The sequence below is a fragment of the Streptomyces sp. NPDC048002 genome, assembly GCF_040653275.1.
Classification (GTDB): Bacteria; Actinomycetota; Actinomycetes; order Streptomycetales; family Streptomycetaceae; genus Streptomyces.
Genome location: NZ_JBEZNL010000048.1, coordinates 1 through 55,951, shown reverse-complemented (window position 1 = coordinate 55,951; position 55,951 = coordinate 1). Strand labels below are relative to the sequence as shown.

Genomic DNA, 55,951 nt, shown 5'->3' with positions numbered 1-55,951 from the left:
CGGCCGCCGCCGGCTTCGCCCCGCCGCCCCGGCGGCGACGCCCACCGCTCGGGCGGGTGCCGTCCTCCGCACCGGCCCTGCGGGCGCCGCGCGGCGCCGGCGGGGTGACGGGCTGGGGCACCTCGATGGTGACGGCCACACCGGAGGGCTCGCGGGCACCGGTGATGGTGCTGAGCTGCACGTCGCCCGACGTCAGACGCGCCGTACGGGGCCGGATGCCCGCGTCCGACATCAGCCGGGTGACCTCGCGCTTCTGCTCGGGCAGCACCAGCGTGACCACGCTGCCGGAACCGCCGGCCCGCGCGGTGCGGCCACCGCGGTGCAGGTAGTCCTTGTGGTCGGCCGGCGGGTCGACGTTCACGACCAGGTCGAGGTCGTCGATGTGTATGCCGCGGGCCGCGACGTTCGTCGCCACCAGCGCGGTGACCTGGCCGTTCTTGAACTGCTCCAGCGTGCGGTTGCGCTGCGGCTGGGAGCGGCCCCCGTGCAGGGCGGCGGCACGGACGCCGACGGCCAGCAGCCGCTTGGCGAGGCGGTCCGCCGACCGCTTGGTGTCGAGGAAGAGGATGACCCGCCCGTCACGCGCCGCGATGCGGGTGGTGACGGCCTTCTTGTCGGTCTCGTCCAGGACGTGGAAGACGTGGTGCTCCATGGTGGTCACCGCGCCGGCCGAGGGGTCCACGGAGTGGACCACGGGGTCGGTGAGGAACTGCTGCACCAGGCGGTCGATGTTCCGGTCCAGGGTGGCCGAGAAGAGCAGGCGCTGCCCGTCCGGCCGCACCTGCCGGATCAGCTTGGTGATCTGCGGCAGGAAGCCCATGTCGGTCATCTGGTCGGCTTCGTCCAGCACCGTGATGCGGACGTCGTCGAGGACGCAGTCGCCGCGTTCGACGAGGTCGTTGAGCCGGCCGGGGCTCGCCACGACCACCTCGGTGCCCCGCCGGAGCTGGGCCGCCTGCTTGGTGATGGACAGCCCGCCCACGACCGTGGCCATCCGCAGGTTCACCGCGGTGGCGTACGGGGTGAGGGAGTCCGTGACCTGCTGGGCCAGCTCCCGGGTGGGGACCAGGACCAGGGCGAGCGGCGCCTTCGGCTGGGCGCGCAGCCCGGCCGTACGGGCGAGCAGCGCGAGTCCGAACGCGAGGGTCTTGCCGGAACCGGTGCGGCCCCGTCCCAGCACGTCACGGCCGGCCAGCGAGTTCGGCAGGGTGGCGGCCTGGATGGGGAAGGGAGTCGTCACGCCCTCGGCGGTGAGCGTCTTCAGCAGCCCCGCCGGCATGTCCAGGCCGGCGAATTCCTCGACGGCGGGAAGTGCGGGTGTCGTGCTTTCCGGCAACCGGAATTCCCTCGGCGCCGACGCGGGCGGCGTGGCCGACGAGGCACGCCGGTTCGGCTTCTGGGGTCTGCGGGGCATGCGGTGTTCTGCCTTCCTCAAAAACAGCGCAAACCGGGGTCTGCGCCGTAGTGGCGCGGACCCCGGTGAGCGGAAATGCGTCCGGCGATCAGGCGGGGACGATGTTCTCCGCCTGCGGGCCCTTCTGGCCCTGCGTGACGTCGAAGGAGACCCGCTGGCCTTCCTGCAGCTCACGGAAGCCCTGGGTCGCGATGTTCGAGTAGTGGGCGAAGACGTCGGGGCCGCCGCCGTCCTGCTCGATGAAGCCGAAACCCTTTTCAGAGTTGAACCACTTGACGGTTCCCTGTGCCATGACTTTCTCCTTCTGTAGGCAATGGGCCCCATCCGGAGAAGCCGGAAAAAACTAATGCGCCCGAGGAAAAGCATTCCCGTCAGGCGCACATAGGTTCATGGGTACCACAACTGCAACTCTGAAACCGTAGCACAGTCCGGCCGTCGGGGCTCGTCGGGACGGTGCGGGCGGGTCCGTCGGTCCGGCGGCGCCCGGAGCGGGCGCCGCCGGGGTGGTCAGCACTGCGGACGGCGCCCGTGGTTCGCGGCGTGCTTGCGGCGGGACTTCTTCTTGCGGCGTCGCTTCGAGGACATGGGTACCTCCCGGGGGGATCCCTCGTGGGTCACGTGGCCGCGGTGATGCGGACCTTCACGTGCTTCATGATCGGCTGGTCGCTCTGGGTGCTGTAGTCACCCAGCGCGATCAGCACGTTCATCTCGGGCATGTAACCGGCGGCGCAGCCGCGGGGAACGGCGTACGGCACGGCGAGGAACCCGTGGAGGGAGCGGTGGGTGCCGTCCTTGGCCGTCGCGACGATGTCCACCGGGTCGAACTCGCCGAGTCCGCGTTCGCGCATGTCGTCCTGGTTCATGAAGACCAGTTCCCGCAGGTTCTTGATGCCGCGGTAGCGGTCGTTGTCCGAGTAGATCGTGGTGTTCCACTGGTCGTGGGAGCGCATGGTGCCGAGCGCCAGCGTGCCGGGTTCGGGCACGACGTCGGGCAGTGGGGCGGCGGAGAACTCGGCGCGGCCCGAGGGGGTGAGGAAGACGAGTTCGCGGGCGGGCTGCTTGATGCGGAAGCCCAGGGGCAGCCGGACGCGGCGGTTGAAGTCCTCGAACCCGTCGAGGGCCCGCGCCATCGTGTCGCGGATACGGTCGTAGTCCTCGATGTACCAGTCCCAGGGGGTGTCGCTGTCGGGCAGCGCGGCCCTGGCCATCCCGGCGATGATCGCCGGCTCCGACAGCAGGTGTTCGGAGGCGGGGCGCTTCATACCGGTCGACAGGTGGACCATGCTCATGGAGTCCTCGACGGAGGTGGCCTGGACGCCGCCCCGCTGATGGTCCTTCTCCGTACGGCCGAGGCAGGGCAGGATCAGGGCCCGGCGGCCGTGCACGAGGTGGCTGCGGTTGAGCTTCGTGCTCACCTGGACCGTCAACTCGCAGCGGCGCAGGGCCTCGTAGGTGAAGGGGGTGTCGGGGGCGGCGAGGGCGAAGTTGCCGCCCATGCCGATGAACACCTTGACCGCGCCCTCGTGCATCGCCTTGATGGTGCCGACCGTGTCCAGTCCGTGCTCGCGGGGCGGGTCGATCGCGCAGACCTCCGCCAGCCGCTCCAGGAACTCCGCGGTGGGGCGGTGGTCGATGCCGCAGGTGCGGTTGCCCTGGACGTTGCTGTGTCCGCGCACGGGGGACGGTCCGGCGCCCTCGCGGCCCAGATTGCCGCGCAGCAGCAGGAGGTTGACGATCTCCCGTACGGTGTCCACGCCGTGCTCGTGCTGGGTGACGCCGAGGCACCAGCTGATGATGCTGCGGTCGGCGTCGGTGTAGACGCGGGCCGCCTTGAGGATGTCGGCGCGGGAGAGGCCGGACTGCCGTTCCAGTTCCTCCCACGGCGTCGTCTCGCACACCTTGCGGTAGTCGTCGAAGCCGGTGGTGTGCCGTTCGACGAACTCGTGGTCGACGGCCCTGGGGTCGGTGTGCTCCTGTTCGAGGACGGCCTTGGCCATGCCGCGGAGCAGGGCCATGTCGCCGCCCACGCGCACCTGGAGGTTGAGCGTGCCGGTGCGGGTGGCGTGGAAGGTGGCCATGTCCTTGAAGTCGTGCGGGATGATCGCCTTGCGCGCGGCGGCCTCGACCAGCGGGTTGACGTGCACGATCTGGGCGCCGCGGTGGTTCGCCTCGACCAGCGAGGTCAGCATCCGGGGCGCGTTGGAGGCGACGTTGACGCCCAGGATGAACAGAGCGTCCGTGGCCTCCCAGTCCTTGAGGTCGACCGTGCCCTTGCCGGTGCCGAGGGAGGCCTGGAGCGCGCGTCCGCTCGCCTCGTGGCACATGTTGGAGCAGTCCGGCAGGTTGTTCGTGCCGAGTTCCCGGGCCATCAACTGGTACAGGAAGGTGGCCTCGTTGCCGAGCCGCCCGGAGGTGTAGTACGCCGCCTCGTTCGGGTCGTCGAGTTCGCGCAGGGTCCGTCCGACCAGTTCGAACGCGTCCTTCCAGGAGATCGGCCGGTAGTGGTCGGTGTCGGCGTCGTAGACCAGGGGCTCCGTCAGCCGGCCCTGGTTCTCCAGCTCGAAGTCGCTCCAGGTGGACATCTCGCTCACCGTGTGGCGGGCGAAGAGGTCACGGCCGGCGCGCTTGCGGGTCATCTCCCAGGTGACGTGCTTGATGCCGTTCTCGCAGATGTCGAGCTTGAGGCCCTTGGTGTCGTCGGGCCACGCGCATCCGGGGCAGTCGAAGCCGCCGTCCTCGTGGTTCATCTTCATGATGGCCCGCGGTCCGTCGACCAGCGTGCGCTCCCGGAGCAGGAACCGGGTGACGCTGTCGGCGGCGCCCCATCCCGCGGCGGGGTGGTGGTAGGGCTTGAACTGCGGCTCGCCCTCGGCTGCGGGACCCACAGCGGGTTCGGTCGGCTCCGTTCCCTGATCGTCGTGGGGAGCGTTCAAGGCACTCACCTTCCGGCAGCCGAACGGAGTGCCGCGCACGGTTCGCGGCACTTTGATCCAGGCTATTCCGGTCCCTCCACCCTCGCCACGCGACCCGTGCCGCAGACCGGTTGCTAACCTCAAAAGCGAAGGAAGCAGCACAAATTGGATCCGTGTCGGGAGAGAGGAGCGGCCATGACGAGTGGACCGGAACCGATCAGCGCCGAGGCCCGTCGCGCGCTGGAGGAGGAGCTCGCCGATGTGCGCGCCGAGCGGCAGACGGTCGCCGTGACGCTCCAGGGCTCCTCGGACTCGGTGGGCGACAGCGCGGACCAGGCGGACGAACTCCAGCGCGCCGACGAACTCCGGCGGCTGGACGTCCGGATCGAGGACATCACCCTGCGGCTGCGGCAGGCCGCCACGGCAGGGCCGCCGCCCACCGGTGCGGTCGGGGTCGGCAGTACGGTCACCGTGCGGTTCGAGGACGGCAGCGAGCAGGTGGTCTCCATCGGCGAGGTGGCTGAGTCCCTCGACCAGAACCTGGTGACGGCGGACAGCCCTCTGGGCGGCGCGCTGCTCGGACACCGGGTCGGGGACACCGTCGGCTACGACACCCCGGGCGGGCGCGAGAGCGCGACGGTCGTGTCCCTGGGGACCTGACCGTCCCCGAAGGGTCGAACCGACCGCCCCCCGAAAGGCCGAACCGACCGTCCCGGAAAGGTCGAGCGCCGGTCCGCCCGGCGCTCGACGGTTGTGCGGGTGGGAACGGGGGCCTAGTAGGGCCGGCCGTCCGCGGAGGCGCCGCTCTCCCTGGGGAGGCCGACGCTCTCGCGCTCCTGCGCGGTCATCTGCTCCAGCAGCTCGTCGTCCGGCCGACGGGGCAGTCCACGGCTGTGGCCGGTGTCCGGATCGCCCTCGACCTCTTTGTTGGCCTTGTGATGACGCACCATTGCTGCCTCCTCGAAGGGGTGCGGCGCGCGCGGCGCCGCCGGACGTCAGGGCTTGTCTGCGGCCGCCTCGGCCGGTGCCCCGTCCCGCGCTTCCGGCTGCGCTTCCGGCTGCGCTTCCGGCTTGCGGACGGTGCAGTGGAGGGAGTCGTCCTTGATGTGGGCGACGATGGTGTCGCCCGGGTCCGCCTCACCGGCGAGCAGCAACTCGGCGATACGGTTGTCCAGTTCGGTCTGGATGGTGCGGCGCAGCGGACGGGCGCCGAACTCCGGCTGGTGACCGTGCGCGATCAGCAGCTTCTTCGCGTCCTCGGTGACGTCGAGTTCGACGCCCTGGGCGCGCACCCGGTGCTTGCTGCGGTCCAGCAGGTGGTCGACGATCCGGGAGAGGTCGTCCTCGGTGAGGGCGTGGAAGACGATGATGTCGTCGATGCGGTTGAGGAACTCCGGCAGGAACCGAGCCTTCAGCTCGTCCATCAGCGCGTCCTTGATCTCGGACGTGTCGCCCTTGTGGTCGAGGATGCGGTGGGCGCCGATGTTGGACGTCATGATGACGACCGTGTGCCGGAAGTCCACGGTGCGGCCCTGGGCGTCCGTGAGCCGGCCGTCGTCGAGGATCTGGAGCAGGGTGTTGAAGACGTCCGGGTGCGCCTTCTCCACCTCGTCGAACAGCACCACGCTGTACGGCTGGCGCCGGACCTTCTCGGTGAGCTGGCCGGCCTCCTCGTAGCCCACGTATCCGGGCGGGGCGCCGACCAGGCGGGCCACGGTGTGCTTCTCCTGGAACTCGCTCATGTCGAACCGGACCATGCGGTCCTCGTCGCCGAAGAGCAGCTCCGCCAGCGTCTTGGCCAGCTCGGTCTTGCCGACGCCGGTCGGGCCGAGGAAGAGGAACGAGCCGACCGGGCGGTTCGGGTCGCCCATGCCCGCGCGGTTGCGGCGCACCGCCTGCGAGACCGCCACGACGGCCTCGTCCTGGCCGACGATCCGCGCGTGCATCTCCTCCTCCAGCTTCAGCAGGCGCTCCTTCTCGCTCTCCGTCAGCTGGGCCACGGGGATGCCGGTACGCCGGGAGACGACGTCGGCGATGTCCCGGGCGGTGACCGTGACCACGCCCTCGCGGCGCTCCTCGATGCCCGCGAGTTCTCCCTCCACCTCGGCGATGTCCCGCTTCAGCCCGGCCGCCCGCTCGAAGTCCTCGGCGGTGACGGCCTGTTCCTGCTCCCGGCGGAGTTTGGCGATCCGGTCCTCGCGGCTGACCACCTCGGTGGACCGTCCGGCGCTGCGCAGCCGCACCCGCGCGCCCGCCTGGTCCATCACGTCGATCGCCTTGTCCGGCAGGAAGCGGTCACTGACGTAGCGGTCGGACAGTTCGGCGGAGGCCGCGAGCGCCTCGTCGGTGAAGCGGACCTGGTGGTGGGCCTCGTAGGAGTCGCGCAGGCCCTCCAGGATCAGCACCGTCTCCTCGACGGTGGGCTCGGGCACCAACACGGGCTGGAACCGCCGCTCCAGCGCCGCGTCCTTCTCCACGTGCTTGCGGTACTCGTCGATCGTCGTCGCGCCCACGACGTGCAGTTCGCCGCGGGCCAGGGCGGGCTTGAGCATGTTGCCGGCGTCCATCGCACCCTCGCCGGTGGCGCCCGCGCCGACCACCGTGTGCAGCTCGTCGATGAACAGGATGATCTCGCCCTCGGCCTTCTGGACGTCCTCGATGACCTTCTTCAGCCGTTCCTCGAACTGGCCGCGGTACTGGGCGCCCGCGACCATGCCGGACAGGTCCAGGGAGATCACCCGCTTGTCCTTGAGCGTCCCGGGCACCTCCCCGGCGACGATGCGCTGGGCCAGGCCCTCCACGATCGCCGTCTTGCCGACGCCGGGCTCGCCGATGAGGACCGGGTTGTTCTTGGAGCGGCGCGAGAGGATCTCGACGGTCTGTTCGATCTGCTCGGCGCGGCCGACCACCGGGTCCAGCTTGCCCGCCTTCGCCTCCTCGGTGAGGTCCCGGCCGAACTCCTCCAGCGTGGTGGCCGGTTCACGGCGCGCGGCGGGCGTGCCCTCGCCGCGGGAGGCCGCCGCCTGGTCCGCGACCGAGGCCAGCTTCTTCATGTCCTGCCCCTCGGAGCGGAGCATCCGGGCCGCACCGGAGTTGTCGCCGTCCAGGAGCGCTCCGAGGATGTGCTCCGGGCCGATGTACGAGGCACCGGCCGCCTGGGAACGGGCGTAGGCCGCGCCCAGGGTCCGCTTGGCCGCCGGGGTCAGTCCCGGCTCCGCCGACGGGGTGGCGGACTCGCCGGGCAGCACCTTGGCGATCTGGTCCGCGAGGGCGTCGGGATTTACTCCGGCCTGTGCCAGCAGGGCCCGGGACGGGTCGACCTTGGCCGCCGCCCACAGCAGGTGTTCGGTGTCGAGATCGGACGCGCCGTCCTCGACCGCCTTGCGCGCGGCGAGGTTCAGCAGCTCCTGCGACGACTCGGTCAGCAGCCGGCCGATCGGCACGCGTTGCACCGCGGGTGGGGAGGAGGCGGGCGACATTCCGAAGAAACGATTCAGCATGTCGCTGAAGGGATCGGAGGAACTGAAACCGAAGGGCGTCATCGACATGGAGGGCTCCTGGTCGGCAACATTCGCTTCCACGAAATCGCGCCACCCGGGGTCTCGCAAGCGGAGCCGCTCGCCGCCGACGGCGAGCCCGGCCGAAGGCGAAGCCCAGGCCCTGCGGGGCGGGCGTCCCCCTCAGCCCTCACCCGCGCCCTCAGCCCTCACCCGCGTCCCTCAGATGACGCCGCACCGCGCGGTCCAGCTCGGCGCTCACGTCCACCGCGGCCGCCGTGTCCGCGAGGGCCCTGGCCAGCATCGACTCCGGGCCCCGCCCGGCCAGGACCAGGCCGACCCCGAAGGTCCGCCGGGGCGGGGACATCGGGACGAGGCGGGCCCCGCCCGGCGCCCCGAACCCGTGCAGCCAGGCATGCGGCACGACGCTGGACAGCCCCATGGCCACGACATGGTCGTACACCGCCGCGACGGTGTCGGTCTCGACCGCCGGAACGGCCGCCGCGCCGTGATCCGCGAAGTGCGCGTCGAGGATGCGGCGGTTCTGCATGGTGGGCGCCAGCAGGCACAGCGGCGTCGAGGCGGCCTCGGCCCAGCCGACGGAGTCCTGATCGGCGAAGGGGCCGTCGTGCGGGGTCAGGAACAGGTACCGCTCCCGGTAGAGGGGCAGCAGGCGGACCTTGCCCAGGGGCTCGCCGTCCACGTACGTCATGCCCACGTCGATGTCGAACTCGTCGAGCCGGTCGACGATCTCCCGGGAGGACAGCGACTCCAGTGAGAACCGCACCTTGGGGTGCTCGGCGCGCAGCGGGGCGGTGAGCAGCGGGACGACGGGAAGGGCGGTCGGCACGACACCGATCCGCATGACGCCGGAGAGGCCGCCGCGCATGCTGGCCAGATCGCTGCGCAGCGCGTCCTGCTCGGCCAGCGTGCGGTGGGCCCACCGCAGGACCCGCCGGCCCTCCGGGGTGAAGCCCTCGAACCGCCGGCCGCGCTGCACGATCTGGACACCGAGTTCGGCCTCCAGTTTGCGGATGCCCGCGGAGAGGGCGGGCTGGGAGACGTGGCAGGCCCGTGCCGCCCGGCCGAAGTGTCCCTCACGCGCCAGCGCGCTCAGGTACTCCAGTTGTCGCAGCAGCATCCGTCATGGATACCCCGCGGGAGGCGGCGCGTAAAGCTCATGACCTGCGCGGTCCGGCCGCGGCGGAGCCGGCGACGCGGACGGCCAGCCGCTCGTCGCCGCTGTACACGTTCATGGAGCTGCCCCGGAGGAAGCCGACGAGGGTCAGCCCGCTCTCGGCGGCCAGGTCCACGGCGAGCGACGACGGGGCGGAGACCGCCGCCAGCATCGGGATCCCGGCCATCACGGCCTTCTGCACGAGTTCGAAGGAGGCCCGTCCGCTCACCATCAGCACGGTGCCGCGCAGCGGGAGCAGCCCCTCGCGCAGGGCGTGGCCGACGACCTTGTCGACGGCGTTGTGCCGGCCGACGTCCTCCCGCAGGCACAGCAGCTCGCCCTCGGCCGAGAAGAGCCCGGCGGCGTGCAGTCCGCCGGTGCTGTCGAACACCTTCTGCGCGGCGCGCAGCCGCTCGGGCAGCCGCGCCAGCAGCTCGGGCGCGATCCGCAGCCCGTCCCCGGCGACCGACCAGGGCGCGACCGTGCGTACGGCGTCGAGGCTCGCCTTGCCGCACAGGCCGCAGGCGGACGTCGTGTAGAAGTTCCGTTCGAGGGAGCGGTCCGGCGGGGCGACTCCCGGCGCGAGGGCGACGTCGACCACGTTGTAGGTGTTGCCGCCGTCCGCCGTGGCGCCCGCGCAGTAGCGGATGCCCGCCACCTGCCGGGCGCGGTGCAGGACGCCCTCGCCGACCAGGAATCCGGCGGCGAGGTCGAAGTCGTCGCCCGGGGTGCGCATGGTCACCGTGAGCGGGCGTCCGCCGACCCGGATCTCCATCGGTTCCTCGGCCGCCAGGGTGTCCGGACGGTACGAGGACACGCCGTCCCTGATCCGCAGCACCCGTCGCCGCGCGGTCACCCTGCCCATGGTCCGTCTCCCTTCCGCCGGCGCCGGGTGGTGGTGCTCATCCGGCGGGTTCCAGCCGGACCACCACACCCTTGGAGGTGGGGCAGTTGCTGATGTCGGCGACGCTGTCCAGCGGGACCAGGACGTTGGTCTCCGGGTAGTAGGCCGCCGCCGAGCCGCGGCTGGCGGGGTAGGCGACGACCCGGAAGTCCTCCGCCCGCCGCTCCACGCCGTCGTGCCACACGCTCACCAGATCCACGGTCGCACCGTCCGCGAGGTCCAGCTCGTCGAGGTCGGCGGGGTTGACGAGGACCACGCGGCGCGCGTTGTGGATACCCCGGTAGCGGTCGTCGGGCGCGTACCAGACGGTGTTCCACTGGTCGTGGGAGCGCAGGGTCTGGAGCAGCAGGTGGCCCGGGGGGACCTCCGGCACGGTGAGGTCGTTGCGGGTGAAGACGGCCTTCCCGCTCGGGGTGGGGAAGACGTACGAGTTCACCGGGTTGGGCAGGGTGAAGCCGCCGGGCCGGGAGACGCGGGCCTCGAAGTCCTCGAAGCCCGGTACGACGCGGGAGATCCGGTCCCGTACGGTGCCGTAGTCCGCCTCGAACTCCTCCCAGGGGAGGTCGGGTGAGGTGCCGAGGGTCCGGCGGGCGGTCCGGCTGATGATCGCGACCTCGCTGAGCAGGTCCGGGGAGGCCGGGGGCAGCTTGCCGCGGGAGGCGTGGACCTGGCTCATCGAGTCCTCGACGGTGACGAACCGCTCGACGCCCTCGTGCACGTCCCGGTCGCTGCGCCCGAGGGTGGGCAGGATCAGCGCGGTGTCCCCGCACACGGTGTGGGAGCGGTTGAGCTTGGTCGATATGTGCGCCGTCAGGGCGCACCGGCGCATGGCCTCCTCGGTGACCGCGCTGTCGGGCGTGGCCCGTACGAAGTTGCCCGCGACGCCGAGGAAGATCCGGGCCCGGCCGTCCCGCATGGCCCGGATGGCGTTGACGACGTCGAGGCCGTGGCGGGTGGGCGGGGTGAAGCCGAACTCCTTCTCCAGGGCGTCGAGGAACCGCTGCGGCATCCGCTCCCACACGCCCATGGTGCGGTCGCCCTGGACGTTGCTGTGGCCGCGCACCGGGCACACGCCCGCGCCCGGCCGGCCGATACTGCCCCTGGCCAGCAGGAAGTTGACCATCTCGCGGATCGTGGGGACCCCGTGCTTGTGCTGGGTGACGCCCATCGCCCAGCACACGATGATCTTCCGGCTCTCCAGCACCCGGTCGAAGACCCGCTCGATCTCCTCCCGGCTCAGACCGGTGGCCGTGTCGATGTCCTCCCAGGACACCTTGCGGGCGTGCTCGGCGAACTCGGTGAAGCCGGTGGTGTGCGCGTTGATGAAGTCGTGGTCGAGGACCGCTCCGGGCGCCGCGTCCTCGGCCTCCAGCAGCAGCTTGTTGAGGGCCTGGAAGAGGGCGAGGTCGCCGCCCGCGCGGATGTGCAGGAAGTGGTCGGCGATCCGGGTGCCGCGGCCGACGACGCCGCGGGCCTTCTGCGGGTTCTTGAAGCGGATCAGGCCCGCCTCGGGGAGCGTGTTGACCGCGACGACGTGTCCGCCGTTGCGCTTGGTCTCCTCCAGCGCCGACAGCATCCGCGGGTGGTTCGTCCCCGGGTTCTGGCCCACCACGAAGACGAGGTCGGCCTGGTGGATGTCGTCCAGCTGGACGCTGCCCTTGCCGATGCCGAGGGTCTCGGAGAGCGCGGAACCGCTGGACTCGTGGCACATGTTGGAGCAGTCGGGCAGGTTGTTGGTGCCGAAGGCGCGGGCGAACAGCTGGAGCAGGAAGGCCGGTTCGTTGCCGAGCCGTCCGGAGACGTAGAAGAGGGCCTCGTCCGGGGAGTCGAGGGACTTCAGTCCGCCGGCCAGCAGGTCGAGGGCCTCGTCCCAGCCGAGGGGTTCGTAGTGGGTGGCGCCGGGGCGTTTGACCATCGGCTCGGTGAGGCGGCCCTGCTGGTTCAGCCAGCGGTCGGACCTGGCGCCGAGGTCCGCGATCGAGTGCTCGCGGAAGAACTCCCGGGTGACGCGGCGCGAGGTGGCCTCGTCGCTGATGTGCTTGGCGCCGTTCTCGCAGTACTCGTTGAGGTGGCGCTTGCCCGCGGGCGGCTCCGGCCAGGCGCAGCCCGGGCAGTCGATGCCCTTGGACTGGTTGAGGGTGAGCAGGGTCAGCGCGGTCCGCTGCACCGAGGTCTGCCCCAGGGCGTGGCGCAGCGCGTGCGTCACGGCGGGCAGACCGGCCGCCCATTCCTTGGGCGGGGTGACCGTCAGGTCGTCGTCGGGGTCCTCGGCACTGCTGCGCATGGCGTGGTGTTCCTCTTTCCGCGGTCCTGCGAATCCCACCGCCGCCCACCTTCGGTGATGCCGCGAAGGTGCGTCAAAGACATCTCTTCGATGACCCGATAACCCTCGTTTATCGAGCCGGTGGAGCTGGCCCGGCGTCGACGGAATCGCGCACCCGCATTGACATGAACGCATCCGCGCGCAACTCTGAGAGCGCTCTCAAGTGGTCCGGACCAACTCCCCCACCCGATCCCTCCGCACAGGGAGACCACGTATGCCCCCACGCCTCCGACGGCGCCTGTCGGCACTCGCCACGGCCGCCGTACTGCTCCTCCTGGGCACCCTGCTGTCCCTCACGGGACCCTCGACCGCCGCCGCGGCCGTGCCCGCGACCATCCCGCTCAAGATCACCAACAGCTCCGGCCGCGGCGACGCCGTGCACGTCTACGTCCTCGGCACCTCCCTGACCACCGGCCGGCTCGGCTGGGCCGACGCGGGCGGCACCTTCCACCCCTGGCCGGCCGGCGGCAACCCGCCCGTCCCGGCCCCCGACGCGTCCATAGCGGGCCCCGCGAACGGCCAGTCCAAGACGATCACGATCCCCCAACTCGGGGGCGGCCGGATCTACTTCTCCTACGGCCAGAAGCTCGTGTTCAAGCTGGCCGCCGGCGGACTGGTGCAACCCGCGGTGCAGAACCCGACCGACCCCAACCGCGACATCCTCTTCAACTGGTCCGAGTTCACGCTCAATGACAGCGGACTGTGGATCAACAGCACCCAGGTGGACATGTTCTCCGCGCCCTACTCCGTCGGCGTGCAGCGGGCCGACGGCAGCGTGGCCAGCACCGGGCGCCTCAAGTCCGGTGGCTACAACGGGGTGTTCGCCGCGCTGCGCGCCCAGTCCGGCGGTTGGGGCAACCTGATCCAGACCCGTTCCGACGGCACCGTGCTGCGGGCGCTGTCCCCCACCTACGGTCTGGAGACGGGGGCGCTCCCGGCGGGCGTCCTGGACGACTACATCAACCGCGTCTGGCAGAAGTACGCCACGACCACGCTCACGGTCACCCCGTTCGCCGACCAGCCGAACACCAGGTACTACGGCCGGGTCTCCGGCGGCGTCATGAACTTCACCAACTCCTCCGGAGCCGTCGTCACCAGCTTCCAGAAGCCCGACGCGCCGAGCGTCTTCGGCTGCCACCGGCTCCTGGACGCCCCCAACGACCTGGTCCGAGGCCCCATTTCACGCACCCTGTGCGCCGGCTTCAACCGCTCCACCCTGCTCACCAACCCCAACCAGCCCGACACGGGCGCCGCCAACCACTACAAGGACGGGGTGACGAACCACTACTCCCGGATCATCCATGAGCGCATGGCGGACGGTAAGGCGTACGGGTTCGCCTTCGACGACGTCGGCCACCACGAGTCACTGGTCCACGACGGCAGCCCGCGTCAGGCGTACGTGACGCTGGACCCGTTCTCCTGACTCCTCCGCGAGTCCCCGCTCCGGCCCGCGCACCGGGCGGGCCGGAGCGGGGACGGAGCCGGGATACTGGTGGGTGCCCTGTCCGAGCGTCCTCCCGGGAGTGCACGTGCCCACCGCCGATGAGCTGATCAGCGCCGACGAGATCCACCGCCTCGCCGGCCTCCTGCGGCGGCACGCGCCCGGGACCTCGTCCTGGGACGCCGTTGCCGAGAGTGCGACGGCGCTCGGGACGCTGAGCGTCAGCGAGCGGGCGCGCGCCGTGGGCGAGGCGCTGCTGTCCGACTGCGACCGGGACCACGCCCGGCTGGCGCAGGCGGTGCGGGCCGCCCTCACCGACCCGGGGCTGACGGGCTGGATGGTGTGGCCGCTGACCGAGGCCGTCGCCGTCGCGGCCACCGGGGACGGCGGTGACGAGCCGTTCGACGACGGGCTCGACCTGCTGGCCCGTCTCACCCCCCGCCTGACCGCCGAGTTCGCGCTGCGCACCTTCCTCAACGCCGACCTGGACCGCACCCTGGCCGCCGCGCACCGCTGGACCGCCTCCCCCGACCCCGCCGTACGGCGGCTGGCGAGCGAGGGCACCCGCCCCCGGCTCCCCTGGGCACGCCAGGTCCCCTCGATCAACCGCGACCCGAGCGTCACCGTCCCGCTGCTGGACGCGCTGCACACCGACGCCTCCGACGACGTCCGCCGCTCCGTGGCCAACCATCTCAACGACATCTCCCGCCTCGACGCCCCCCTCGCCACCTCCGCCGCGGCCCGCTGGCTGCGCGGCCCGGACCCGACCACGCCCGCCCTGGTGCGGCACGCCCTGCGCACCCTGGTCAAAGCGGGCGAACCGGTCGCCCTGGAGCTCGTCGGGTTCCACGGCGGCCGGGACGACGTGAAGGTGGTCGGACCGGTCCTCACGCAGACCCGGATCCCGATGGGCGGAACGCTGAGCTTCAGCGCGCACCTCACCAACGTCTCCGCCGCGCCGGTGTCCCTCGCCGTCGACTACGTGGTCCATCACATGAAGGCGAACGGCCGGACGGCCCCCAAGGTCTTCAAGCTCGCGCGGCGCGATCTGACGCCCGGTGAGTCGACGGAGGTGACCCGCACCCATTCGTTCCGCCCCCTCACCACGCGCGTGTACCACCCGGGCACGCACGCCGTGCAACTCCAGGTCAACGGCCACCGGTTCGACCTGGTGGAGTTCACCCTCGGACCGGCGTCGGAGGCCACCGGGAGCTGAGCGGCCCGTCCCGGACGGGATGCCTGTGTGACGCATCACGCCTTGACGCGCACCCCGGCGCATGCGCTTGTGTGCGCTGCCCATGCGCCCCTGAGGGGCGCTTGTCAGCCAACCTGAACAGGCACTATTGTCGCCACGCCTTGGTGACGGGAAATCCGGTGCGATACCGGTGCGGCCCTCGCCACTGTGATCGGGAAGTCCGGCTCCAGCCCTCACGGGCAGCCACTGGGTCCTTCGGGACCCGGGAAGGCGGAGACTCGGGCGGTGTCACCCGTCAGCCAGGAGACCGGCCAGGGCGCGTCAACCATCCACGAGGTGCTGGAGAGGGTCTGCTGAGCCATGCACATAGCCGAGGGATTTCTGCCTCCGGCGCACGCGGTCGCCTGGGGCGTCGCGTCCGCGCCCTTCGTCGTCCACGGAGTTCGGGCACTCACCCGTGAAGTCAGGGAACACCCCGAGAGCACGCTGCTCCTGGGCGCTTCCGGTGCCTTCACCTTTGTCCTTTCCGCCCTCAAACTGCCCTCGGTGACCGGGAGTTGCTCCCATCCCACCGGTACCGGGCTGGGCGCCATCCTGTTCCGGCCGCCCATCATGGCGGTGCTGGGCACCATCACCCTGCTCTTCCAGGCCCTGCTGCTCGCGCACGGCGGCCTGACCACGCTCGGCGCCAACGTCTTCTCGATGGCGATCGTCGGCCCCTGGGCCGGCTACGCGCTCTACACACTCCTGCGGCGCTACGACGTGCCCCTGATGGTCGCCGTCTTCTTCGGCGCCTTCGTGGCCGACCTGTCGACGTACTGCGTCACCAGCGTCCAGCTGGCGCTCGCCTTCCCCGACCCGAGCAGCGGATTCCTCGGCGCGCTCGGCAAGTTCGGCTCCATCTTCGCCGTCACCCAGATCCCGCTCGCCGTCAGCGAGGGCCTGCTCACCGTGCTCGTGATGCGGCTGCTGGTGCAGTCCAGCAAGGGCGAGCTGACCCGGCTGGGCGTGCTCCTGACCAAGGGCCGCAACCAGCAGCAGGACCAGACCGAGGCGGTGGCCCGATGAAGAAGAACACCAAGGTCAACCTGCTGCTCCTGCTGGTCGTGGCCGCGCTCGCGGTGCTCCCGCTCGCCCTGGGCCTGGGCGACCACAAGGAGGAGCCCTTCGCGGGCGCCGACGGCGAGGCGGAGACCGCGATCACCGAGATCGAACCGGACTACGAGCCCTGGTTCTCGCCGCTGTACGAACCTCCGTCCGGGGAGATCGAGTCGGCCCTGTTCGCCCTCCAGGCGGCGCTCGGTGCCGGTGTCCTCGCCTACTACTTCGGCGTGCGCCGCGGGCGCCGCGAGGGCGAGCAGCGGGCCCTGCGGAGCGTGCCGGACGCCGGGGGCGTGCCGGACGGCGTCACGGTGAAGTCCCCGGCCGACCAGGACTGACCCCGAGTGCTGCCCATCGACGCGGCGGCGCACAGCAGTCGCTGGCGCCGCCGTCATCCCGTCGACAAGGCCGTGCTCGGACTGGGCCTGACCGTGCTCGCCATCTCGCTGCCGCCCTGGCCCGGTGCCGCACTGGTCCTGCTCACCGCCCTGGCGGTGCTGCTGGGTCCGGCGGGAGTGCCCGCGCGGCGCCTGTGGCGCGCCTACCGGGTGCCGCTCGGCTTCTCCGTCACGGGCGCCGCCACCCTGCTCGTCCAGGTCGGCGGACCGGAGGGCTTCCTCTCCCTCGCCGACGACGGCGGGCTGCGCGCCGGGGAACTGCTGCTGCGGACCTCGGCCGCCTCCCTCGGTGTGCTGCTGTTCGCGTTCACCACGCCGATGTCGGACCTGCTGCCCCGCCTGGTGCGGGCGGGCGTGCCGGCCCCGGTCGTGGACGTCGCCCTGGTGACGTACCGGATGAGCTTCCTGCTGCTGGACTCCGTGCGGCGGATCCGGGAGGCGCAGGCCGCCCGGCTCGGGCACACCAGCAGGTCGGCGGAGTGGCGTTCGCTGGCCGGGCTCGGCGCGACCGCGTTCGTGCGCGCCTTCGACCGGGCGGCCCGGCTCCAGGCCGGGCTCGCCGGGCGCGGCTACGACGGCACCCTGCGCGTCCTGGTGCCCGAGGCGCGCGTCTCGGCCCGCTTCACCGCCGCGAGCTGCGCCCTTCTCGTGGCGCTGGCGGCCCTCACCCTCGTACTGGAGAAGTACCTGCCATGAGCGAGCCCACCTCCCTGGTCGCCCTGCGGGGTGCCGCCTACGCCTACGAGGACGGGCCCGACGTCCTCATCGGCCTCGACTTCGACGTGCGCGAGGGGCGCGCCCTGGCGCTGCTCGGCCGCAACGGCACCGGCAAGACCACGCTGATGCGGCTGCTCAGCGGCGGGCTCCGGCCGCGCGAGGGCCGGCTGACGGTGGAGGGCACCCCGGTCACGTACGACCGCAAGGGGCTGACCCGGCTGCGGACGACGGTGCAGTTGGTCGTGCAGGACCCCGACGACCAGCTCTTCGCCGCCTCCGTCGCCCAGGACGTCTCCTTCGGACCTCTCAACCTCGGGCTCACCGACACCGAGGTGCGGGCCCGGGTCGACGAGGCGCTCGCCGCGCTGGACATCGCACCGCTCGCCGACCGGCCGACGCATCTGCTCTCGTACGGGCAGCGCAAGCGCACCGCCATCGCGGGTGCCGTCGCGATGCGGCCCCGGGTCCTGATCCTGGACGAGCCGACCGCCGGGCTCGACCCCGACGGTCAGGAACGCCTGCTGGCCACGCTGGACGGGCTGCGCGCGTCGGGCACGACGGTCGTGATGGCCACCCACGATGTCGACCTGGCGCTGCGCTGGGCCGACGAGGCGGCGCTGCTGACCCCGTCCGGGGTGCACACCGGTCCCGCGGGGACCGCGCTGGCCCGCACGGACCTGCTGCACCAGGCGGGGCTGCGCCTGCCCTGGGGGGTCGCGGCGGCCCAACTGCTGCGCGCGCAGGGACTGTTGGGCGAGACGGAACCCGGTCCGCGTGATCCGGTGGAACTGGCCGCCTTCGCCGCGGCACGCACCGAGAGCTGACCGGAGGCCGCCCGGAAACAGCGAAGGCAAGGAGTCATCGGCTCCTTGCCACTCTCAACTTATAGCGCACGGGGGGCCTTGCGGCAAGGCCCCGGTCATCGCGCAGAATCTCCCGCCGAGACAGGGGGTTTGTGATGATCGACGTGATCGTGGCCGGTGGCGGGCCGACCGGACTGATGCTCGCCTGCGAGCTGCGGCTGCACGGCGTGCGGGTGGTCGTGCTGGAGAAGGAGCCGCGGCCGGCGGCGTACGTGCGCGCGCTCGGCCTGCATGTGCGCAGCATCGAGGTGATGGACCAGCGCGGGCTGCTCGACCGCTTCCTCGCGCACGGTACGCGCTACCCGGTCGGCGGGTTCTTCGCCGCCATCCCCAAGCCGGTCCCCGAGGGGCTGGACACCGCGCATCCCTACGTCCTCGGCATCCCGCAACCGGTCACCGACCGGCTGCTCGCCGAGCGGGCCGTGGAACTCGGCGCGGAGGTCCGGCGGGGCAGCGAGGTCGTCGGGCTGAGCCAGGACGAGCACGGGGTGACGGCCGAACTCGCCGACGGCACCCGGCTCGGCGCCCGGTACCTGGTCGGCTGCGACGGAGGACGCAGCACGGTGCGCAAGCTGCTCGGGGTCGGCTTCCCCGGGGAGCCCGCCAGGGTCGAGACGCTGCTGGGCGAGATGGAGGTCGGCGTTCCGCCGGAGACCGTCGCCGCCGTGGTGGCGGAGGTCAACCGGACGCAGAAGAGGTTCGGGGCGACACCCTTCGGGGAGGTCGGGGTGTACCGCGTCGTGGTGCCCGCCGAAGGCGTGGCGGAGGACCGCGCGGTGCCGCCGACGCTCGACGAGTTCAAGCGGCAGTTGCGCGCGTTCGCGGGCACCGACCTCGGTGTGCACGCGCCACGCTGGCTGTCCCGCTTCGGCGACGCCACCCGGCAGGCCGAGCGCTACCGGGTCGGGCGGGTCCTGCTGGCCGGTGACGCCGCGCACATCCATCCGCCGACCGGCGGCCAGGGCCTGAATCTCGGCATCCAGGACGCGTTCAACCTCGGCTGGAAGCTGGCCGCCGCGGTGAACGGCTGGGCGCCCGAGGGGCTGCTGGACAGCTACCACGACGAACGGCACCCGGTGGCGGCCGACGTGCTGGACAACACGCGGGCCCAGATGGAGCTGATGTCGACCGAGCCCGGCGCCCGCGCGGTGCGCCGCCTGGTGTCGGAGCTGATGGACATCGACGAGGTCAACCGGTACCTGATCGAGAAGATCACCGCGATCGGCGTCCGCTACGACGTCGGGGAGGGGCCGGCGCTCCTCGGCCGCCGGCTGCGGGACATGCCCCTGAAGGGCGGGCGTCTGTACTCCCTGACCCACACGGGCCGCGGGCTGCTCCTCGACTCCACGGGCCGGCTCTCGGTGGCCGGCTGGGACGACCGTGTCGACCACGTCGTCGACACCGGCGAGGAACTGGACGTGCCCGCGGTCCTGCTGCGGCCGGACGGCCACGTGGCCTGGGCCGGCGACGACCAGGAGGAGCTGCTCGCCCGGCTGGCCGGGTGGTTCGGCGCCGCGAAGGCCTGAGCCGCCGCTCCCCCACCGGATGGGCAGCGCGGGTGATACATGCCGTGGCCGTGCGTCGAAGACACGGCCGCGGCGCGCGCTCCCTGTTGGATGAGGGCACCCACGACGGAAGCGAGGGAGCATGGCCGCAGACAGCGCCACGGACGCACACCCGCCCGAAGGGCTCAAGCCGAACGCGATCGGGTTCGTGGACGCCCTGGTCATCGGGCTCAACGCCACCTCACCCGCGTACTCGCTGGCCGCGGCCATCGGCCCGGTCGTCGCCCTCGTGGGTGTCTACGCGCCCGGCGTGATGCTCGCCTCGTTCGTGCCGATGCTGCTGATCGCGTCGGCGTTCTTCTACCTCAACCGGGTCGACCAGGACTGCGGGACGACCTTCTCGTGGGTCACCCGGGCGATGGGACCGTGGGCGGGATGGCTGGGCGGATGGGCCATCACGATGACCGGTGTCCTGGTCATCGGATCGCTCGCCGACGTCGCCGTGACCTTCGGTCTGCTGGCCGTCGGGCTCGACGGCTGGGCCGAGAACGAGGTCGTGCGCCAGGTGCTCACGGTGCTGCTCATCCTGGTGATGACGGCGCTGTGCGTGATCGGCACCGAGGCCTCGGCCCGGGTGCAGAACGTCCTCATCCTGGCGCAGGTCGCCTGTCTGCTCGTGTTCGCCGTGGTGGCGCTGTACCGGGTCTACGCCGACACCGGCACGCTCGACTCGGTGGAGCCGTCGCTGAGCTGGCTGGATCCGTTCGGCGCGGGAGGCGCGTCCCTGACCGGGGGCCTGCTGCTCGGCGTGTTCATCTACTGGGGCTGGGAATCGGCGGTCAACCTCACCGAGGAGGTCGAGGACTCGGCCACCGCCCCCGGCAAGGCCGGCGTGTGGTCGACCGTCATCCTGCTGGTGACGTACGTGTCGGTGGCCTTCGCGGTCGTCGGCTACGCGGGACCGGAGTTCCTGAGCGAGAACGCCGGGGAGGAGGAGTTCATCTTCGCCCTGCTCGCCGAGGAGGCGATGGGCGGCTGGGACTGGGTGGTGCTGCTGGCGGTCTCCACCTCCGCGCTGGCGTCGACCCAGACCACGATCATCCCCGCCTCGCGCACGGCGCTGTCCATGGCCCGACGGCACGCGATCCCCGCGCACTTCCGTCACATCAGCCCCCGGTTCCGCACCCCGGACGTGAGCACCTGGTGGGTGGCGGGCATCGCCATCGCCTGGTACCTCGTGGTCCGCCAGATCAGTGAGAACGCCCTCTTCGACTCGCTCACGGCGCTGTCCCTGCTGATCGCCTTCTACTACGCGCTCACCGGCGTCGCCTGCGCGGTCTACTACCGCCGTCATCTCACCGAGAGCGTCCACCACTTCGTCCTCATCGGCCTCGGGCCGCTGATCGGGTCCGCGCTGCTGGCCTGGCTGCTGGTGGAGTCGATCGGCGACATGTCGGACCCCGCCAACTCCTACAGCGGGGTCTCCTGGTTCGGCGTCGGTCCCCCGCTGGTCATCGGCATCGGCATCGCCGTCACGGGCGTGGTCCTGATGATCGTGTGGCGGCTGGTGAACCCCGAATTCTGGTCGGAGCGCCCCGATGTCGCCGACCCCGCCCTCGTCCACGGCGACAACAAGGAGTCCTGACAGATGTCGGTCGTTCTCGGCTACGACGAGTCCCCGGGCGCCGTGCGCGCCCTAGAGGTCGCCATCGAGGTCGCGGCGGCGTTCGGGGAACCGCTGGTCCTGGTCTACGGCGCGGCTGCGCCGGGCTCCGTCGGCGAGGAGTACGGCGCCCACCAGGCGGCCGTCCAGGAGGCCGGGCGCACGGCGCTGGGCCACGCGGTCCAGGTGGCCGACGCGGCCGGGGTGCGGACCAGCGTCGAGGTCATCGACGAGAAGCCCGCCGAGGCCCTGATCAACGCGGCCACCCGGCACGGGGCCAGGTTCATCGTGGTCGGCAGCTGGGGCGAGAGCCCGCTGCGCGGGGCCCTGCTGGGCTCCACGCCCCACAAACTGCTGCATCTGTCCCGTACGCCGGTGCTGTGCGTACCGACCGAGACCTGAGCAAGGAAGGGACGCGGGCCTCACCTCCGCCAGAAGAGGTGGTGGGTCACGCCGCTCGGGCTGGGCACGACGTCCAGGTGGAACCGGTCGCGCAGTTCGTCGGGTGACTCCCACAGGCGCAGTCCCGAGCCCAGCTTCACCGGTGAGACGGCGATGTGCAGGGTGTCGACGAGGTCGGCGTCGAGGAACTCCCGGACGGTGGTGACCCCGCCGCCGAGCCGCACGTCCTTGCCGTCGGCCGCCTCCCGGGCCCGTGCCAGGACGGTGGCCGGGTCGTCGTCGACGAAGTGGAACGTGGTGTCGGAGAGCGTGAACGACGGCCGCGGGTGGTGGGTCAGGACGAAGACCGGCGTGTGGAACGGGGGCTCCTCCCCCCACCAGCCGAGCCACTCGTGGTCCTGCCAGGGGCCGCGCTGCGGTCCGAACTTGTTGCGGCCCATGATCTCGGCCCCGATGCGGTGCGAGTAGTCGCGGGTGAAGTAGTCGTCCAGCCCCCGGCTGCCGCCGGGCTCGGTGCGCATCGGCCAGCTCGCGGTGGCCCCGGCCCAGGCGAACAGCTGCTCGGGCCGGACGTGGCCGAAGGGCCGCTCCAGGGTCTGGTGCTCACCGGCTCCGATCCCGTCGGCGGAGACGTTGAAGTTCATGACTTTCAGCAGCTGGTCCATGGTGTCCTCGTCCGGTGGTGACAGCGGCGGCGGAATGCCGCCCACTCCTGTGTCGAACGAGGACCCGCCGAATCGACAACGGCCAGCGTGGTCCTTCTCGGCTTCAGCGCCGGCGGCGCAGGGCCGGGTCGAGGAGGGCGGGCGGGGTGTCGAACTTCTCGTGCGGGGCGAGGTCGGTGCCGGGGGCCACGATCTCGTCGATCGCGTCCAGGACGTCGGCGGGGAGCACGGTGTCGGCGGCGGCGAGCTGGGCGTGCAGGTGGTCCGTGGTGCGGGGGCCGATCAGGGCGCTGGTGACGGCGGGGTGCGCGGTGACGAAGCCGAGGGCGAGCTGGATCATCGTCAGGCCCGCCTCGTCGGCGAGCGCGGCGAGCCGTTCGACCGCGTCCATCCTGGCGCGGTTGGCGGGGACCGTGAGGTCGAAGCGCTCCGGGAGGATCTTCGAGCGGCTGGTGGTGATCTCGCGGCCCTCCCGCACGGCGCCGGAGAGCCAGCCGGAGGCCAGCGGGCTCCAGGCGAGCACACCGAGGCCGTACCGCTCGGTGACGGGCAGGACATGGGCCTCGATGCCGCGTTGCAGGACGGAGTAGCTGGGCTGCTCGGTGACGTAGCGGCTCAGACGGTGTTCGCGTGCGGCCCACTGGGCCTCGACGATGCGGTGCGCGGGGAAGGTGGAGGAGCCGAAGTAGCGGATCTTTCCTGCGCGTTGGAGGTCGGTGAGGGCGGACAGGGTTTCCTCGTCGGAGGTTTCCGGGTCCCAGCGGTGGATCTGGTAGAGGTCGACGTGGTCGACCCCGAGGCGGCGCAGGCTGTCGTCGAGGGCGGTGTACAGCCAACGGCGGGAGCTGCCCTGGTGGTTGGGCTCGTCGCTCATCGGCATGTTCGCCTTGGTGGCGAGCACGAGGTCGTCGCGGCGGCCGGCGAGGGCCTTGCCGAGCATCTCCTCGGAGTCGCCGAGCCCGTACCAGTCGGCGGTGTCGATGAGGTTGACGCCGGCTTCGAGGGCGGTGTCGACGAGGGCGGTCGCCTCGTCCTGGGTGGTCCGGCCGATCCGGCCGAAGTTCATGGCGCCGAGGGCGAAGGCGCTGACCTTCACTCCGGTGCGGCCGAGGGTGCGGTACTGCATGTCCGTGTCTCCTTCGTCGCCGGTGAGGCGTGACGAGTGGGTGGGGTGCAGGGGGGTGTGCGCAGTGGCACGACGTACGGCATGTCTCGTGGCACGGCTTGGTGACCGGCTTCCGCTCTGGCATCATGAGCAAACGGAACCGTGTCCCGTTTGACGATACGGAACACTGTCCCGTTTAGCAACGGCGGTCAGGGAAGGAACGGCGCGATGAGTGAGGGAGCGCGGCCCGCGGCCCGGCCGAGGCGTGCGGACGCCCGGCGCAACGAGCAGACGCTGCTCGACGCGGCCGCCGCGGTCTTCGTCACCTCCGGGGTGGAGGCGCCGGTGCGGGACATCGCCGCCGAGGCCGGGGTCGGCACCGCGACGATCTACCGGCACTTCCCCACCCGGGCCGACCTGATCATCGCCGTCTACCGGCACCAGGTCGAGGCGTGCGCCGAGGCCGGTCCCGAACTGCTGGCGACGCGCCCGACCCCGTACGACGCGCTCGGCCGGTGGATCGATCTCTTCGTCGACTTCCTGGTGACCAAGCACGGTCTCGCCGCCGTCCTGCACTCCGACGAGGCCGGTTTCGGGACGCTGCACGCGTACTTCCTGGACCGGCTGGTGCCCGTGTGCACCGGCCTCCTCGACGCCGCCGCGGCCGCGGGCGAGGTGCGCCCCGACATCCGCGCCCTCGAACTCATGCGCGGCGTCGGGAACCTGTGCATCGGCGCGGAGGACAACCCGGACTACGACGCGCGCCGGCTCGTCGGGCTGCTGGTGGCGGGGCTGCGCCGGGAGGGCTGACCGGAGCCGCGCCTCCCCGGGGGCTCACCCCTCGGCCGCCTCCAGCGTGCGGCGGGCGTGCGCCAGGAAGCCCTCCAGCGCGAACTCGAAGGCCCGGTCCGCCCGGCTGCCCGCCGACGCGGCGAGCGCCTGCGCCAGGTGGGGCGTGGCGGTGTCGTCGGCGAGTTCCCACATGGCGTCGGGAGCGGCCAGGTCGAGGGCGGAGCCGAGGGCGATGTTCTCCAGGGCGACGATCACCGGCATCACGTCGGCCGTGCCGAACCCGGCATCGAGGAGCAGGACGACGGCGCCCTCGTACTGGGCGAGGACCCGGGGCGCGCGGACCGGGTTGGTCATCAGCAGGGGCACCGCGCGCGGATGGGCCGCGAAGGCGGCGCGGTAGGAGCGCGCCCACGCCTTCAGCGCCTCGTCCCACGGCCTCAGGTCGAGGCAGGAGGAGTCGATGCCCTCCGCCACCCGTTCCCGGATCAGCTCCACGATGCCGTCCCGGCCGTCCACATGGTGATACACCGAACCGGTCTGTACCCCGAGCCGGCGCGCGATCTGCGGGACGCTGAACTCGCCCTGCGCGTCGATCAGTTCGAGCGCGGTGCCGGTGATGCGCGCCCGGTCGAGCAGCGGTGTGCGCGGCCGTCCCATGTCCCGTGTCCCCCTCAAGGGTCTTCTCAGCTGTCGAGGAGGAGGTTACATTGCGGAAACCGAAAGGCTTTAGGTTTACGCGCCGGGCTCCCCGCACGCCCGCGTCCCTCCGTCTCCGTACAGCCAGAAGGGCTCGCCCATGCCCGTCGAAAGTTCCGCCCCGGACCGCGCACCCGCCCTGCGCTCCGGGGCCCTCGGCACCGCCGACATCGCCTTCTTCGTCGTCTCCGCCGCCGCCCCGCTCACCGTGATGGCCGGGGTCGCCCCGCTGGCGATCCTGCTCGGCGGGATCGGCGCCCCGGTCGGCTATCTGATCGCCGGGATCACGCTCGCCGTGTTCGCCGTCGGGTTCACCACCATGAGCCGCCACGTCCGCAGCGGCGGCGCCTTCTACGCGTACATCACCCGCGGCCTCGGGCCCGCCGCCGGCGTCGGCGCCGCGCTGCTCGCGCTGATCGGCTACAACGGCATGGAGATCGGCGTCTACGGCCTGCTCGGCACGGCCACCCAGGACACCGCCCACGCCCTGTTCGGCGTCGACGTCCCCTGGCTGCCCGTCTCCCTCGCCGGGCTGCTGCTCATCTGGTACGGCGGCTTCCGCTCGATCCACTTCGGGGCCAAGCTGCTCGGCGTGCTGCTCGTCGCCGAGACCGGCATCCTCGTACTGCTCGCGGCCGGCGTCCTGCTCGACGGCGGCGCGCACGGGCTGTCCCTCGCCTCCTTCGCGCCCGGCAACGTGCTGGTGCCCGGCACCGCGGCCGTGCTGGCGTTCGCGTTCGCCGCTTTCACCGGTTTCGAGTCCACCGTCATCTACCGCCGCGAGGCACGGGACCCCGACCGCACGGTGCCCCGCGCCACCTACGTCGCCGTCGGATTCCTCGGCCTGTTCTACGCCTTCGTCGTCTGGATCGCGATCCAGTCCTTCGGCGACGCCGAGGTCGTCGCGGCGGCCGGCGCCGACCCCGCCGGGCTGTTCTTCACGGCCATCACCACCTACGTCGGCGGCTGGGCGGCCGACACCATGCACGTCCTCATCGTCACCAGCGTGCTGGCCTCCCTGCTGGCCTTCCACAACGCGATCAACCGGTACGTGCTGGCGCTGGCGGAGGAAGGCGTGCTGCCGAAGGCCCTGGGCCGGGTCCACCCGCGCCACGGCTCCCCGTATCTCGCGGGCGTCGCCCAGACCGTCCTCGGCGCGGCCGTCGTCCTGGCCTTCGCCGCGGCCGGCGCCGACCCGTACGGACAGCTGCTGCTCTGGGTCAACACCCCGGGCATGCTGGGCCTGCTGGCCCTGCAACTGCTCGCCGCGCTCGCCGTCCCCCTGTACTTCCGGCGGATCAGCCACGACGAGGGCGTCCTGCGCACGGTCGTGGCCCCGGTCGTGGCCGCCCTGCTCCTCGGCACCGCCATCGTCCTGGTCGTCACCCACCTCGATCTGTTCACCGGGGCCTCCCCGACCGTGAACACCGTCCTGACCGCCGTCGTCCCGGCCGTCTTCGTCAGCGGCCTCGTACTCGCCCGCAGACTGCGCCGCCGACGCCCCGACATCTACGCGCGCTTCGGCACCGAGCCCGAGACCGAGGCCGTCGCCGCCCCCGCGAAGGAGCCCGCATGACCGCCGCCGACCTCGTCCTGACCGGGGCCCGCGTCCGCACCCTCGACCCCGGCCGCCCGTGGGCCGGCGCGGTGGCCGTCCGCGACGGTCTGATCGCCGCCGTCGGGGACCCCGGGGACGCGCGGGAGTGGACCGGACCGGGCACCGAGGTCATCGACCTGGCCGGTGCCTGTCTGACCCCCGGCCTGGTGGACTCCCACAGCCATCCCGTGTGGGGCCTGGACATGACGAGCGGAACCGATCTGTCGGCCGTCCGCGACCTCGAAGGACTGCGCGTGGCGCTCGCCGCCGCGGAGCGGACCGACGGCTGGGTCATCGGCTACGGCCTCGACCACAACGTCTTCGGCGGCCGGCCCCTGGACCGCGCCCTGATCGAGGACACGCTGCCCGGCACCCCGGTCTTCCTGCGGCTCTACGACGGGCACTCGGCGCTGGTCACCGGCGCCGCGCTCGCCGCAGCCGGCATCACCGGCCCGCGCGTCTTCGTCCAGCGCTCCCACCTCGCCACCGACGCCGACGGACGGCTCACCGGGCACCTGGTGGAACACGCGGCCATGGACCTGGTCGCCGGGGTCATGCCGCGGCCCTCCTACGAGGAACGGCGTTCCCGGCTGGTCGAGTTGCTCTCGGCGATGGCCGCCACCGGGCTCACCGGCGCGCATGTGATGGACCTCGGCGACCTGGACCTGGTGGGCGCGGTGGCCGAGGACACCGCCCTACCCCTGCGGCTGCGCTTCGCCCCGTGGTGCATGCCGGGCGCCTCCGCCGACGACCTCGACGCACTCATCGCTGTGCAGCGCGAAGGCGGTCGGCACTGGCGGGTCGGCGGGGTGAAGTTCTTCATGGACGGCACGGTCGAGGGCGGCACCGCCTGGCTGGAGCACCCGGACTGCCACGGCCAGGGCACCGACGCGTTCTGGCCGGACCCGGAGGCGTACAGCGCGGCGGTACGCCATCTGCACCGCGCCGGCGTACGAACGGCCACGCACGCCATCGGGGACGCGGCCGTACACCATGTCCTGGACACGGTCGAGTCGTTGGGCCCGGACGGCCGCCTGGCCCACCGCGTCGAGCACATCGAGTCGGTGCCCGACGACACCGTGCCCCGGTTCGCCGCGCTCGGCGTCGTGGCCTCCATGCAGCCCCCGCACACCTCCTACACCCGCGCCGACCACTCCGACGAGTGGTCGCTGCGGCTCGGCGAGGAGCGCTCCGGGCGTGCCTGGCGGCTGCGGGACCTGCGGGACGCGGGGGCGGTCGTGGCGCTGGGCTCGGACTGGCCGATCGCCCACTTCGACGCGCGAGCCGTCCTGGCGACCGCCCGCGCGCCCCGCGGGGCGGCCTCCGCGCGCGCCGGGCTGACCGGACTCCAGGCCCTGGAGGGCTGCACCACGCACGCGGCGCTCGCCGCGGGCGAGCAGGAGGTCACCGGCCGCATCGCGCCGGGCCTGCGCGCCGACCTCACCGCCCTGGCCGTCGACCCGGTCGACGCGCCGGCCGACGAGGTCGCCGGGGCACCGGTACGACTGACGGTGACCGGGGGCCGCGTGATGCACCGCGAGGTCTGAGGGACCCGGCGGCCGTCCCGACGCCGGGACGGCCGCGCGGGCTCCCCGACCGCACCGCCCGGACTCCCGGGGCCGGTGCGGTCGGCCGCACCGCCACCGGTCCAGACCCCTCGCGGACGTCCCGCGGCCTTCACCACTCCGACACCGGCGCGCCGTTGACGCGCGTAGCGAACGGCCTCAGGCTTGGCCTGGACCGCGGCCGAGGCGCTGCGGCCCCCTGTGTTCGACAGTCGACGGCCCGGAGGTCGGAATGCTCAGACGGATGGCACGCTCCCTGCTCGCTTTTGTCATGATCATGTCTGGCGCGGTACTCGGGGTGGGCGCCACCGCCGGCACCGCGCACGCCGACGAGTGCTACACCTGGAGCCGCACCCTGTCCCAGGGCTCCTCGGGCGGCGATGTGACGCAGTTGCAGATCCGGGTCGCGGGCTGGGTCACCTCCGGCGAACGCCTCTCCTACGACGGCCAGTACGGCGCCCGCACCGCGGCCGCCGTCAAGAAGTTCCAGTCCGCGTACGGACTCACCGCCGACGGCGTCGCGGGTTCCCAGACCTTCAGCAAGCTGTACGCGCTCCAGGACGCGGACTGCACCCCGGTCCACTTCAGCTACGCCGAGCTGAACCGCTGCAACTCCGACTGGTCCGGCGGCGCCGTCTCCGCGGCCACCGCCAAGGCGAACGCCCTGAAGACCATGTGGAAGCTGGAGGCCATGCGGCACGCCCTCGGCGACGTCCCGATCACCGTCTCCAGCGGCTTCCGCTCCTACTCCTGCAACAGCGCGGTCGGCGGCTCCTCCACCAGCCGCCACCTCTACGGCGACGCGGCCGACCTCACCGGCTCCCCGAGCCTGTGCCGGCTCGCCCAGCAGTCCCGCACGCACGGCTTCTCGGAGATCCTCGGTCCGGGCTACCCCGGCCACAACGACCACACCCACGTCGCCTTCGACCCCTCCCCGTACTGGTCGGCGCCCACCTGCGGCATCTGAGCGACCCGTTGCCGGAGCCGGCGGCTGGTCTGCGCGCGTGAACGAGAGCCCTGTTGACGACCGCACCCTGCCGCCGGCCCCGGCCGAGATCGCGGCCACCGGATTCGACCACGCCGACGGCGACGGCATCGACTTCGAGCCGTACGACGCCTTCGACTCCGCCGAGGAGACCACCGACTGGCTGCGCAGCTGGACCGGCAACCAGGCGCTCGACGGCTCCGCCTACCGCGTCTTCGGGCAGGACGGCACCGGTGGTCTGGCCGCCCTGTGGTGCGTACGCGCCGACCGCCCGCTGACCGAGCAGCCGGTGGTCTTCATGGGCTCCGAGGGCGCCTGCGGCGTCGTCGCCGGAAACCTCTCCGACTTCCTGTGGGTCCTCGCGGACGGCGTCGGCCCCATGGAGGCCGTCGAGTACGACGACCACTCGGGCCGCCCCGACCCGGTCCTGGCCGCGCCGGCCGAGCGCCACGCGGGCACCGCGCGCCGGAGCGCGGAGGAGGTCATCGCCGCGGCCCGTGCGGAGTTCCCCAGCTACGCGCAGGACATCGACGCCCTCTGCCGGTGACGGCTCCGCGCCGACGCGCGGCCTCGGCGAGACCCGGAGTGTACGGTCGTACGCATGGCCACCGACTACTTCGCGGGCGATCCGCGCAGCCAGCTGGAACGTATGTTGGCGGGCGATCTCTATGTCGCCGACGATCCCGAGATCGCCCGGCGGCAGCAGCGGGCCGTGCGGCTGGCCGGCCGTTATCAGGCCGCCTGTGCCGAGGGCGCGGAGGACGCCCGGAGTCTGCTCGCCGAACTGCTGGGCTCGCTCGGCGAGGAGGCGCACGTGCGGCCGCCGCTCTTCGTCGACTACGGCAGCAACATCACCATCGGCGCGCGGACCTTCGTCAACTTCAACCTCACCGCGCTGGACGTCGCGGCGATCACCATCGGCGAGGACTGCCAGATCGGGCCGAACGTACAGCTCCTCACCCCGACGCATCCGCTGGAGCCGGGGCCCCGGCGCGACAAGCTGGAGGCGGCGCGGCCCATCACCATCGGGAACAACGTGTGGCTCGGCGGCGGTGTCATCGTGCTGCCCGGTGTGAGCATCGGCGACGACTCGGTCATCGGGGCCGGTTCGGTCGTGACGAAGGACGTGCCCGCCCGGGTCGTCGCCGTCGGCAGCCCCGCCCGGGTCGTACGGGCTCTCTGACAGCGTCAGCCCTCCGCGATGACCCGACGCAGGTTCGCGAGATCGCCCTCGGTGACCCCGGACGGTCTCAGGACCGCGTTCCAGGCGTCCACGTACTCGGTCCGGTACCGGTGGCCGTGCCCGGACGGGACCTCGGTGGCGAACGGCAGGTCGGCGGTGATCTGCCAGAACGTCACGAACGGCACCCAGAACATGTCCTCCAGGACGTCCTCGCCGGGCGCCTCACCGATCCAGTCAGGCTCCTCCAGCACCAGGTGCGGGCCCCACCACACGATCGGATCGGACGGGTGCAGCAGGTACAGCACCCGGTTGCCGTCCCAGGGTTCGCCCGCGGGGGGAATCGCCTCGCCGACGTCCGTGGCGAAACGCACCGTCCGGCCGTCCTTGTAGACGGGCCGCACCTCCGGGCTGCCGGGTTCCCGATGGTCGGTGAACTCGCGGTACAGCGTGTTGAAGTTGGGCGGTCCGGTGAACAGCGTGCCCGAGGTGCGGTTGCGCAGGTCGTACGCGCCGCTGAAGGCCGTCTCCCCGCCGAAGGACCCCAGGGACTCGCCGGCGACGTAGAGCCGGGGCCGGTCGTCCGCGGGGAGGTCGGACCAGATGTCGTAGACGGCGTCGAAGAGTTCCCGGCCCGCCGCCCGCGCCTTGGACTGGTCGACGAGATAAGACATCCAGGACGGGAGGTAGGAGTACTGGAGCGCCACCGTGGCGGTGTCGCCGTGGTTGAGGTACTCGAAGGTGTCCACGCAGGCCGGGTCGATCCAGCCGCTGCCGGTCGTGGTCGCCACCAGCAGGTTGGCGCGCTCGAATCCGCCGGCCCGGCGCAGGTCGGCGACCGCGCGTGCGGCGCGTTCCTCGGTGTCGTCGGAGGTCTGGAGTCCGGCGTAGGCGCGGATCGGCTCCTGGGCGGGGCCGCCCATCACCGAGGTGATCCGCTCGGCGCCGGGCCCCTTGCCGATGAAGACGCGCCCTTCGCGGCCGAGCGTGTCCCACGGCACGAGGGACCCGGGGCCACCCGAGCGAAGGGCCGTCGTCGGCTGTGCGATCCCCTGCGGGGTCTCGTCGTCCCGGAGCGAGAACGCCTCGTTGGTGGCGCCCACGACGCCTTCGAGGAGTAGTCCGCTGACGATCAGCCAGGACGTTCCGGCGACCAGAAGCCAGCCGGTCGCCTTCGCCGCCCGCTCGCCGATCCAGCGGGTCAGCTGCCGGGACACCCATCGGTACAGGCCGCGCACGCCCCGGCCGGTCAGCAGCAACAGGGCCAGGACCAGCAGGGCGATCAGGGGCGAGAGCACCGCCTGCGGGACGCTGTGGGCCGTCACTCCCATCAGGGCGCGGATCTCGTGCTGCCAGTACTGCCCGAAGCCGAACGCGACGGCGAAGAGCGCGGTGCCGCCGATCAGGAAGGCCCGCCAGGACCACCGGCGGGCGGGGCGGGGGCCTCGGTCGGCGAAGGCACGCCAGATCGCGGCGGCCAGGACGCCGAGACCGTAGCCGATCGCCGCGTTGATACCGCAGATCAGGCCCTGGAGCACGCCCCCACGCGGGAGCAGGGAGGGGGTGAAGGAGAGACAGGCCAGCAGCAGGGCGCCCCAGCAGCCGGGAAGCGTGACGCGCGGGTGGCGGCGCCATCGGCCGGGTGGCGCCGGCTCGTCCGCGGCGGGCTGCTCGGTCATGGTGCCTCCGCCCGAAATCGTCTCCCGGAGCCGGGTGCGCCGCCAGTCAGGCCGTGCGGGCCGGGGCGGCCGGGGTACGGGACTCCTCGCGTGCGCGGCGGCCGCGCCGGGTCGGCCCCCAGGGCTTGAGGACCGAGACGGCCGTCATGAACACATACGCGGTCAGGGACACGGCGGGGCCGAACAGCACGTCCCCCGGGTCGGGCAGGGAACCGCCCGCCGAGACGGCGGTCACCGCGGAGTCCACCCCGGGACGCAGGGCGAACACGGTGGCGGTGGTGGTCGCCAGGGTGAGCCAGAACTTGGTGTACACCCACTTGTGGCGCGCCAGCCCCCAGACAGTGCCCAGGGAGAGGAGCAGCCCGCTGAGGAGGGTGAGGAGGGCGGCGGGGAGCAGGAGCCAGTCGGCGAGCAGCTTCATGGCCCGTACCGACGCCTCGACCGTCGCCGCGGAAGCGGTGTTGGCGGCGGTGGCGCCCAGAGCGAGCAGACCGAGGCTGAGGCCGAGCCAGGCGGCGGAGGCGACGACATGGACGACGAGGGTGGCCCGACGTGCGGGGCGGCTGAGTCTCACCCGAACCAGCCTGCCGAGCGGGCGCGGGCGCGGCGTCTTCCGACGGGAGCAATCCCGGGTACTCACCGGGGCGTACGGCGGCGGGGTCGGGCTGCTCCCCGGGTCCGCGAAACCGGGGCCTTCGGGGTGTACGGACCGGCATCCGAGCGCGAGCCAGCCGCGCCTTCGCGGTGTACGGACCGGCGTCCGAGAGCGAGCCAGCCGCTCGGAGCGACCGGAGTGTCGGCGCCCGGTTCGGGCCTCCGCGCGACCCTTGGCGCAGGCGGGCCGGGCGACCGCCACCCCGCGCCCCCGTCGGACGGCCGGTGCGTCACCCGGTGCGCAGGTCCGTCAGGCGGGCGGTCGCCTGTTCCGCGTGGCGGCCGGCCTCGCGGGCACGGCGTTCGAGGGTCCGCAGCCGGGCGCGGGCCGCGCGTTCCGCCTCACGCGCCTGTCGGCGGTCCTCCCTGGCCCGGCTCAGTTCCTCGGTCAACTCCGCGATCCGGTCCTGGAGCCGGGTGGCCCTCTCCTCGGTCGCCGCCGCCTCCCGCGCGGCCCGCGCCACCTCCTTCTCCAGTGCTCGCAGTTCACGGCCGGCCGTGTCGGCGGCCCGGCGCGCCCGGGCCAGCTCCTCGTCGTCACGGCGCACGGCCGGACGGGGTTCGGGCCGGGCCGCCGGACGCGGACGGTGCGGCACCGAGGCGCCCGTCTCGGAGAAGCCCACGACCGCCTCGAACGGTCTGACCAGCCGCCCCTCGGCCCAGGCGCGGGCCGCGTCGCGATCGGCCAGGACGGCGTGCAGGATCGTCTCCACCTCGTGCGCGACGCCCGCGCCGACCGGATGGCCGGCCCGCGCCGCCAGCGCGGCGGCCTCGCGGGTCACCGCGCGGACCAGGGTCCGCTGCTGAGCGCCGAGTTCCCGCAACAGCGGCCCGTCCAGGTCGTGGTGGGCCCGGCGCAGCCCCTCACCGAGCCGGAGCAGCGCGGCCACCTCGTCGGGGCGGGCCCGGACCAGGAGGTTGCTGACCCAGGCGGCGAGGCTGGGGCGGCGCAACCGGCCGATCCTCTCGGCGAGTTCCCGGTCGCCCGCGGTACGGGCCGCGGCCACCCGCTCGCCGCGCGCCGCCGTGAACTCCTCCGGCCGCAGCGCGTACAGCTCGTCGGCGACGCTGTCGATGTCCACCGGGCTCCTGTCGACGCGGGCACCCGCCCTTCCTCCGAGCCTAGGAGGGGCGGGGACGGCGTGCCCGTCGACGGGGGTCCGCCGGACACCTCCCGGGACCGGGGCAGGGCCGTCCGCTGCTGGCAGATCTTGCCGAGCGGCGGGAGAAAGGCCAGGTCGGAGCAGTACTCGGGGAGGCGTCAGGTGGCGCAACAGTTCCGCAACACCACTATCCCTACCGGATGAGTATGGTTCCGGCCATGCCTCCCACCGACCGCGTCCGCGACCACGCCGGCCAGGGCGCGACCACCGTCGCCGCCCACCGCGCGCGCCGTCGGCTGCGCGCGGACCGGGCGCGGCAGCGATGGGGGCCCGCACCCAGCACGAGCTGATGCGCTGCGCGGAGGTCACGTTCATCCGGGACTGCGCCGAGATGGCCGCCCGCGCCTCCCTGGCCCGCACGGAGTCCCGCCGGGGCCTGTACCACGACCGTCTCGACCATCCGCACCTCGACGACGCGTCCTGGTTCCACCACCTGGACCTGCGCAAGTCCTCGACGGGGGCGATGGAGTTCACGGCCCGGCCGGTGGCGCCCTACCTGGTCCCGGTCGACGAGTACAGCCCGGTGGGCGGCGCCTCGCGGCATCTGGGCGAGGTCCACCCGGAGCAGGTCGCGACCGCGGGCGCCCGGGAAGCGGCCCCGGTGGCGATCGGCGCGCCGTCCGCGGCGGGCGAGGCGGACGGCGGGGACGTCGGCACGGCGGCCCCGCCCGCCAGTCCGCGCCTGCTCGCTCTGCTCTTCCTCGCGGAGGACGCACCCGACCTCCGGGCGCTGGCGCCCTACCTGGCCGACGCCGATGCCACCGTCCGGCGCACCGCGGTGACCGTGCTGACGGAGACCGGGCCGCGGGGCGCCGGGCCCGCGCTGGCCGGGGCGCTCACCGACCCGGACGCGGGGGTCCGCGCCGCGGCGGCCGCTTCCCTGCGGGAACTGGTGGAGACGCTGGACCCCGAACCCGCCCTGCGGGACGGCCTGACCGCCGCGCTGTCGGGGGCGGACCCCGTCGCCCGCGCCACCGCGCTGGACGCCCTGCGCGTGCTGGGCCTCGGTGGGACCGGGCTGTTCGCGGGCTCCCTGTCCGACCCGGACATCGCGGTCCGCGTCGCCGCCCTGCGCGCGCTGGTCTCGGTCGACGCCACCGCGGAGCTGGCCGGCGCGGCCGCCTCCGAACCGTCCCGGGAGGTCCGCGTCGCCCTCGCCAGGGCACTCGCCACGGTCGCCGGTCGGCGTTCCGCCGATGCGCCGCAGACCGCACCGGGACCGGTCCTCGCCGCTCTGACGGGGCTCCTGGACGACCCCGACGCCCTGGTGCGTGCCGCCGCCTACGAGGCGTTCGGGGCGACCGGCTGCCCGGACGGTCCGGCCGCGCGCGGTGGCGGCGCTGTCCGAACCGGCCTGGCAGGTACGGGCCGGCGCGGCCGCAGCGCTGTCCCTGGCCGAACCGGGCCGGGCGGTGGCGGCCCTGGCGAAGGCGCTCGCCGACCCGAACGCCGACGTGCGCAAGGCGGCCGTGGCCGCGCTGACCCCGCACCGCTCGGCCGAGGACGCGCGGGCCGCCCTGGAAACGGCGACGGCGGACCCGGACGCGGACGTCCGGGCGTACGCGGCACGGGCGTTGTGAGCGGCAGCCGCCGTCAGACCACGGTCACGGGATGGCGTACCACCGCGTCGAACAGGTAGCCCTGTGCGTTGGGCACCGAGGTCTCGGGCTGGGTGCGGCCGGCCGTGTCCGTGGCGCGGGCCAGCAGGTGGGTGGGGCCCGGGGTGTCGGGCTTCCAGGCGACGGACCAGCGGGTCCAGGTGTCCGCCCGGGGCCGGTCGTGCAGCCGGGCCGGACGCCAGCGGGCGCCTCCGTCGGTGCTGACGTCGACGCGGGCGATGCCTCCCGCGCCCGACCAGGACCGCCCGTGCAGGACCTGTCCCCGCGCCACCGGGAAGGCGGCACCGCTCGCCACTTCGAAGGCGCTCTTGATGGTCTGCCGGCTGAGCGGCGCGCTGCCCTCCGCCGGGTGGGCGGGGCCGAACAGCCGGTAGAAGGTGGTGTTCCACGGCGAGTAGAGCGGCTGCGCGGACACCTCGATGTCCCCGACCCACTTGATCGACGAGATCCCCACCCACGAGGGCACCAGCACCCGCACCGGATACCCGTGGTCGTGGGGCAGCGGCTCGCCGTTCATCTCGTACGCCAGCACCACGTCGTCCAGCGCCTTGGCCAGGGGCAGCGGCCGGCGCACCCGGCCGAGGCTCTCCCCGCCGCTGCCGAACTCGGCGTCCAGGCCGCGCGGCTGGACGTCCACCGCCCGGGAGGAGAGACCCGCCCTGCGCAGCACGTCGGCGAGCCGGACCCCGCGCCAGCGGGCGACGCCGATCGCGCCCAGGGTCCAGGCCGTGCCGCTGACCGTCTCGCCCTGCTGGCTCGTGTAGAAGGAGCGGCCGTTGCCCGCGCACTCCACGAAGGCGGTACGGGTGACGGAGGGCAGCGCGCGCAGGTCGTCGTAGCCGAACTCCACCGGCCGGTCCTCGCCGGGCGTGCCGCGCAGGCCGCTGCCCCACAGGCGCAGCCGCCAGGCGGCGGCGTCGAGGACGGGGGTGGTGGTGTGGTTGCGGACGAAGAAGAGTTCGTTGGGGGTGTGGTGGCCGGTTCCGCGCAGGGCCTCCCAGCGGGTCTCGGCGTTGGTGCCGCGCTGGACGAACCACTCCGGCGGCAGCGGTTTGACGATCGGGGTTCCGGCGGCGCGGGCCGGGGGCGGGGCGGGCAGGGCGGTGACGGCGGCCGTGGCGGCGAGCAGGGTGAGCAGCCGGCGGCGGCTGACCCCGTCCGCTCTCGCCTCCCCGGCGAGCCACTGGCGCAGTCTGCGCCGGTCGTAGGCGGTTTCGTCGTGGCGCGACACGCGCGGGGGCGACGGCTTTGCGGGCGTGGGCATGACGGGTCCTCTGCGTCGGTGGGACATCCGGGGACGGGGGTGCGCGGGCGGCCGGGACCGGGACGGGGCGGCGGCTCCACACCTTCAGGACACGCCCGTTGGGCCGCGCGCGAGGGCGGCGCGGAATCAGCCGGGGAAACGACACAGCGCGGCGGCCACCCGGACCAGGTCCACGGTGCGGCGGCGCGTCAAGGGCTCCGGCTGCGGCATGGCGGGATGCAAGCACGGGGCGCGCGCACGTGTCAACGCACGCGCGGTGGAGGGCTGTTGAGTCCGCGCGGGGTCGTCGCGGGCGGCACGTGAGATCTTCCCCACTTTCCCTATAGAGTTACTAGGGAAGGCTTGACGGCGCGCCGCCGGGCGCGCAGCATGATGTCCATGTCCCGTAAGCAGCAGCGACTCGTTCGTCGTCGGCATGTCGACTTTGGTCACGTCGTCAGTGCCGCCTGCTGTCCGGCGTAAGGCACCCGGCTCACTCGTACGCCCGTGCCGCTCCGCCACCCTTCCCCGGCGATCAGGCGCATCCCGCCGCCATGCCCGGGGCCCTACACACTTCTGAGGGACTACCGCCATGACCACGGCACTTCCGGCCCAGGCCGCTCCGCTCGACCCTCTGCTCTCCGACCCCCTGCGCCGCCTTCGCCTGGTGGGCGATCCCGTGCGCGGCGGGACCGAGGGCCAGGCCGCCCCGCCGCTCGTCGGCTACCTCGTCCTCGTCCCCGAGGGCACCGACCCCGCCGAACTCTTCGCCAAGGACGGGCCCCGTCCGGAGATCCGGCCGGTCGCGGCACCGGGCACCGCCGCGGTCCACCGGTCCGTGGACGGCGTCGTCCGGATCGATCCGGCCCGCCGGATCGCGGAGGTCGACGGACGTGAACTCGACCTCACCTACCTGGAGTTCCAGCTGCTCGCGCACCTCGTGCTGCGTCCTCAGCAGGTGCACACGCGCGACCGGCTGGTGACCGCCGTCTGGGGCTACGACCACGTCGGTGACGGCCGCACGGTGGACGTGCACATCGCCCGGCTGCGCCGCAAGCTGGGCGCGGCGCACCGGGACCGGATCGTCACCGTCCGGCGCGTGGGCTACAAGTACGTGCCCGCCCGGACCGAGAGCCCCGACGCCGCCCCGCGCGGCTGACCTTCAGGAGACCGTTCCCATGGGCCCCGCCGTGCCGCCGCGCACCGTCCCCCCGTCCGACAGCGCCCTCGCCGGCCCAAGGCACTGGCTGCGCGCGGCCGGTGGGGCGGCGCGGTCCCTGGCCGCCGACGCCGGGGACCGAGCGGGGCGGGCTCCGGTGCGCGAGGTGGCCGCGCTGCGCGCGGCCGGGCTGCTGGCGCTGCCGTACGAGGCGGACGGCGACCGCGTGGACTGGGCCACCGCCTGCGCCGTGGTCCGGGAGATCGCCGCCGCCGACGGCCCGGTCGGGCAACTGCTGGGCCGCCACTACTTCCTGTCCTGGAGCGCCGGGCACCTCGCCGAGCCCGGGGCGGCCCGCCGTACGGCCGAGCGGTCGGCCGCCGAACAGTGGTGCTGGGGCGGCGGTTACGCCCCTCAGGAACAGCCACTGATGCTGGCCCGCACCTCGCGGGGCTGGGTGCTCGACGGCTTCCAGAGCTGCACCACGGGTGTCCTGGTCGCCGACCGGCTCGCCGTCCGCGCCGTCCGCGAGGACACGGGCGAGCCCTTCGCCGTGGTGGTCGGTCCCGGCCGCCGGGGCGTGACGGTCGCGGACGACGGCGACCTCTTCGGCCGACGCCCGGCCGCCGGAGGCAGCGTCGGGTTCGAGGACGTGCCCGTCGGCCCCGACGACGTGCTCGGCTCCCTCTCCCCGCACGGGGACTTCCTCTCCCCCCGCGCCGCGCTGATCTCGCCGGTCGGCCGGCTCCTCGCCGTCCAGGTCCTTCTCGGCCGGACCCGGTGGATGCTCGCCGAAGCGGAGGATCGGAGCGGGACCGCCCCGATCTGCGGGACCGACCCGATCGGCGGGACCGACCGCGCCGGCGGAGCCGAGCACACCGGCGGGACCGACGACAGCGCCGGGTCCGACGACCCCGCCGGGTCCGACGACCCCGGCGGGTCCGACGACCCCGGCGGGTCCGACCGCTCCGCGCACGCCCTCGCCGATCAGGCCGTCGACGCCGTGCGGACCGCGCTGGACCTCGGTGACGGGATCACCCGGGACGCGTACGAGCGGACCTCCGCGGTCGTGGCCACGGCGGAGGCCGCCGCCGCGCGAACGGCCGCGGAGGCCGCCACCCGCGCCCTCGGCACCGCGGGCGCCCGCGCCGCCGCCACCCGGCTCGGCCTCGACCGCAACTGGCGTGACCTCCACACCTCGTACGAACCGTTCCCCTCCCGCACGCGCGGGGTCGGCGGTCCCCTCGCGAGCGGAGGCCGCCTGTCCTTCGCCCTCCCCGCCTGACCCGGCGGCGGAGCGACGCGGACTCGGGCGGAGGGGACGGCATGTCCTGGGCGACGCTGTCCGGCGGGCTGGCGCTGGGCCTGCTGTGCGCGGTACTGACCGCGCCCGTGGGAGTCTCCGGCGCGGTGTTCCTGCTGCCCGCGCAGCTGACCCTGCTGGGCGTGCCCAGTCCCGCGGTCACCCCCACCAACCTGCTCTACAACGTGGTCGCCGGCCCCGGCGCCCTGCTCCGCTACCGGCGCGCGGGGCCGTTGCTCACACCGCTGACCCGCCGTCTGCTCGCGGGCACACTGCCCGGGGTGGTCGTCGGCGCAGTCCTCCGGGTCCTCGTCGTTCCCGACGCCACCGTCTTCCGTCTCCTGGTCGGCGCGCTCCTGATCCCGCTGGGCCTGTGGCTCCTCGCGCGCACGCTCGACCCCGCCCGGCGGGCGCCCGCCCCGGACCCCTCCCCGCGGACGGTCGTACGGCTGGCCCTGGCCGTCGGCGTGGTCGGCGGGATCTACGGCATCGGCGGCGGCGCGATCCTCGGACCCGTCCTGGTCGGCCGGGGCATGTCCGTCGCCCGGGTCGCCCCGGCCGCCCTCGCCTCCACGTTCGCCACCTCCGTGGTCGGAGCCGCGACCTTCGCCCTGCTGTCCCTGGCCGGTTCCGGGAACATCGCGCCGGACTGGCACCTCGGTCTGGCCTGCGGCCTGGGCGGGCTGATCGGCGGATATCTGGGGGCACAGCTGCAACCCCGCCTCCCGGAGACGGGGTTGCGTCTGCTGCTCGGCTCCCTGGCGGCCGTCCTCGGCACCTTTTACGTGGTGCAGGCGCTGCGCTGAGGCCGCGAGGAACGGGGACCGGCGTCCCCGTTCCTCAGGGTGTCGCTCAGGCTCTGCGCGCGAACCGGCGCAGCAGCACGATGCCCGCGACGACGAGGAGCGTGCCGGCGGCCGCCGGCCACAGCTTCGCTCCGGTGTCGGCGAGGCTGCCGCCCGCGGTCTGCGGCGCGGTGCCGTAGACCGGCTGGTCGGAACCCACGGCGACCGAGGACTGGGTCGGCGAGGCGGTCGGCGAGCCGATGGCCTCCGCGGGGGCCTCCTCGGTGCGGGTCTCGGAGGGAGTGGCGGAGATCTTCGGCCGGTCGGCGGTGGCCGTGGCCTGCGGGGCGTCGTCCGCCGGGGGCTCGGCGCTCTGCGTCCCGGCCGGGGGCTCCTCGGCGGCGGGCTCGGACTCGTCGTCGCCCGGCGCCGGGTTCTGCGGCTCCTCCGGCTCCGCGGGCTGCTCGGTCTCCTGCGGCTGCTCCGTCTCCTGGGGCTCCTCGGAGGGTTCCGGCTGCTGCGGCTGCTCGGTCTCCTGCGGCTCCTCGGTCTCCTGGGGCTCCTCGCTCGGCTCCGGCTGCTGCGGCTCCTCGGGGGCCTCGGCACCGTCGCACTCCCGGCCCTCGTTGATGCAGTCGACCATCTCCCGCATCAGGCCCTCTTCGAAGACGTTGATGAAGTCGCCGTGGTCCGTGACCGGCTTGTGCAGCTGCTCGGGGAAGGAGTCGACGGCGAACAGCGGGGTCGTGTCGCCGCCGTCGTCGAGGCTCGGCGCGTCGACGTCGTAGACGATGCGCTGGACCAGCTGCGGGATGGCCTGGAAGCCGGCCGCGCAGGAGCCGTCGGCCGCGGCGAAGGCCACGTGCGTACGGTGGTTGGCGCTGTCGATGTTGCGGCCGTCCCAGCAGCTCTGGAACTTGAACGTGCGCACCACGTCGCTGCCTTCGGGGCAGAGCGGGTACTTGTCCTTCAGCTGCCGGTCCTCGAACCCGGTGCAGCTCCACGAGGCGTTGGCGTTGGCCGTGCCGTTGACGTGGGCCTTGGCGTCACCCGTGATGATGCGCAGCAGGCGCGGCATGGCCGTCACGTCGCCGGTGGGGCTGCCCTGGAAGGTCAGGGTGACCTCCTTGGGCGTGACGATCTCACCGGCGTTGCCCTCGATACCGCCGCCGGGGGCCTGGGCGTCCTGCTCCTGGGTGCCGTTCTGAAGCCGCAGGACGGGCCAGTAGTAGGAGGACTTGTCGCCCTGGTTCTCGCAGCTGGTGTCGGCGGCGGCCAGGTCCGCGTCACTGCTGAAGGCGTCGTTGTCCTGGTTGCCGATGTAGTCGTGGAAGTGGTGGGCGCCGTTGGAGACGCCCGGCGCGACGATCACGTTGTCGGAGTTGAACAGCCCGTTCTCGTTGACCCCGCAGCGGGTGACGAAGGTGCCGCGGGAGGCGTTCTGTCCGGCCGGGGGCTGCGCGCTCGGCTGCACGCTGTTGATGTCGGCGAAGTCCGCGGCGACGGGGCCGTTTCCGGCCTGGCCGTTCTCCTCGTTCTCGGCCTGCTCCTCCTCGGGAGGCAGCAGTTCGCAGCCCGCCAGCGCCTCCAGGCCCTCGGGGCGCTCGCCCGCGTTGCCGATGGCGACGGCGATCCGCTCGATCGTCCCGGCCCGCTTCTCCTCCAGCGGCTTCATGACCGAGCTGTCGGTGAACGCGGCGTCCTGCTGCTGTTCCGGTGTGGCCGACCGCAGTTGCTTGTACGCCTCGGATATCTGGCCGTCCAGGGCGGCGAGTTCGTTGTCGACGTCCGTCCGGGCCGCGTCCGGGACCGCGGTCAACTCGCTGCCGACGTCGGGGCAGTCGATGGTCGCCCCGCCCGGCTGGGCCGACGGGTCCGCCTCGGTCGCCGAGGCGTACACATTGACCGCCACCATGCCACCACCGCCCAGGATCAGGGCGATCGCGGCGAAGGTCGCGCGCCGTGGGCCGGTCGGGCGCCTGCGCGTATTGCGTCTCAAGGCACTACTCCTACGTTCTGGACGGGCGAGCGGACATACAAATCCCTCGCCCCCATACGGATCCCGGGCCCACCGTGTTCAACGGCTCCCCACATTCATACGGACTTCTCAGTGGATCCGCATGGACACGGGCGCACCGGCCACCCCACCACGGTCACGGCACGCGGCGGTCACGGCCCACGACAGTCACGGCACGCGGCGGTCACGGCCCGCGCCGGACCGGGCACTGGTTGCAGGCGACGGCTATCTCACTCCACACACGACCTCGCTTGCATGTAGCCCGCGCTTGCAACTATTGTTTTCGCCTGTAAGCACCTCACGCAATCCCCGGAAGGTTCGTCCTCATGCCTCTCGCGCTCCTGGCCCTGGCCATCGGGGCCTTCGGGATCGGCACCACCGAGTTCGTGATCATGGGTGTGCTCCCCCAGGTCGCCGACGACTTCGGTGTCACGATCCCCACCGCCGGCTGGCTGGTCTCCGGCTACGCGCTCGGTGTCGTCATCGGCGCCCCGCTGCTGACCGTGCTCGGCACCAAGGTGTCCCGCAAGAAGATGCTCATGTTCCTCATGGGCCTGTTCATCGTGGGCAACACCCTCTCTGCCCTCGCACCCGGCTTCGGCATGATGCTGACCGGCCGGATCATCGCCTCCCTCGCCCACGGAGCCTTCTTCGGCATCGGCTCGGTGGTCGCCGCCGACCTGGTCGCGCCGCACCGGAAGGCGTCGGCGATCTCCCTGATGTTCATGGGCCTGACCGTGGCGAACATCGTCGGCGTGCCGGGCGGCACCTATGTCGGACAGGTTTTCGGCTGGCGCGTCACCTTCGGCCTCGTCGCCGCGCTGGGCGTGATCGGCCTGCTCGGGGTGGCCCGGCTGGTGCCCGAGGCGGGGCGGCCCGAGGCCGCCGACGTGCGTTCGGAATTCGCCGCCTTCCGCAACGTCCAGGTGTGGCTGGCGATGGCGATGACCGTGCTCGGCTACGGCGGGGTCTTCGCCGCGATCACCTACATCACGCCGATGATGACCGAGGTCACCGGCTACACGGAGGCCGCCGTCACCTGGCTGCTGGTCCTGTTCGGCATCGGGATGTTCCTGGGCAACCTGCTCGGCGGCAGGCTCGCCGACCGCGCGCTGATGCCGCTGCTCTTCTCCTCGCTCGGCGCGCTGAGCCTCGCCCTGCTGTTGTTCACGGCCACCGCGCACCACAAGGTCCTCGCGGCGATCACCCTGACCCTGATCGGCGCCCTGGGCTTCGCCACCGTGCCCCCGCTGCAGAAGTGGGTGCTGGACCAGGCCACCGCCGCGCCCACGCTGGCCTCGGCCGCCAACATCGGCGCCTTCAACCTGGGCAACGCGCTCGCGGCCTGGCTGGGCGGCGTCGTCATCGCAGCCGGGCTCGGCTACACCGCGCCGAACTGGGTCGGTGCCCTGCTCTCCGCCACCGCGCTGCTGCTCGCCCTCGTCGCGGGCTTCCTGGACCGCCGCACCCGCCGCGCCGCCGGCCGGGTCCTCGCTCCGGCAGCCGCCGTGCCCGCCGGCCGGGCGACGGCCTCCGCGCACCACTGAGCCGACGCCGGGAGCCCTCCCGGCATCCCCCTCCTCCCCTACGCACCACGGAGTCAGTCCCATGAGCACCACCCTCCCCCCCCTCACCACCCAGGACGCCGAGACCCTGCTCACCGCCGCCCGGGCCGCCGCGGACGCGGCCGGGGTCCGGGTCAGCGTCAGCGTCCTCGACGCCGGCGGCCATCAGCTGGCCTTCCGCCGCGACGACCGGGCCCTGCTGATCTCCGGCGAGACCAGCACCCGCAAGGCGTACACCGCGCTCCAGCTGGACAGCGCCACCGCCGATCTCGTCGACGCGGTCAAGCCCGACGGGCCCTTCCACAGCCTGGCCACCGCGCTGGACCGACCCCTGCTCTTCATCGCGGGCGGCCTCCCGGTCCACCGTGACGGACGTCTCGTCGGCGCCATCGGCGTCGGCGGCGGCGCCCCCGAGCAGGACCACTCCTTCGCCTCCGCGGCCGTCGCCGCCCTCCGCTGATCCGATCCCCCACCACCGAGGAACCACCGCCATGACCACTGTCCCCACCGTCACCCTGAACAACGGCGTCCAGATCCCGCAGCTCGGCTTCGGTGTCTTCCAGGTCCCGGACGCCGAGACCGCCACCGCCGTCACCACCGCCCTCGACTCCGGTTACCGCTCGATCGACACCGCCGCGATCTACGGCAACGAGGCCGGCGTGGGCAAGGCCCTCGCCGCCTCCGGCCTCGCCCGCGAGGACCTCTTCGTGACCACCAAGCTGTGGAACGCGGACCAGGGCTACGACGCCACCCTGCGGGCCTTCGACGCCGGCCTGGACGCGCTGGGCCTGACCCATGTCGACCTGTACCTCATCCACTGGCCCACGCCGGCCCGGGATCTGTACCGGGAGTCCTGGAGGGCCATCGAGCGGCTGGTCGCCGACGGCAGGGTCCGCGCCGCCGGAGTCTCCAACTTCCAGCCCGCCCATCTGCGGCGCCTGCTGGACGGCGCGTCGATCGTGCCGGCCGTCAACCAGATCGAGCTGCACCCCGGACTCCAGCAGGCCGAGCTGCGGGCCCTCCACGCCGAGCTGGGCATCGCCACCGAGGCGTGGAGCCCGCTGGCCCAGGGCGCGGTGCTCGGCGACGAGGCGATCACGGCCCTCGCCGAACGGCACGGGAAGTCGCCCGCCCAGGTCGTGCTGCGCTGGCACCTCCAGCTGGGGAACATCGTGATCCCGAAGTCCGTCACCCCGCACCGCGTCCGGGAGAACCTCGACGTCTTCGACTTCACCCTCTCCGACGAGGAGATGGCCGCCGTCGCCGCCCTGGACCGCGGGCTGCGCACCGGTCCGGATCCGGACACCTTCAACTGACGACCCCAGATCGGGCCCTTTCGAGCAGGCGGGTTAGCATATGAGCACCGCCTAGCTCGAAAGAGACTTCTGTGACTGTCAACGACGACTCGTTCACCAACTGGAAGAACCGCGAGGAGATCGCGGAGTCGATGATCCCGATCATCGGGAAGCTGCACCGGGAGCGGGACGTGACGGTCCTGCTGCACAGCCGCTCCCTGGTGAACAAGTCGGTGGTCAGCATCCTCAAGACGCACCGGTTCGCGCGGCAGATCGCCGGCGAGGAGCTGTCGGTCACGGAGACACTGCCCTTCCTGCAGGCGCTCACCACGCTCGACCTCGGCCCGTCCCAGATCGACATAGGCATGCTCGCCGCGACCTACAGGTCCGACGACCGCGGCCTGTCGGTGGCGGAGTTCACCGCCGAGGCCGTCGCCGGCGCCACCGGCGCCAACAAGCTGGAGGGCGGCGCCGGCCGCGACGTCGTCCTCTACGGCTTCGGACGCATCGGCCGGCTCGTCGCCCGGCTGCTGATCGAGAAGGCCGGTTCCGGCAACGGACTGCGGCTGCGCGCCATCGTCGTCCGCGGCGGTGGCGACCAGGACCTCGTCAAGCGGGCCTCGCTGCTGCGCCGTGACTCCATCCACGGCCAGTTCCAGGGCACGATCACGGTGGACGAGGAGTCCGCCACGATCTTCGCCAACGGCAACGCGATCAAGGTCATCTACGCGAACGACCCGTCCGAGGTCGACTACACGGCGTACGGCATCAAGGACGCCATCCTGATCGACAACACCGGCAAGTGGCGGGACCGGGCGGGCCTCTCGCAGCACCTGCGCCCGGGTATCGACAAGGTGGTGCTGACCGCGCCCGGCAAGGGCGACGTCCCGAACATCGTGCACGGCGTCAACCACGACACGATCAAGCCGGACGAGCGGATCCTGTCCTGCGCCTCCTGCACCACCAACGCCATCGTGCCGCCGCTGAAGGCGATGGACGACGAGTACGGCGTGGTCCGCGGCCACGTGGAGACCGTCCACTCGTTCACCAACGACCAGAACCTGCTGGACAACTACCACAAGGCCGACCGCCGGGGCCGGTCCGCGCCGCTGAACATGGTTATCACCGAGACCGGTGCCGCCTCGGCCGTCGCCAAGGCGCTGCCCGACCTGAAGGCGCCCATCACCGGCAGCTCCATCCGGGTCCCGGTGCCGGACGTGTCCATCGCGATCCTCAGCCTGCGCCTGGGCCGCGAGACCACCCGCGAGGAGGTCCTGGAGTACCTGCGCGACGTCTCCCTGAACTCGCCGCTCAAGCGCCAGATCGACTTCACCACCGCCCCCGACGCCGTCTCCATGGACTTCGTCGGCTCCCGGCACGCCTCCATCGTGGACGCCGGCGCCACCAAGGTCGACGGCGACAACGCCATCCTCTACCTCTGGTACGACAACGAGTTCGGCTACTCCTGCCAGGTCATCCGGGTCGTCCAGCACGTCTCCGGCGTCGAGTACCCGACCTACCCCGCCCCGGCGGTCTGATCCCCCGTGCTCCCCGAGCGTCACGGCGGTGCCCGGCACCGCCGTGACGCTCGCGCGTTCAGTCCGTCAGGCCGGCGGCGAGGGTCGCGCCCAGGTCCCAGCACGCCTCGGTGTCCCGCTTGTCCGGTTCGCCTGTGACCGTCACCGGCTCCGCCGCGCGGCGCCAGGCGAGCCCGGTGGTGACCGACTCGATCGACCGGACCGCGCCCGTGACGTCGTTCCCGCCGTGCACGTAGTAGCCGAAGGGACGGCCGCGGGTGGCGTCCAGGCACGGGTAGTAGACCTGGTCGAAGAAGTGCTTCAGGGCGCCGGACATGTAGCCGAGGTTCGCCGGCGTGCCCAGCAGAACGGCGTCGGCGCCCAGCACGTCGGTGGCGGTCGCGGCGAGCGCCGCCCGGCGCACCACCGTGACGCCCTCGATCTCGGGGGCGGTCGCGCCGGAGATCACGGCCTCCAGCATCGCCTGACAGTTCGGTGAGGGCGTGTGGTGCACGATCAGCAGAGTTGCCACACCACCGAACCCTGCCGCGCCACCGGGCGCCCCCGCAACTTCGGATTCCGTACGTCCGGTTATGTGCCCCGGCGCGTCGTTCTCAGTGAATTCCCATCCGCTCCGCGGGGAAAGCGCTGCCTTCGGCAGCGGTATCGTCACCGCCGTCAGGGGAGGCGAACTGCCGTACGCGTGGTGCGCGGGGAGGCGTGAGTCACCAGGTGAGCGATCCGAGATGCCGGTGCACCTGTCCGGGGGCGACGGTGTGGGTGACCGGGCTGCCGCTGGCCGACCGGCTGGCCGCCGCGTACGCGCTGGCCGAGCGGCTCACCGCTCGGGACCGGCGGGTGACGGTGCTCGACCGGTACGACGACCTGCGCGCCGACGTGGCGCGGCTGGGGCTCGTCGCGGAGGTGCTGGCCCGCAACGGCGTGATCGTCGTCGTCCCGTGCGCCGAAGAAGGATCCGCCGCGGTACGCATACGTCACGAAGCGAGTGGAACACGCTATCTCGAGGTGTCCGTGACCGGCCGGAAAAGCCCTGAAGAGTCCGCTTCGGACGTTATCGGACGTCTCGTCACACATGACTGACGCCATGGGAGATACCGCGGTCACATCACGACCGTCCAGGTTTACGCGGCTGAGGTTGCGTGGCTAGGTTGTTCCCGGTGTAGGCACAAGGGCCGCACAGTTAACTCTTGTAAGAGGTGTTCTGCTCTGTCTGGGTTCCGTCAGGATGGGATCGCACAGCAAACGCTGCCCCTGCGCAGTCTCGGACAGGCACAGGCGCCGCCGGGAGCGGGCGACGGCAAGGCCGCCGCACCGGCCGGACAGACTGCTCGGTCGGTCAAGCAGCGGGACGCGTTCTTCGACAACGCCAAGTACCTCGCCATCGTGCTGGTGGCGATAGGACACGCCTGGGAGCCCCTGCGGGACGAGAGCCGCACGGTCACCGCGCTGTACATGGTCGTCTACGCGTTCCACATGCCGGCGTTCATCGTCATCTCCGGCTACTTCTCGCGGAGCTTCGACGCCGCCCCGGGGCGCGTCAAGCGGCTGGTGACCGGCGTCGCCGTCCCGTACATCGTGTTCGAGACGGCGTACACCTTCTTCACCCGGTGGACCGACAACGAGCCCGGCCGTGACATCAGCCTGCTCGATCCGCTGTACCTGACCTGGTTCCTCGCCGCGCTGTTCATCTGGCGCCTGACCACGCCGATCTGGCGCGTGGTGCGGTGGCCGCTGCCGCTGGCCCTCGGCATCGCGATGCTGGCCACGATGACCCCGACCATCGGCAAGGACCTGGACCTCCAGCGGGCCCTTCAGTTCCTGCCGTACTTCGTGCTCGGCCTGTGCCTCAAGCCCGAGCACTTCGCGCTGGTGCGCCGGCGCGCGGTGCGGATGCTGGCCGGACCGGTCTTCCTCGGCGCGGTCGTGGTGGCGTGGTGGGCGGTGCCGCGGATGAACTACGCGTGGTTCTTCCACCGCACCAGCGCCGAGCAGTTGGCGGCGCCCGTCTGGTACGGGCCGGTCATGACGCTGGCGCTGTTCGCCTGCTCGACGGTGCTGGCCGCGTGCTTCCTCTCCCTGGTTCCGGGGCGCGGCACGTGGTTCACGGCCCTGGGCGCGGGCACGCTGTACGGCTACCTGTTGCACGGCTTCGTCATCCAGGCCGCCAACAAGTACCACTGGTCGCACCTGGACTGGGTACAGGAACCTCTGGGGAAGATCGTGGTGACGCTGATCGCCGGCGCCGTCGTGACCGCGCTGTGCACGCCGCCCGTGCGGCGGGTGTTCCGGTTCGTGATGGAGCCGAAGATGGACTGGGCGTTCCGTCGCGATCCGGTGGCCGACGCCAAGTCCCGCTGAGCCCCGCCGCACCGGCCCGACGCCGGTGCGGACCCACAGAAGGGCCGCTCGTGGTCAACGTGACCGGGGCGGCCTTTCGCATGTCCACCGCCGCTGTGAAGGGGGATCGGGGCCTGGGCGCGGGGAGCCGCTCGGGCTCGGTTAGCCTGTGCGCCGGGTGTGCGAGGGGAGAGCGAAGTGACGGGGCGTCGTGCGGCTGCTGCCGCGGTGCTGATGACGGTGCTGGCGGGATGTTCGGGCGGGTCGGAGGGCGGGTCGGAGGGCGGCGACACGAAGGCGTCGGCCGGGGCGTCCGCGCGGGAGAAGGAGTCCTCGGTGGCCCGCAGCGGCGGTTCCGTCGGCGCGCAGGGCTCCCCGTGCGAGCTGCCGGTCACCTTCGACTTCGCCGAGGACTGGGAGGCGGACGCCGTCGATGCCGCCGTGGAGGCCGGGAGCGAGGAGGCCCAGGAGGCCGTCGACGCCTTGCTGTACCAGGGTCCGGTCGCGTTGGTGTGCGAGCTCGACGCCAAGCCGGCGGGCAACATCGGCTTCCTGCGGGTGTGGACCGGGAAGCCGGGCGAGACCGACGCCCGCGAGGTGCTGGAGGCGTTCCTCGCCGCGGAGAACGGTGCCGCCGAGGAGAAGTACGGCACCTTCGAGTCGAACGGCCTCCGGGGTGCCGAGGTGACGTACCTGTACTCCGACGAACTGCTGGAGGAGACGAAGGAGGAGCGGGCGGTGGCCGTGGTGACTACGCGGGGGCCGGTCGTCCTGCATCTCGGCGGGCTGGACACCGAGGAACACCGCGCCATGGTCCCGGCGCTGGAGCTGGCGAAGCAGACGCTGCGCGCCGCGCCGGAGAAGTAGCGCGCCCTGTACGCGACGTGCGGCCGTGCCCCCGCCGGGGCACGGCCGCACGTGTGTGTGGCGGGCGAGTCAGCGTTGCTGCTGCCGGTGGACGCGGATGATGTCCGCGTAGCGCTGCCCGCTCGTCTTCAGGGTGCGCTTCTGGGTGGCGTAGTCGACGTGGACCAGGCCGAAGCGCTTGTCGTAGCCGTAGGCCCACTCGAAGTTGTCGAGCAGGGACCAGGCGTAGTAGCCCGCCAGCGGGGAGCCCTTGCGGACGGCGCGGGCGCAGGCGGCCACGTGCTGCTCCAGGTAGAGCGTGCGCTCGGGGTCGTGGACCGTGCCGTCGGGCGCGACGGTGTCGGGGAAGGCGGAGCCGTTCTCGGTGACGTACAGCTCCCGCACCCCGTAGTCGTCGGTCAGGCGCAGCAGCAGGGCCTCCAGTCCCCCGGCGTCGATCTGCCAGTCCATGCCGGTGCGCGGCACGTCGGGCAGCCGGACCTCCCGGGCGTACGGGACCGGGCCCTCGGGGTCGTCGGTCACGGTGGCCGGGAAGTAGTAGTTGAGGCCGTGCCAGTCGAGCGGCGCGGCGATCGTCTCCATGTCGCCCGGCTGTTCCGGGAGTTCGACTCCGTACAGCTCGCGCATGTCGGCGGGGAAGCCGCGGCCGTAGACGGGGTCGAGCCACCAGCGGTTGGTGTGGCCGTCCATGCGGGCGGCGGCCGCGATGTCGGCGGGGTGGGTCGAGGCGGCCTCGACGGTGGAGTGGTTGGTGACCAGGCCGATCCGGGCGCCGGGCACCGCGGCCCGGATCGCCTGGGTGGCCAGGCCGTGGCCGAGCAGGAGGTGGTAGGAGGCCCGTACCGCCGCGGTGAGGTCGGTCAGGCCGGGCGCCATCCGGCCCTCCAGGTGGCCGATCCACGCCGAGCACAGCGGTTCGTTGAGGGTGCCCCACAGGGAGACCCGGTCACCGAGCCGGGCGGCGACGGCCGAGGCGTAGGCGGCGAGGTGTTCGGCCGTGTCGCGGACGGTCCAGCCGCCGCGGTCCTGGAGGACCTGGGGCAGGTCCCAGTGGTAGAGGGTGATGTTGGGGGTGATGTCCGCCGCGAGGAGGGCGTCCACGAGCCGGTCGTAGAAGTCGAGGCCGGCCTCGTTGACCGGGCCGTCGCCGCCGGGGACCACGCGGGGCCAGGCGATCGACATGCGGTAGGTGTCGACGCCGAGGCGGCGCAGCAGCGCCACGTCCTCGGGCCAGCGGTGGTAGTGGTCGCAGGCGTCGTCGCCGTGGTCCCCGTTGTCGACCTTCCCCGGGGTGTGGGAGAAGGTGTCCCAGATGGAGGGTGTCCGGCCGTCCTCGGCCACGGCGCCCTCGATCTGGTAGGCGGATGTCGCCGTGCCCCAGCGGAAGCCGTCGGGGAAGGCTGCGAGGTCAATCGGATCGGGCACGGAGAACCTCTCTGGGTCTGGGCAGGCGGTCACTTGACGGCTCCGGCCGTCAGACCGGTGACGAGATAGCGCTGGAGGAGCAGGAAGCCCGCGACGACGGGCAGGCTGACGACGAGCGAGGCGGCCATGATCTGGTTCCAGTACACGTCGTTCTGGGTGGAGTAGCCCTGGAGTCCGACCGCGAGGGTGCGGGTGGTCTCGTTGGTCATGACGGAGGCGAAGAGGACCTCGCCCCAGGCGGTCATGAAGGCGTACACGGCGACGGCGACGATGCCGGGGATCGCGGCCGGCACGACGACCCGGAACAGCGCTCCGAGGGGGCCGCAGCCGTCGACCTTCGCCGCCTCGTCCAGGTCCCTGGGCACCGAGTCGAAGTACCCGATCAGCATCCAGATGGAGAAGGGCAGCGAGAAGGTCAGATAGGTGAGGATCAGGCCGCCGCGGGAGCCGAACAGGGCGATGCCGGTGGCGTTGCCGATGTTGACGTAGATGAGGAACAGCGGCAGCAGGAAGAGGATGCCCGGGAACATCTGGGTGGAGAGGACCGTCACCGTGAAGACGCGCTTGCCGCGGAAGTTGTAGCGGCTGACCGCGTAGGCGGCGAAGACGGCGATGGTGACCGAGCAGACCGTCGCCGCGCCCGCCACGATCAGCGAGTTGGTGAAGTAGTCGGCGAGCGGGACCGTCTCCCAGATGTCGAAGTACGGGCGGATGGTGAGGCCGGAGGGCACCCACTGGAACTTCTCCGAGACGTCCTGGAGCGGCTTCAGGGAGCTGGAGATCATCACGTAGACCGGCAGCAGGACGAAACCCGTGAGGAGGGTCAGGAAGATCCGGCGGCTCCACAGGAAGGACTGCGGCGCGGCCATCGGCGAGCGGGGTTCACGCATCGGTGCCCTTCCTTCCGCGAGAGGTGAACCAGAGGTAGGCGCCCGTCATCATGAGCAGGAACAGCAGCAGCAGGACGGACATGGCCGAGCCGGTGCCGAAGTTCCAGGTCTGGAACGAGGACTGGTAGATGTGCAGCGAGATCAGGTCCGCCGACTCCGGTGCCGCCTTGCCGAACAGCACGAAGGGCGTGTTGAAGTCGTTGAACGTCCACAGGAACAGCACCAGGACGAGCACCTGGTTGACCGGGCGCAGGGACGGCATGGTGATGCGGCGGATCTGCTGCCACATGCCGGCCCCGTCGAGGGCGGCGGCCTCGTACATCTCCCGGGGGATGTTCTGGAGCCCGGCCATGATGATGAGGAAGGCGAACGGCCAGCCCTTCCACACCGACACCACGAGCAGGGTGAAGAAGGCGTTGTCGCCGATGAGCCAGAAGGGCGGTGAGTCGGTGAGCCCGAGCTGGTCGTGGATCACGTGGTTCACCAGGCCGTTGTCCCGCTGGAACATGAACGCCCAGGTGATGACGGCGGCGTAGACGGGCAGCGCGTACGGGATCAGGAAGATCGTGCGGAGCAGGCCCCGGCCGCGGAAGTGCTCCTGGAGGTAGATCGCCGCGGTGGCGCCCAGCAGCCAGCACAGGCCGACCGAGAGCACGGTGAACAGACAGGTCGTGACGAACGACTTGAGCAGGGCCTCGCCGACGGGTGCGTCGAAGTCGACGGCGATCCTGTAGTTGTCCAGGGCCGCCCAGGGGGCGGTGCCCCAGTCGCGGATGTAGAACTGGGTGAGCTGCTTGAAGCTGACCACGATGCCGATGACCATCGGCACCAGGTGGACCAGGAGTTCGAGCAGGAGTGCGGGCAGGAGGAGCAGGTACGGCAGGGAGATGCGGCGCAGCCGCCCGGAGCGGCGCTTGCGGGGCGCCGCTCCGGGCCGGTGGTGCCGGTCCGCCGTCCGCTCGCCCGTGCCGGGGGAGGCGGTGGTGGTCATGGAGACTTCCGTGGTCACGCGGCGGGCATCTGCTGCTGGGCCTTTTCGAGCTTGGCCCGCACCGATTCGGTGGTGACCGCCCGTCCGGCGGCGGCGTCGGCGAAGAGTTCCTTCACCGCGGTGCCGACGACGGTCTCGAACTGCGACTCCTCGGGGACCTGCGGCAGCGCGGTGGCGCTGGTGGCGAGGGTCTCGCGCAGGACGGCGAGGGCCGGACCGTTGAACGAGGGGTCCTCCTGGGCGGCCTTGACCGGCGGGATGGAGCCGTAGGCGCTGTTGAGGATCTTCTGCTCGTCGTCGCTGGTCATGAACTTCACGAACTTCTTGGCGCCGTCGATGTTCTTGGTGTTCTTGAACACCGCCATGTTGATGCCGGCCACCATGGAGTTGGTGTTGGTGCCCGTGCCCGGGGTGCCGGACTGGACGGGGGCGGGGGCGACGCCCCACTCGTCCTCGTTCATGCCCTGGGACTTGAAGGTGGCCGAGGCGGTCTGCCACAGCACCATCGCCGTCTTGTCCTTGGCGAAGTCGCTCAGGGACTGGTTCTGCGCGTACTCGGCGTTGCCCGGCGCGATGATCTTCTCCTTGGCCATCAGGTCGACGTACTGCTTCACCGCGGCGACGGCGCCGTCGGAGGTGAAGTCGGCCTTGCCGTCGGGGGTGAAGAAGTCCGCGCCGTGCTGCTTGCCGAGGACGAAGACCTGGTGGATGTTGTTGGACAGGTTCGAACCCTCGGCACCCAGCGCCCACTTGCCGTCCTTGGACAGCTTCTTGCCGATCTCGGCCATCTCGTCCCAGGTGGCCGGGGGCTTCTCGATGCCGGCGTCGGCGAACATCTTCTTGTTGTAGTAGAGGGCGTAGGCCATGGAGTACAGCGGCACCGCGGCGGGGTCCTGGCCCTGGACGCCAGTGGAGCCGAGCGCGGAGTCGACGAAGCGGTCCTTGCCGCCGATGGCGTCGAAGTTCTTCGCGTCCCACGGCAGCAGGGCGCCGGTGGCCTGGAGGGAGGCGCTCCAGGTGTTGCCTATGTTGAGGACGTCGGGGCCCTGCCCGGAGGTGGTGGCGGTGAGGATCCGGTTCAGCAGATCCGACCAGGGCACCACCTCCAGCTTGACCTTGATGCCGGTCTCCTTCTCGAACTTGTCCAGCTCGGGCTGGAGGACCTTCTTGTCCACCTCCAGGCTGGCGCCCTGGTTGGAGGCCCAGTAGGTGAGGGTCTTCGGCTTCTCGTTGGAGCCCTCCGAGCCGGACGACCCCCCGCCGCAGGCCGCCGACGTGAGGACGAGAGAGAGGGTGACGGCACCGATGGCTGCGACTCTGCTTCTGCGCATGACTTCAGTAGGCCTTCCAGGAAGGAGCGACTGTCGCCTGCGAGGGGTCCGGAGCTGCGCCCCGCGTGCGGACCGCACCCCCCACGGCTTAATTTAGGACGTGAGTTAAGCGTCAAGCTAAGATCGCGTCAAGGGCCCCGACGCAGGTAGATTGCGGCGATGGCATCGACACGAGGGGGCAGGGGTGGCAGCACGCAGCGGTCGTACGGTACGTGACCTGCGGCGGGAGAATCGCACCGCCGTATTGCAACGGTTGTACTTCGACGGCCCGCTGAGCCGGTTCGCGCTCGGACCCGCCACCGGGCTCAGCTCCGGATCGGTGAGCAACGTCGTGTCCGAGCTGATGACGGACGGACTCGTCGAGGAGGCCGGAAGCGTCGATTCCGTCGGCGGACGGCCCCGCACGCTCTTGCGTGTCAGCCCGCGCAGCGGTCACCTGATCGGCATCGACGTGGGCGAGACCCGGGTCCGCGTCGAGCTGTTCGACCTCGCCCTGACCGAGCTGGCCCGGGTGGAGAAACCCCTGGCCACCGAGGGTCCGCGGCGGGTCGACCGGTACGACGTCGATGTCGTCGTACGGCACCTGCGCGACGGGATCGCCGAGGTGCTGGAGCGCGGCGGGAGCGCTCCCGAGCTGCTGTTGGGCGTCGGCATCGGGGTGCCCGGCATCGTCGCGCACACCCCCGGGGAGGGCGCCATCGTGCACGGGCAGACGATCGGCTGGGACGCCGTACCGCTGGAACGGTATCTGCGGGAGTCGGCCCTGCTGCCCGAGACGGTGCCCTACTACGTCGACAACGGCGCCAAGACGCTCGGCCAGGCCGAGATGTGGTTCGGTGCCGGACGGGGCGCCCGGAGCGCCGCTGTGGTCCTGTTCGGCTCCGGTGTCGGGGCGTGCGTGGTCTCCGCGGACATGGGGCCGGGCCGGGCCGTGGAGTGGGGGCACCTGACGGTACGGGTGCGGGGGCGGCGGTGCCGCTGCGGCGCCCAGGGCTGCCTGGAGGCGTACGCGGGCGCCGAGGCGCTGCTGGAGCGGTGGGCGGAGGCCGGCGGGCGGCCGCCGACGGGGGTGGACGAGGAGACCGCCCTGACGGCGATGCTCGCCGCCGCCTATCCGGCCGAGGGCGCCGCCGACGAGTCGGCCCTGGCCGTCCTGGAGGAGACGGCGGAGTACCTGGGCGCGGGCTTCTCCGACCTGATCAACCTCTTCCAGCCCGAGCGGATCCTGGTCGGCGGATGGGCGGGGCTGCAACTGGGCCGCCGGTTCCTGGAGTCGGTGAAGGCGCATGCCACCGCGTACTCGCTGCGCTACCCCGCCTCGCACGTCCGGATCGACCTCGGCACGCTCGGACCGGACGCGGTCACGGTCGGCGCGGCGATTTTGCCGCTCGCCGACTTCTTCGCCCGCGGCGGGCGGCCCGTGGAGGCGGAACCCAAGGAGCCGCACCCGGCCTGGCAGACCAATCTCCAGGACAGAGCGGCTCAGTGAGGGGCCCCTCCGGGCCGGGGCTGGTGCCCGGCCCGGAGGAACCGGTCAGGGGAAGGACACGACGTTCGACGGCACCGTGGAGGTGCCGGCCGGGACCGTGGAGGCACCGGTGTCGTTGATGACGTGCTCGTAGTGGCCGTTGCCGCCGAGGGAGACCACCAGGAGGCTGTGGAACTTCACCCCCGGTTTCACCGGCGCCTTGAAGCCGTGGTCCTGTCTGATGCTCGGATCGACGTTGTAGTAGCAGTAGCTGCCCAGGCCCCACGCCTCATGGGTGTTCACCGAGTCGTCGACCCGGTAGGCCGCGTATCCCTTGGTCGAGCCGTTCTGGATGGCGGCCTGGTTGGGCGCGTCGTACGCCTTCTCGTTCTGGAAGAAGATCGTCCGGCCGCGCTCGCCGTACCACTCGACGTCGTACTTGTTGAAGTGCTCGACGAACAGGCCCGTGGCGAGCACGTCGTCGCCGTTGACGCGGACGCCGTAGTCGGCGCGGTTGGTCTCCCA

At 72.2% G+C, this 55,951-nt stretch carries 49 protein-coding genes, 2 pseudogenes and 1 riboswitch; of the genes and pseudogenes, 29 read left to right on the top strand and 22 right to left on the bottom strand.

Features of this window, described 5'->3' with window-relative positions; all coding sequences use genetic code 11:
* The 3 genes from AB0E07_RS35460 to AB0E07_RS35450 form a co-directional block, all read right to left on the bottom strand.
* On the bottom strand, positions 1-1,414 hold a 1,414-nt coding region (locus tag AB0E07_RS35460; RefSeq protein WP_362261287.1), incomplete at its 3' end, for a DEAD/DEAH box helicase.
* 88 nt (positions 1,415-1,502) lie between these two features.
* Positions 1,503-1,706: a cold-shock protein gene (locus AB0E07_RS35455; RefSeq protein WP_007502648.1), complete on the bottom strand. Its 204-nt coding sequence runs from the start codon at positions 1,704-1,706 to the stop codon at positions 1,503-1,505.
* 322 nt (positions 1,707-2,028) lie between these two features.
* A complete protein-coding gene (locus tag AB0E07_RS35450) occupies positions 2,029-4,347 on the bottom strand; it encodes an FdhF/YdeP family oxidoreductase (protein ID WP_362261285.1) in 2,319 nt (772 codons plus the stop codon).
* Positions 4,348-4,521: 174 nt separating this feature from the next.
* Between AB0E07_RS35450 and AB0E07_RS35445 the strand changes: the two genes are divergently transcribed.
* Complete coding sequence (locus AB0E07_RS35445; protein ID WP_362261283.1) at positions 4,522-4,986, top strand: GreA/GreB family elongation factor; 465 nt, start codon at positions 4,522-4,524, stop codon at positions 4,984-4,986.
* A gap of 113 nt (positions 4,987-5,099) precedes the next feature.
* Here the strand turns inward: AB0E07_RS35445 and AB0E07_RS35440 are convergent, their stop codons facing one another.
* The 5 genes from AB0E07_RS35440 to AB0E07_RS35420 all read right to left on the bottom strand — a co-directional run bounded on the left by AB0E07_RS35440 (position 5,100) and on the right by AB0E07_RS35420 (position 12,188).
* Positions 5,100-5,276 carry a hypothetical protein gene (locus AB0E07_RS35440; protein WP_362261281.1) on the bottom strand — a complete coding sequence of 59 codons (177 nt, stop codon included), beginning with the start codon at positions 5,274-5,276 and terminating at the stop codon, positions 5,100-5,102.
* A gap of 45 nt (positions 5,277-5,321) precedes the next feature.
* A complete protein-coding gene (locus tag AB0E07_RS35435) occupies positions 5,322-7,874 on the bottom strand; it encodes an AAA family ATPase (protein ID WP_362261279.1) in 2,553 nt (850 codons plus the stop codon).
* 151 nt (positions 7,875-8,025) lie between these two features.
* The gene (locus AB0E07_RS35430; protein ID WP_362261277.1) at positions 8,026-8,964 is read right to left on the bottom strand and encodes a LysR family transcriptional regulator; all 939 of its coding nucleotides are present in this window, start codon (positions 8,962-8,964) and stop codon (positions 8,026-8,028) included.
* A 37-nt stretch (positions 8,965-9,001) separates the two neighbouring features.
* The gene (gene fdhD, locus AB0E07_RS35425; protein ID WP_362261275.1) at positions 9,002-9,865 is read right to left on the bottom strand and encodes a formate dehydrogenase accessory sulfurtransferase FdhD; all 864 of its coding nucleotides are present in this window, start codon (positions 9,863-9,865) and stop codon (positions 9,002-9,004) included.
* A gap of 37 nt (positions 9,866-9,902) precedes the next feature.
* Entirely contained in the window at positions 9,903-12,188 is a 2,286-nt protein-coding gene (locus AB0E07_RS35420; RefSeq protein WP_362261273.1) for an FdhF/YdeP family oxidoreductase, read from the bottom strand.
* 253 nt (positions 12,189-12,441) lie between these two features.
* On the opposite strand from AB0E07_RS35420, the gene AB0E07_RS35415 reads away from it, so the two are divergent.
* The 9 genes from AB0E07_RS35415 (at position 12,442) to AB0E07_RS35375 (ending at position 21,512) form a co-directional block, all read left to right on the top strand.
* Positions 12,442-13,650 (top strand): glycoside hydrolase family 64 protein, encoded by a 1,209-nt coding sequence (locus AB0E07_RS35415; protein WP_362261271.1) that lies wholly within the window; start codon positions 12,442-12,444, stop codon positions 13,648-13,650.
* A gap of 106 nt (positions 13,651-13,756) precedes the next feature.
* Positions 13,757-14,884: a DNA alkylation repair protein gene (locus AB0E07_RS35410; protein ID WP_362261269.1), complete on the top strand. Its 1,128-nt coding sequence runs from the start codon at positions 13,757-13,759 to the stop codon at positions 14,882-14,884.
* A 102-nt stretch (positions 14,885-14,986) separates the two neighbouring features.
* A riboswitch (cobalamin riboswitch) is annotated at positions 14,987-15,194 on the top strand.
* Between the two features lie 29 nt (positions 15,195-15,223).
* The gene (locus tag AB0E07_RS35405) at positions 15,224-15,931 is read left to right on the top strand and encodes an energy-coupling factor ABC transporter permease (protein ID WP_362261267.1); all 708 of its coding nucleotides are present in this window, start codon (positions 15,224-15,226) and stop codon (positions 15,929-15,931) included.
* A complete protein-coding gene (locus AB0E07_RS35400) occupies positions 15,928-16,302 on the top strand; it encodes an energy-coupling factor ABC transporter substrate-binding protein (protein ID WP_362261265.1) in 375 nt (124 codons plus the stop codon). Before AB0E07_RS35405 ends, AB0E07_RS35400 begins: the two co-directional genes overlap by 4 nt.
* 6 nt (positions 16,303-16,308) lie before the next feature.
* A complete protein-coding gene (cbiQ, locus tag AB0E07_RS35395) occupies positions 16,309-17,058 on the top strand; it encodes a cobalt ECF transporter T component CbiQ (protein WP_362261263.1) in 750 nt (249 codons plus the stop codon).
* Entirely contained in the window at positions 17,055-17,903 is an 849-nt protein-coding gene (locus AB0E07_RS35390) for an ATP-binding cassette domain-containing protein (RefSeq protein ID WP_362261261.1), read from the top strand. The genes cbiQ and AB0E07_RS35390 overlap by 4 nt, the downstream gene beginning before the upstream one ends.
* A gap of 134 nt (positions 17,904-18,037) precedes the next feature.
* On the top strand, positions 18,038-19,468 hold the full coding sequence (rox, locus tag AB0E07_RS35385) for a rifampin monooxygenase (RefSeq protein WP_362261259.1): 1,431 nt from the start codon (positions 18,038-18,040) through the stop codon (positions 19,466-19,468).
* A 121-nt stretch (positions 19,469-19,589) separates the two neighbouring features.
* Positions 19,590-21,092 (top strand): APC family permease, encoded by a 1,503-nt coding sequence (locus AB0E07_RS35380; protein ID WP_362261257.1) that lies wholly within the window; start codon positions 19,590-19,592, stop codon positions 21,090-21,092.
* A 3-nt stretch (positions 21,093-21,095) separates the two neighbouring features.
* A complete protein-coding gene (locus tag AB0E07_RS35375; protein ID WP_362261255.1) occupies positions 21,096-21,512 on the top strand; it encodes a universal stress protein in 417 nt (138 codons plus the stop codon).
* 20 nt (positions 21,513-21,532) lie between these two features.
* On the opposite strand, the gene AB0E07_RS35370 is transcribed toward AB0E07_RS35375, so the two are convergent.
* Together AB0E07_RS35370 and AB0E07_RS35365 are read right to left on the bottom strand one after the other, a co-directional pair.
* Positions 21,533-22,177 carry a dihydrofolate reductase family protein gene (locus AB0E07_RS35370; RefSeq protein WP_362261253.1) on the bottom strand — a complete coding sequence of 215 codons (645 nt, stop codon included), beginning with the start codon at positions 22,175-22,177 and terminating at the stop codon, positions 21,533-21,535.
* A 103-nt stretch (positions 22,178-22,280) separates the two neighbouring features.
* Positions 22,281-23,303, bottom strand: coding sequence for an aldo/keto reductase (locus tag AB0E07_RS35365; RefSeq protein WP_362261251.1), 1,023 nt, complete (start codon positions 23,301-23,303; stop codon positions 22,281-22,283).
* Positions 23,304-23,510: 207 nt separating this feature from the next.
* Between AB0E07_RS35365 and AB0E07_RS35360 the strand changes: the two genes are divergently transcribed.
* A complete protein-coding gene (locus AB0E07_RS35360; RefSeq protein WP_362261248.1) occupies positions 23,511-24,092 on the top strand; it encodes a helix-turn-helix domain-containing protein in 582 nt (193 codons plus the stop codon).
* A 24-nt stretch (positions 24,093-24,116) separates the two neighbouring features.
* Here AB0E07_RS35360 and AB0E07_RS35355 read toward each other — a convergent pair whose 3' ends face one another.
* Positions 24,117-24,731 carry a TetR/AcrR family transcriptional regulator C-terminal domain-containing protein gene (locus AB0E07_RS35355; protein WP_362261246.1) on the bottom strand — a complete coding sequence of 205 codons (615 nt, stop codon included), beginning with the start codon at positions 24,729-24,731 and terminating at the stop codon, positions 24,117-24,119.
* A 139-nt stretch (positions 24,732-24,870) separates the two neighbouring features.
* On the opposite strand from AB0E07_RS35355, the gene AB0E07_RS35350 reads away from it, so the two are divergent.
* The 5 genes from AB0E07_RS35350 (at position 24,871) to AB0E07_RS35330 (ending at position 30,100) form a co-directional block, all read left to right on the top strand.
* A complete protein-coding gene (locus AB0E07_RS35350) occupies positions 24,871-26,346 on the top strand; it encodes an APC family permease (protein WP_362261244.1) in 1,476 nt (491 codons plus the stop codon).
* Positions 26,343-27,914 carry an amidohydrolase gene (locus AB0E07_RS35345; protein WP_362261242.1) on the top strand — a complete coding sequence of 524 codons (1,572 nt, stop codon included), beginning with the start codon at positions 26,343-26,345 and terminating at the stop codon, positions 27,912-27,914. The genes AB0E07_RS35350 and AB0E07_RS35345 overlap by 4 nt, the downstream gene beginning before the upstream one ends.
* A 250-nt stretch (positions 27,915-28,164) precedes the next feature.
* Complete coding sequence (locus AB0E07_RS35340) at positions 28,165-28,899, top strand: D-Ala-D-Ala carboxypeptidase family metallohydrolase (protein ID WP_362261240.1); 735 nt, start codon at positions 28,165-28,167, stop codon at positions 28,897-28,899.
* A gap of 37 nt (positions 28,900-28,936) precedes the next feature.
* Complete coding sequence (locus AB0E07_RS35335) at positions 28,937-29,464, top strand: SMI1/KNR4 family protein (RefSeq protein ID WP_362261238.1); 528 nt, start codon at positions 28,937-28,939, stop codon at positions 29,462-29,464.
* A gap of 54 nt (positions 29,465-29,518) precedes the next feature.
* On the top strand, positions 29,519-30,100 hold the full coding sequence (locus AB0E07_RS35330) for a sugar O-acetyltransferase (RefSeq protein ID WP_362261236.1): 582 nt from the start codon (positions 29,519-29,521) through the stop codon (positions 30,098-30,100).
* A gap of 5 nt (positions 30,101-30,105) precedes the next feature.
* On the opposite strand, the gene AB0E07_RS35325 is transcribed toward AB0E07_RS35330, so the two are convergent.
* The 3 genes from AB0E07_RS35325 to AB0E07_RS35315 all read right to left on the bottom strand — a co-directional run bounded on the left by AB0E07_RS35325 (position 30,106) and on the right by AB0E07_RS35315 (position 33,512).
* A complete protein-coding gene (locus tag AB0E07_RS35325) occupies positions 30,106-31,776 on the bottom strand; it encodes an alpha/beta-hydrolase family protein (RefSeq protein WP_362261234.1) in 1,671 nt (556 codons plus the stop codon).
* 46 nt (positions 31,777-31,822) lie between these two features.
* Positions 31,823-32,350, bottom strand: coding sequence for a DUF2269 domain-containing protein (locus AB0E07_RS35320; protein ID WP_362261232.1), 528 nt, complete (start codon positions 32,348-32,350; stop codon positions 31,823-31,825).
* A 310-nt stretch (positions 32,351-32,660) separates the two neighbouring features.
* Positions 32,661-33,512, bottom strand: a complete 852-nt coding sequence (locus AB0E07_RS35315; protein WP_362261230.1) for a hypothetical protein — start codon at positions 33,510-33,512, stop codon at positions 32,661-32,663.
* Positions 33,513-33,751: 239 nt separating this feature from the next.
* Here AB0E07_RS35315 and AB0E07_RS35310 point away from each other — a divergent pair, with 239 nt between their 5' ends.
* Together AB0E07_RS35310 and AB0E07_RS35305 are read left to right on the top strand one after the other, a co-directional pair.
* On the top strand, positions 33,752-33,883 hold the full coding sequence (locus tag AB0E07_RS35310) for a hypothetical protein (protein WP_362261293.1): 132 nt from the start codon (positions 33,752-33,754) through the stop codon (positions 33,881-33,883).
* Positions 33,850-35,173, top strand: a pseudogene (locus tag AB0E07_RS35305) (HEAT repeat domain-containing protein); the annotation flags it as partial. The gene AB0E07_RS35310 and the pseudogene AB0E07_RS35305, both read left to right, overlap by 34 nt.
* 13 nt (positions 35,174-35,186) lie before the next feature.
* Here AB0E07_RS35305 and AB0E07_RS35300 read toward each other — a convergent pair.
* Positions 35,187-36,476: a sulfite oxidase gene (locus tag AB0E07_RS35300; RefSeq protein ID WP_362261228.1), complete on the bottom strand. Its 1,290-nt coding sequence runs from the start codon at positions 36,474-36,476 to the stop codon at positions 35,187-35,189.
* Positions 36,477-37,047: 571 nt separating this feature from the next.
* Between AB0E07_RS35300 and AB0E07_RS35295 the strand changes: the two genes are divergently transcribed.
* The 3 genes from AB0E07_RS35295 to AB0E07_RS35285 are packed head-to-tail and all read left to right on the top strand — an operon-like array spanning position 37,048 to position 39,723.
* Positions 37,048-37,614, top strand: a complete 567-nt coding sequence (locus AB0E07_RS35295; protein WP_362261226.1) for a winged helix-turn-helix domain-containing protein — start codon at positions 37,048-37,050, stop codon at positions 37,612-37,614.
* Between the two features lie 19 nt (positions 37,615-37,633).
* Positions 37,634-38,899 (top strand): acyl-CoA dehydrogenase, encoded by a 1,266-nt coding sequence (locus tag AB0E07_RS35290; RefSeq protein ID WP_362261224.1) that lies wholly within the window; start codon positions 37,634-37,636, stop codon positions 38,897-38,899.
* Between the two features lie 41 nt (positions 38,900-38,940).
* On the top strand, positions 38,941-39,723 hold the full coding sequence (locus tag AB0E07_RS35285; protein WP_362261222.1) for a sulfite exporter TauE/SafE family protein: 783 nt from the start codon (positions 38,941-38,943) through the stop codon (positions 39,721-39,723).
* A 46-nt stretch (positions 39,724-39,769) separates the two neighbouring features.
* On the opposite strand, the gene AB0E07_RS35280 is transcribed toward AB0E07_RS35285, so the two are convergent.
* Positions 39,770-41,701 (bottom strand): DUF1996 domain-containing protein, encoded by a 1,932-nt coding sequence (locus AB0E07_RS35280; RefSeq protein ID WP_362261220.1) that lies wholly within the window; start codon positions 41,699-41,701, stop codon positions 39,770-39,772.
* Positions 41,702-42,045: 344 nt separating this feature from the next.
* On the opposite strand from AB0E07_RS35280, the gene AB0E07_RS35275 reads away from it, so the two are divergent.
* The 4 genes from AB0E07_RS35275 to AB0E07_RS35260 all read left to right on the top strand — a co-directional run bounded on the left by AB0E07_RS35275 (position 42,046) and on the right by AB0E07_RS35260 (position 46,117).
* Positions 42,046-43,266, top strand: coding sequence for an MFS transporter (locus tag AB0E07_RS35275; RefSeq protein ID WP_362261218.1), 1,221 nt, complete (start codon positions 42,046-42,048; stop codon positions 43,264-43,266).
* 61 nt (positions 43,267-43,327) lie between these two features.
* Positions 43,328-43,744, top strand: a complete 417-nt coding sequence (locus tag AB0E07_RS35270) for a heme-binding protein (protein WP_362261215.1) — start codon at positions 43,328-43,330, stop codon at positions 43,742-43,744.
* 31 nt (positions 43,745-43,775) lie between these two features.
* Complete coding sequence (locus AB0E07_RS35265; protein ID WP_362261213.1) at positions 43,776-44,600, top strand: aldo/keto reductase; 825 nt, start codon at positions 43,776-43,778, stop codon at positions 44,598-44,600.
* A gap of 71 nt (positions 44,601-44,671) precedes the next feature.
* Positions 44,672-46,117: a glyceraldehyde-3-phosphate dehydrogenase gene (locus tag AB0E07_RS35260; RefSeq protein WP_362261211.1), complete on the top strand. Its 1,446-nt coding sequence runs from the start codon at positions 44,672-44,674 to the stop codon at positions 46,115-46,117.
* Positions 46,118-46,175: 58 nt separating this feature from the next.
* On the opposite strand, the gene AB0E07_RS35255 is transcribed toward AB0E07_RS35260, so the two are convergent.
* Positions 46,176-46,628: an NAD(P)H-dependent oxidoreductase gene (locus AB0E07_RS35255; RefSeq protein ID WP_362261209.1), complete on the bottom strand. Its 453-nt coding sequence runs from the start codon at positions 46,626-46,628 to the stop codon at positions 46,176-46,178.
* Between the two features lie 248 nt (positions 46,629-46,876).
* Here AB0E07_RS35255 and AB0E07_RS35250 point away from each other — a divergent pair, with 248 nt between their 5' ends.
* From AB0E07_RS35250 to AB0E07_RS35240, 3 genes are all read left to right on the top strand, one after another.
* Positions 46,877-47,197: a hypothetical protein gene (locus AB0E07_RS35250; RefSeq protein WP_362261207.1), complete on the top strand. Its 321-nt coding sequence runs from the start codon at positions 46,877-46,879 to the stop codon at positions 47,195-47,197.
* Positions 47,198-47,368: 171 nt separating this feature from the next.
* Positions 47,369-48,475 (top strand): acyltransferase family protein, encoded by a 1,107-nt coding sequence (locus AB0E07_RS35245; protein WP_362261291.1) that lies wholly within the window; start codon positions 47,369-47,371, stop codon positions 48,473-48,475.
* A 177-nt stretch (positions 48,476-48,652) separates the two neighbouring features.
* Complete coding sequence (locus AB0E07_RS35240) at positions 48,653-49,321, top strand: lipoprotein (protein ID WP_362261205.1); 669 nt, start codon at positions 48,653-48,655, stop codon at positions 49,319-49,321.
* 69 nt (positions 49,322-49,390) lie between these two features.
* On the opposite strand, the gene AB0E07_RS35235 is transcribed toward AB0E07_RS35240, so the two are convergent.
* From AB0E07_RS35235 to AB0E07_RS35220, 4 genes are read right to left on the bottom strand one after another with little or no spacing between them, the layout of a single operon-like run.
* Positions 49,391-50,746 (bottom strand): GH1 family beta-glucosidase, encoded by a 1,356-nt coding sequence (locus tag AB0E07_RS35235; RefSeq protein WP_362261203.1) that lies wholly within the window; start codon positions 50,744-50,746, stop codon positions 49,391-49,393.
* A 29-nt stretch (positions 50,747-50,775) separates the two neighbouring features.
* Positions 50,776-51,615 carry a carbohydrate ABC transporter permease gene (locus AB0E07_RS35230; protein WP_362261289.1) on the bottom strand — a complete coding sequence of 280 codons (840 nt, stop codon included), beginning with the start codon at positions 51,613-51,615 and terminating at the stop codon, positions 50,776-50,778.
* Between the two features lie 13 nt (positions 51,616-51,628).
* On the bottom strand, positions 51,629-52,627 hold the full coding sequence (locus AB0E07_RS35225; RefSeq protein WP_362261201.1) for a sugar ABC transporter permease: 999 nt from the start codon (positions 52,625-52,627) through the stop codon (positions 51,629-51,631).
* 14 nt (positions 52,628-52,641) lie between these two features.
* Complete coding sequence (locus tag AB0E07_RS35220; protein ID WP_362261199.1) at positions 52,642-53,958, bottom strand: extracellular solute-binding protein; 1,317 nt, start codon at positions 53,956-53,958, stop codon at positions 52,642-52,644.
* A gap of 184 nt (positions 53,959-54,142) precedes the next feature.
* Between AB0E07_RS35220 and AB0E07_RS35215 the strand changes: the two genes are divergently transcribed.
* Positions 54,143-55,447, top strand: a complete 1,305-nt coding sequence (locus tag AB0E07_RS35215) for an ROK family protein (protein WP_362261197.1) — start codon at positions 54,143-54,145, stop codon at positions 55,445-55,447.
* 45 nt (positions 55,448-55,492) lie between these two features.
* On the opposite strand, the pseudogene AB0E07_RS35210 reads toward AB0E07_RS35215, so the two are convergent.
* A pseudogene (locus AB0E07_RS35210) lies at positions 55,493-55,951 on the bottom strand (coagulation factor 5/8 type domain-containing protein); the annotation flags it as partial.

Coding starts and splice junctions, on each gene's coding strand:
- AB0E07_RS35455 (WP_007502648.1), bottom strand. CDS start 1,706: ATGGCACAGGGAACCGTCAAGTGGTTCAACTCTGAAAAGGGTTTCGGC.
- AB0E07_RS35445 (WP_362261283.1), top strand. CDS start 4,522: ATGACGAGTGGACCGGAACCGATCAGCGCCGAGGCCCGTCGCGCGCTG.
- AB0E07_RS35440 (WP_362261281.1), bottom strand. CDS start 5,276: ATGGTGCGTCATCACAAGGCCAACAAAGAGGTCGAGGGCGATCCGGAC.
- AB0E07_RS35435 (WP_362261279.1), bottom strand. CDS start 7,874: ATGTCGATGACGCCCTTCGGTTTCAGTTCCTCCGATCCCTTCAGCGAC.
- AB0E07_RS35430 (WP_362261277.1), bottom strand. CDS start 8,964: ATGCTGCTGCGACAACTGGAGTACCTGAGCGCGCTGGCGCGTGAGGGA.
- fdhD (WP_362261275.1), bottom strand. CDS start 9,865: ATGGGCAGGGTGACCGCGCGGCGACGGGTGCTGCGGATCAGGGACGGC.
- AB0E07_RS35420 (WP_362261273.1), bottom strand. CDS start 12,188: ATGCGCAGCAGTGCCGAGGACCCCGACGACGACCTGACGGTCACCCCG.
- AB0E07_RS35415 (WP_362261271.1), top strand. CDS start 12,442: ATGCCCCCACGCCTCCGACGGCGCCTGTCGGCACTCGCCACGGCCGCC.
- AB0E07_RS35405 (WP_362261267.1), top strand. CDS start 15,224: ATGCACATAGCCGAGGGATTTCTGCCTCCGGCGCACGCGGTCGCCTGG.
- AB0E07_RS35400 (WP_362261265.1), top strand. CDS start 15,928: ATGAAGAAGAACACCAAGGTCAACCTGCTGCTCCTGCTGGTCGTGGCC.
- AB0E07_RS35390 (WP_362261261.1), top strand. CDS start 17,055: ATGAGCGAGCCCACCTCCCTGGTCGCCCTGCGGGGTGCCGCCTACGCC.
- rox (WP_362261259.1), top strand. CDS start 18,038: ATGATCGACGTGATCGTGGCCGGTGGCGGGCCGACCGGACTGATGCTC.
- AB0E07_RS35380 (WP_362261257.1), top strand. CDS start 19,590: ATGGCCGCAGACAGCGCCACGGACGCACACCCGCCCGAAGGGCTCAAG.
- AB0E07_RS35375 (WP_362261255.1), top strand. CDS start 21,096: ATGTCGGTCGTTCTCGGCTACGACGAGTCCCCGGGCGCCGTGCGCGCC.
- AB0E07_RS35370 (WP_362261253.1), bottom strand. CDS start 22,177: ATGGACCAGCTGCTGAAAGTCATGAACTTCAACGTCTCCGCCGACGGG.
- AB0E07_RS35365 (WP_362261251.1), bottom strand. CDS start 23,303: ATGCAGTACCGCACCCTCGGCCGCACCGGAGTGAAGGTCAGCGCCTTC.
- AB0E07_RS35360 (WP_362261248.1), top strand. CDS start 23,511: ATGAGTGAGGGAGCGCGGCCCGCGGCCCGGCCGAGGCGTGCGGACGCC.
- AB0E07_RS35355 (WP_362261246.1), bottom strand. CDS start 24,731: ATGGGACGGCCGCGCACACCGCTGCTCGACCGGGCGCGCATCACCGGC.
- AB0E07_RS35350 (WP_362261244.1), top strand. CDS start 24,871: ATGCCCGTCGAAAGTTCCGCCCCGGACCGCGCACCCGCCCTGCGCTCC.
- AB0E07_RS35345 (WP_362261242.1), top strand. CDS start 26,343: ATGACCGCCGCCGACCTCGTCCTGACCGGGGCCCGCGTCCGCACCCTC.
- AB0E07_RS35340 (WP_362261240.1), top strand. CDS start 28,165: ATGCTCAGACGGATGGCACGCTCCCTGCTCGCTTTTGTCATGATCATG.
- AB0E07_RS35330 (WP_362261236.1), top strand. CDS start 29,519: ATGGCCACCGACTACTTCGCGGGCGATCCGCGCAGCCAGCTGGAACGT.
- AB0E07_RS35325 (WP_362261234.1), bottom strand. CDS start 31,776: ATGACCGAGCAGCCCGCCGCGGACGAGCCGGCGCCACCCGGCCGATGG.
- AB0E07_RS35310 (WP_362261293.1), top strand. CDS start 33,752: ATGCCTCCCACCGACCGCGTCCGCGACCACGCCGGCCAGGGCGCGACC.
- AB0E07_RS35300 (WP_362261228.1), bottom strand. CDS start 36,476: ATGCCCACGCCCGCAAAGCCGTCGCCCCCGCGCGTGTCGCGCCACGAC.
- AB0E07_RS35295 (WP_362261226.1), top strand. CDS start 37,048: ATGACCACGGCACTTCCGGCCCAGGCCGCTCCGCTCGACCCTCTGCTC.
- AB0E07_RS35290 (WP_362261224.1), top strand. CDS start 37,634: ATGGGCCCCGCCGTGCCGCCGCGCACCGTCCCCCCGTCCGACAGCGCC.
- AB0E07_RS35285 (WP_362261222.1), top strand. CDS start 38,941: ATGTCCTGGGCGACGCTGTCCGGCGGGCTGGCGCTGGGCCTGCTGTGC.
- AB0E07_RS35275 (WP_362261218.1), top strand. CDS start 42,046: ATGCCTCTCGCGCTCCTGGCCCTGGCCATCGGGGCCTTCGGGATCGGC.
- AB0E07_RS35270 (WP_362261215.1), top strand. CDS start 43,328: ATGAGCACCACCCTCCCCCCCCTCACCACCCAGGACGCCGAGACCCTG.
- AB0E07_RS35265 (WP_362261213.1), top strand. CDS start 43,776: ATGACCACTGTCCCCACCGTCACCCTGAACAACGGCGTCCAGATCCCG.
- AB0E07_RS35230 (WP_362261289.1), bottom strand. CDS start 51,615: ATGGCCGCGCCGCAGTCCTTCCTGTGGAGCCGCCGGATCTTCCTGACC.
- AB0E07_RS35225 (WP_362261201.1), bottom strand. CDS start 52,627: ATGACCACCACCGCCTCCCCCGGCACGGGCGAGCGGACGGCGGACCGG.
- AB0E07_RS35220 (WP_362261199.1), bottom strand. CDS start 53,958: ATGCGCAGAAGCAGAGTCGCAGCCATCGGTGCCGTCACCCTCTCTCTC.